Source organism: Rhodobacter ferrooxidans, from assembly GCF_000176015.1.
GTDB classification, from domain to species: Bacteria; Pseudomonadota; Alphaproteobacteria; order Rhodobacterales; family Rhodobacteraceae; genus Pseudorhodobacter_B; species Pseudorhodobacter_B ferrooxidans.
Genome location: NZ_ACYY01000002.1, coordinates 1 through 56097, shown reverse-complemented (window position 1 = coordinate 56097; position 56097 = coordinate 1). Strand labels below are relative to the sequence as shown.

The 56097-nt window shown below is 65.2% G+C and carries 51 protein-coding genes and 1 tRNA gene (1 of these 52 only partly in view); 16 read left to right on the top strand and 36 right to left on the bottom strand.

Annotated features, from left to right (window positions below; genetic code table 11):
- The 3 genes in view from tkt to RSW2DRAFT_RS01740 are tightly spaced (at most 11 nt apart) and all read right to left on the bottom strand, a layout consistent with a single transcriptional unit that may run on beyond the window.
- A protein-coding gene (tkt, locus tag RSW2DRAFT_RS01750; protein WP_008027435.1) for a transketolase crosses the window boundary here: on the bottom strand, positions 1 to 1803 show its 5' portion. The gene continues 156 nt to the left of window position 1, outside the view; only the first 1803 of its 1959 coding nucleotides appear in the window; the start codon lies at positions 1801 to 1803; the stop codon falls past the left edge of the window.
- An 11-nt stretch (positions 1804 to 1814) separates the two neighbouring features.
- A complete protein-coding gene (locus tag RSW2DRAFT_RS01745; protein WP_008027434.1) occupies positions 1815 to 2687 on the bottom strand; it encodes a phosphoribulokinase in 873 nt (290 codons plus the stop codon).
- A 4-nt stretch (positions 2688 to 2691) separates the two neighbouring features.
- The gene (locus tag RSW2DRAFT_RS01740; protein WP_050786760.1) at positions 2692 to 3651 is read right to left on the bottom strand and encodes a class 1 fructose-bisphosphatase; all 960 of its coding nucleotides are present in this window, start codon (positions 3649 to 3651) and stop codon (positions 2692 to 2694) included.
- Between the two features lie 145 nt (positions 3652 to 3796).
- On the opposite strand from RSW2DRAFT_RS01740, the gene cbbR reads away from it, so the two are divergent.
- A complete protein-coding gene (gene cbbR / locus RSW2DRAFT_RS01735; RefSeq protein WP_008027428.1) occupies positions 3797 to 4720 on the top strand; it encodes a LysR family regulator CbbR in 924 nt (307 codons plus the stop codon).
- A gap of 3 nt (positions 4721 to 4723) precedes the next feature.
- On the opposite strand, the gene RSW2DRAFT_RS01730 is transcribed toward cbbR, so the two are convergent.
- Positions 4724 to 5047, bottom strand: coding sequence for a hypothetical protein (locus RSW2DRAFT_RS01730; protein ID WP_008027426.1), 324 nt, complete (start codon positions 5045 to 5047; stop codon positions 4724 to 4726).
- A gap of 88 nt (positions 5048 to 5135) precedes the next feature.
- Here RSW2DRAFT_RS01730 and RSW2DRAFT_RS01725 point away from each other — a divergent pair, with 88 nt between their 5' ends.
- Entirely contained in the window at positions 5136 to 5651 is a 516-nt protein-coding gene (locus RSW2DRAFT_RS01725) for an urease accessory protein UreE (RefSeq protein WP_008027424.1), read from the top strand.
- Here the strand turns inward: RSW2DRAFT_RS01725 and ilvD are convergent, their stop codons facing one another.
- The 4 genes from ilvD to RSW2DRAFT_RS01705 form a co-directional block, all read right to left on the bottom strand.
- Complete coding sequence (gene ilvD / locus RSW2DRAFT_RS01720; RefSeq protein WP_008027422.1) at positions 5652 to 7487, bottom strand: dihydroxy-acid dehydratase; 1836 nt, start codon at positions 7485 to 7487, stop codon at positions 5652 to 5654.
- Positions 7488 to 7593: 106 nt separating this feature from the next.
- Positions 7594 to 10875, bottom strand: coding sequence for an efflux RND transporter permease subunit (locus tag RSW2DRAFT_RS01715; RefSeq protein WP_008027420.1), 3282 nt, complete (start codon positions 10873 to 10875; stop codon positions 7594 to 7596).
- A gap of 10 nt (positions 10876 to 10885) precedes the next feature.
- Positions 10886 to 12046 (bottom strand): efflux RND transporter periplasmic adaptor subunit, encoded by a 1161-nt coding sequence (locus RSW2DRAFT_RS01710; protein ID WP_008027419.1) that lies wholly within the window; start codon positions 12044 to 12046, stop codon positions 10886 to 10888.
- Positions 12046 to 12672 carry a TetR/AcrR family transcriptional regulator gene (locus tag RSW2DRAFT_RS01705; protein ID WP_008027417.1) on the bottom strand — a complete coding sequence of 209 codons (627 nt, stop codon included), beginning with the start codon at positions 12670 to 12672 and terminating at the stop codon, positions 12046 to 12048. Before RSW2DRAFT_RS01705 ends, RSW2DRAFT_RS01710 begins: the two co-directional genes overlap by 1 nt.
- 177 nt (positions 12673 to 12849) lie before the next feature.
- On the opposite strand from RSW2DRAFT_RS01705, the gene RSW2DRAFT_RS01700 reads away from it, so the two are divergent.
- Genes RSW2DRAFT_RS01700 through RSW2DRAFT_RS01690 form a run of 3 tightly spaced genes read left to right on the top strand, consistent with a single transcriptional unit; the run spans position 12850 to position 17301 of the window.
- Positions 12850 to 14271: a hypothetical protein gene (locus RSW2DRAFT_RS01700; RefSeq protein WP_008027414.1), complete on the top strand. Its 1422-nt coding sequence runs from the start codon at positions 12850 to 12852 to the stop codon at positions 14269 to 14271.
- Entirely contained in the window at positions 14268 to 15008 is a 741-nt protein-coding gene (locus tag RSW2DRAFT_RS01695; RefSeq protein ID WP_008027413.1) for a hypothetical protein, read from the top strand. Before RSW2DRAFT_RS01700 ends, RSW2DRAFT_RS01695 begins: the two co-directional genes overlap by 4 nt.
- Complete coding sequence (locus RSW2DRAFT_RS01690) at positions 14998 to 17301, top strand: sulfatase-like hydrolase/transferase (protein WP_008027411.1); 2304 nt, start codon at positions 14998 to 15000, stop codon at positions 17299 to 17301. The genes RSW2DRAFT_RS01695 and RSW2DRAFT_RS01690 overlap by 11 nt, the downstream gene beginning before the upstream one ends.
- Positions 17302 to 17364: 63 nt before the next feature.
- On the opposite strand, the gene RSW2DRAFT_RS01685 is transcribed toward RSW2DRAFT_RS01690, so the two are convergent.
- Together RSW2DRAFT_RS01685 and RSW2DRAFT_RS01680 are read right to left on the bottom strand one after the other, a co-directional pair.
- Positions 17365 to 18522: a DUF1501 domain-containing protein gene (locus RSW2DRAFT_RS01685; protein WP_008027410.1), complete on the bottom strand. Its 1158-nt coding sequence runs from the start codon at positions 18520 to 18522 to the stop codon at positions 17365 to 17367.
- Between the two features lie 3 nt (positions 18523 to 18525).
- Positions 18526 to 19857 (bottom strand): DUF1800 domain-containing protein, encoded by a 1332-nt coding sequence (locus RSW2DRAFT_RS01680; protein ID WP_008027408.1) that lies wholly within the window; start codon positions 19855 to 19857, stop codon positions 18526 to 18528.
- 177 nt (positions 19858 to 20034) lie between these two features.
- On the opposite strand from RSW2DRAFT_RS01680, the gene RSW2DRAFT_RS01675 reads away from it, so the two are divergent.
- A complete protein-coding gene (locus RSW2DRAFT_RS01675; protein WP_008027406.1) occupies positions 20035 to 20844 on the top strand; it encodes a glycosyltransferase family 25 protein in 810 nt (269 codons plus the stop codon).
- Positions 20844 to 21713, top strand: coding sequence for an alpha/beta fold hydrolase (locus tag RSW2DRAFT_RS01670; RefSeq protein WP_008027404.1), 870 nt, complete (start codon positions 20844 to 20846; stop codon positions 21711 to 21713). The genes RSW2DRAFT_RS01675 and RSW2DRAFT_RS01670 overlap by 1 nt, the downstream gene beginning before the upstream one ends.
- Here the strand turns inward: RSW2DRAFT_RS01670 and RSW2DRAFT_RS01665 are convergent.
- The 3 genes from RSW2DRAFT_RS01665 to RSW2DRAFT_RS01655 form a co-directional block, all read right to left on the bottom strand.
- Positions 21694 to 22416: an FkbM family methyltransferase gene (locus RSW2DRAFT_RS01665; protein WP_008027401.1), complete on the bottom strand. Its 723-nt coding sequence runs from the start codon at positions 22414 to 22416 to the stop codon at positions 21694 to 21696. The genes RSW2DRAFT_RS01670 and RSW2DRAFT_RS01665 overlap by 20 nt on opposite strands.
- Positions 22417 to 22440: 24 nt before the next feature.
- Positions 22441 to 23094, bottom strand: a complete 654-nt coding sequence (locus tag RSW2DRAFT_RS01660; RefSeq protein WP_008027400.1) for a hypothetical protein — start codon at positions 23092 to 23094, stop codon at positions 22441 to 22443.
- Between the two features lie 265 nt (positions 23095 to 23359).
- The gene (locus RSW2DRAFT_RS01655; protein WP_008027398.1) at positions 23360 to 24175 is read right to left on the bottom strand and encodes a hypothetical protein; all 816 of its coding nucleotides are present in this window, start codon (positions 24173 to 24175) and stop codon (positions 23360 to 23362) included.
- Positions 24176 to 24290: 115 nt separating this feature from the next.
- Here RSW2DRAFT_RS01655 and RSW2DRAFT_RS01650 point away from each other — a divergent pair, with 115 nt between their 5' ends.
- The 3 genes from RSW2DRAFT_RS01650 to RSW2DRAFT_RS01640 all read left to right on the top strand — a co-directional run bounded on the left by RSW2DRAFT_RS01650 (position 24291) and on the right by RSW2DRAFT_RS01640 (position 28916).
- A complete protein-coding gene (locus RSW2DRAFT_RS01650; RefSeq protein WP_008027396.1) occupies positions 24291 to 26159 on the top strand; it encodes a glycosyltransferase family 2 protein in 1869 nt (622 codons plus the stop codon).
- Positions 26160 to 26223: 64 nt separating this feature from the next.
- On the top strand, positions 26224 to 26688 hold the full coding sequence (locus tag RSW2DRAFT_RS01645) for a (2Fe-2S)-binding protein (RefSeq protein WP_008027394.1): 465 nt from the start codon (positions 26224 to 26226) through the stop codon (positions 26686 to 26688).
- Positions 26685 to 28916 (top strand): xanthine dehydrogenase family protein molybdopterin-binding subunit, encoded by a 2232-nt coding sequence (locus RSW2DRAFT_RS01640; protein ID WP_008027393.1) that lies wholly within the window; start codon positions 26685 to 26687, stop codon positions 28914 to 28916. The genes RSW2DRAFT_RS01645 and RSW2DRAFT_RS01640 overlap by 4 nt, the downstream gene beginning before the upstream one ends.
- A 100-nt stretch (positions 28917 to 29016) precedes the next feature.
- On the opposite strand, the gene RSW2DRAFT_RS01635 is transcribed toward RSW2DRAFT_RS01640, so the two are convergent.
- The 6 genes from RSW2DRAFT_RS01635 to RSW2DRAFT_RS01610 form a co-directional block, all read right to left on the bottom strand.
- Positions 29017 to 30015 carry an ABC transporter ATP-binding protein gene (locus RSW2DRAFT_RS01635; protein ID WP_008027391.1) on the bottom strand — a complete coding sequence of 333 codons (999 nt, stop codon included), beginning with the start codon at positions 30013 to 30015 and terminating at the stop codon, positions 29017 to 29019.
- 9 nt (positions 30016 to 30024) lie between these two features.
- A complete protein-coding gene (locus RSW2DRAFT_RS01630) occupies positions 30025 to 31047 on the bottom strand; it encodes a Gfo/Idh/MocA family protein (RefSeq protein ID WP_008027388.1) in 1023 nt (340 codons plus the stop codon).
- Entirely contained in the window at positions 31044 to 31880 is an 837-nt protein-coding gene (locus RSW2DRAFT_RS01625; protein WP_008027385.1) for a carbohydrate ABC transporter permease, read from the bottom strand. The genes RSW2DRAFT_RS01630 and RSW2DRAFT_RS01625 overlap by 4 nt, the downstream gene beginning before the upstream one ends.
- Positions 31881 to 31888: 8 nt before the next feature.
- On the bottom strand, positions 31889 to 32806 hold the full coding sequence (locus tag RSW2DRAFT_RS01620) for a carbohydrate ABC transporter permease (RefSeq protein WP_008027384.1): 918 nt from the start codon (positions 32804 to 32806) through the stop codon (positions 31889 to 31891).
- Between the two features lie 82 nt (positions 32807 to 32888).
- Positions 32889 to 34142, bottom strand: coding sequence for an ABC transporter substrate-binding protein (locus RSW2DRAFT_RS01615; protein WP_008027382.1), 1254 nt, complete (start codon positions 34140 to 34142; stop codon positions 32889 to 32891).
- A 41-nt stretch (positions 34143 to 34183) separates the two neighbouring features.
- Positions 34184 to 35077, bottom strand: coding sequence for an N-acetylmuramic acid 6-phosphate etherase (locus RSW2DRAFT_RS01610; protein ID WP_008027380.1), 894 nt, complete (start codon positions 35075 to 35077; stop codon positions 34184 to 34186).
- A 151-nt stretch (positions 35078 to 35228) separates the two neighbouring features.
- Between RSW2DRAFT_RS01610 and RSW2DRAFT_RS01605 the strand changes: the two genes are divergently transcribed.
- The 5 genes from RSW2DRAFT_RS01605 to RSW2DRAFT_RS01585 are packed head-to-tail and all read left to right on the top strand — an operon-like array spanning position 35229 to position 39697.
- Positions 35229 to 36077 carry a BadF/BadG/BcrA/BcrD ATPase family protein gene (locus RSW2DRAFT_RS01605; protein WP_008027378.1) on the top strand — a complete coding sequence of 283 codons (849 nt, stop codon included), beginning with the start codon at positions 35229 to 35231 and terminating at the stop codon, positions 36075 to 36077.
- Positions 36077 to 36847, top strand: a complete 771-nt coding sequence (locus RSW2DRAFT_RS01600; protein ID WP_008027376.1) for a GntR family transcriptional regulator — start codon at positions 36077 to 36079, stop codon at positions 36845 to 36847. The genes RSW2DRAFT_RS01605 and RSW2DRAFT_RS01600 overlap by 1 nt, the downstream gene beginning before the upstream one ends.
- Positions 36844 to 37869 (top strand): SIS domain-containing protein, encoded by a 1026-nt coding sequence (locus RSW2DRAFT_RS01595; RefSeq protein ID WP_008027374.1) that lies wholly within the window; start codon positions 36844 to 36846, stop codon positions 37867 to 37869. The genes RSW2DRAFT_RS01600 and RSW2DRAFT_RS01595 overlap by 4 nt, the downstream gene beginning before the upstream one ends.
- Positions 37866 to 39038, top strand: coding sequence for an N-acetylglucosamine-6-phosphate deacetylase (gene nagA / locus RSW2DRAFT_RS01590; RefSeq protein WP_008027373.1), 1173 nt, complete (start codon positions 37866 to 37868; stop codon positions 39036 to 39038). Before RSW2DRAFT_RS01595 ends, nagA begins: the two co-directional genes overlap by 4 nt.
- 8 nt (positions 39039 to 39046) lie before the next feature.
- Positions 39047 to 39697: a GntR family transcriptional regulator gene (locus RSW2DRAFT_RS01585; RefSeq protein WP_008027371.1), complete on the top strand. Its 651-nt coding sequence runs from the start codon at positions 39047 to 39049 to the stop codon at positions 39695 to 39697.
- A gap of 221 nt (positions 39698 to 39918) precedes the next feature.
- Here RSW2DRAFT_RS01585 and RSW2DRAFT_RS01580 read toward each other — a convergent pair whose 3' ends face one another.
- From RSW2DRAFT_RS01580 to RSW2DRAFT_RS01545, 8 genes are all read right to left on the bottom strand, one after another.
- Positions 39919 to 40857: a cytochrome c1 gene (locus tag RSW2DRAFT_RS01580; RefSeq protein ID WP_008027369.1), complete on the bottom strand. Its 939-nt coding sequence runs from the start codon at positions 40855 to 40857 to the stop codon at positions 39919 to 39921.
- Between the two features lie 19 nt (positions 40858 to 40876).
- Entirely contained in the window at positions 40877 to 42190 is a 1314-nt protein-coding gene (petB, locus tag RSW2DRAFT_RS01575; protein WP_008027368.1) for a cytochrome b, read from the bottom strand.
- An 11-nt stretch (positions 42191 to 42201) separates the two neighbouring features.
- On the bottom strand, positions 42202 to 42762 hold the full coding sequence (petA, locus tag RSW2DRAFT_RS01570; RefSeq protein ID WP_040671438.1) for a ubiquinol-cytochrome c reductase iron-sulfur subunit: 561 nt from the start codon (positions 42760 to 42762) through the stop codon (positions 42202 to 42204).
- 231 nt (positions 42763 to 42993) lie between these two features.
- Positions 42994 to 43605 (bottom strand): glutathione S-transferase, encoded by a 612-nt coding sequence (locus RSW2DRAFT_RS01565; RefSeq protein WP_083800634.1) that lies wholly within the window; start codon positions 43603 to 43605, stop codon positions 42994 to 42996.
- A gap of 26 nt (positions 43606 to 43631) precedes the next feature.
- Positions 43632 to 43937, bottom strand: a complete 306-nt coding sequence (locus tag RSW2DRAFT_RS01560; RefSeq protein ID WP_008027362.1) for a hypothetical protein — start codon at positions 43935 to 43937, stop codon at positions 43632 to 43634.
- Between the two features lie 27 nt (positions 43938 to 43964).
- Positions 43965 to 44603 carry an FMN-binding negative transcriptional regulator gene (locus RSW2DRAFT_RS01555; protein ID WP_008027360.1) on the bottom strand — a complete coding sequence of 213 codons (639 nt, stop codon included), beginning with the start codon at positions 44601 to 44603 and terminating at the stop codon, positions 43965 to 43967.
- An 81-nt stretch (positions 44604 to 44684) separates the two neighbouring features.
- Positions 44685 to 44810 carry a type B 50S ribosomal protein L36 gene (gene ykgO, locus RSW2DRAFT_RS01550; protein WP_008027359.1) on the bottom strand — a complete coding sequence of 42 codons (126 nt, stop codon included), beginning with the start codon at positions 44808 to 44810 and terminating at the stop codon, positions 44685 to 44687.
- A gap of 66 nt (positions 44811 to 44876) precedes the next feature.
- Positions 44877 to 44951 (bottom strand) — tRNA-Val (locus RSW2DRAFT_RS01545).
- 149 nt (positions 44952 to 45100) lie between these two features.
- Between RSW2DRAFT_RS01545 and RSW2DRAFT_RS01540 the strand changes: the two genes are divergently transcribed.
- A complete protein-coding gene (locus RSW2DRAFT_RS01540; protein WP_040671437.1) occupies positions 45101 to 45964 on the top strand; it encodes an N-formylglutamate amidohydrolase in 864 nt (287 codons plus the stop codon).
- Between the two features lie 3 nt (positions 45965 to 45967).
- Here the strand turns inward: RSW2DRAFT_RS01540 and RSW2DRAFT_RS01535 are convergent, their stop codons facing one another.
- The 9 genes from RSW2DRAFT_RS01535 to RSW2DRAFT_RS01495 all read right to left on the bottom strand — a co-directional run.
- Positions 45968 to 47233 (bottom strand): DNA polymerase IV, encoded by a 1266-nt coding sequence (locus tag RSW2DRAFT_RS01535; RefSeq protein ID WP_008027355.1) that lies wholly within the window; start codon positions 47231 to 47233, stop codon positions 45968 to 45970.
- Between the two features lie 39 nt (positions 47234 to 47272).
- Positions 47273 to 48676 (bottom strand): hypothetical protein, encoded by a 1404-nt coding sequence (locus tag RSW2DRAFT_RS01530; protein ID WP_008027353.1) that lies wholly within the window; start codon positions 48674 to 48676, stop codon positions 47273 to 47275.
- Position 48677: 1 nt separating this feature from the next.
- The gene (locus RSW2DRAFT_RS01525) at positions 48678 to 50375 is read right to left on the bottom strand and encodes a DUF5927 domain-containing protein (RefSeq protein ID WP_040671420.1); all 1698 of its coding nucleotides are present in this window, start codon (positions 50373 to 50375) and stop codon (positions 48678 to 48680) included.
- Positions 50372 to 51382 (bottom strand): glycosyltransferase family 2 protein, encoded by a 1011-nt coding sequence (locus tag RSW2DRAFT_RS01520; protein WP_008027351.1) that lies wholly within the window; start codon positions 51380 to 51382, stop codon positions 50372 to 50374. The genes RSW2DRAFT_RS01525 and RSW2DRAFT_RS01520 overlap by 4 nt, the downstream gene beginning before the upstream one ends.
- Positions 51383 to 51428: 46 nt before the next feature.
- On the bottom strand, positions 51429 to 52673 hold the full coding sequence (locus RSW2DRAFT_RS01515) for a glycosyltransferase (protein WP_008027350.1): 1245 nt from the start codon (positions 52671 to 52673) through the stop codon (positions 51429 to 51431).
- A gap of 3 nt (positions 52674 to 52676) precedes the next feature.
- Positions 52677 to 53573 carry a UTP--glucose-1-phosphate uridylyltransferase GalU gene (gene galU, locus RSW2DRAFT_RS01510; protein ID WP_008027349.1) on the bottom strand — a complete coding sequence of 299 codons (897 nt, stop codon included), beginning with the start codon at positions 53571 to 53573 and terminating at the stop codon, positions 52677 to 52679.
- A gap of 163 nt (positions 53574 to 53736) precedes the next feature.
- The gene (locus tag RSW2DRAFT_RS01505; protein ID WP_008027348.1) at positions 53737 to 54978 is read right to left on the bottom strand and encodes a glycosyltransferase family 2 protein; all 1242 of its coding nucleotides are present in this window, start codon (positions 54976 to 54978) and stop codon (positions 53737 to 53739) included.
- Between the two features lie 3 nt (positions 54979 to 54981).
- The gene (locus tag RSW2DRAFT_RS01500) at positions 54982 to 55779 is read right to left on the bottom strand and encodes a 3-deoxy-manno-octulosonate cytidylyltransferase (protein WP_008027347.1); all 798 of its coding nucleotides are present in this window, start codon (positions 55777 to 55779) and stop codon (positions 54982 to 54984) included.
- Positions 55776 to 56097: 3'(2'),5'-bisphosphate nucleotidase CysQ family protein (locus RSW2DRAFT_RS01495; RefSeq protein ID WP_008027346.1), on the bottom strand; the 322-nt coding region annotated here is incomplete at its 5' end. The genes RSW2DRAFT_RS01495 and RSW2DRAFT_RS01500, both read right to left, overlap by 4 nt.

The following is a 56097-nucleotide window of genomic DNA, read 5'->3' as shown; positions in this document are numbered from 1 at the left end:
CTCGACGCCGACGCGCGGGGCGTCGCCCAGAACCTGCGCCTGATAGGCGGCGGGTTGTGCGGCGAAGGTCTCGAAGCACGGGGCCGAAACCACCGCGGCGCGGATGCCATCGGCGGCCAGAGCATCGGCGGCAGCCAGGGCGATTTCAATCTCGGAACCGTTCGAGATCAGCGTCACCTGCCGGTTGGCCACATCGCGCAGCACATAGGCCCCCTTGGCGGTCAGGTTTTCGCCCGCCGCAGTGCGCACCAGCGGCAGGTTTTGCCGCGACAGCACCAACAGCGTCGGCGTGCAGGTCGAGGCCATCGCCATTTCCCAGGCTTCGGCGGTTTCCATCACGTCGCAGGGCCGGATGACGTTCAGGTTTGGAATGGCGCGCAAGCTGGCCAGATGTTCCACCGGCTGGTGGGTCGGGCCGTCCTCGCCCAGACCAATCGAGTCATGGGTCATTACATAGGTCACCGGCACGCCCATCAGCGCCGCCAGACGGATCGACGGGCGGCAGTAGTCGGCAAAGGCCATGAAGGTGCCGCCATAGGTTTTGAACAAGCCGTGCAGCGCGATGCCGTTCATCGCCGCAGCCATGCCGTGCTCGCGGATGCCGTAGTGGATGTAGCTGCCGGAATAGTCGGCCTTGGTCACCGATTTCTGGCCCTTGGTGCGGGTCAGGTTCGACCCGGTCAGGTCGGCCGAGCCGCCGATCACGAAGGGCAGCGTGCCGTTCACCACGCCCAGCGCCATTTCGCTGGCCTTGCGGGTGGCTACCTTCGGCTTGTCAACCAACAGTTGCGCCTTGTAGGCGGCCATCGCCGGGGTCAGTGGCGCCGGATCGCAGGCCAGCGCCACGGCAAAGGCGTCGCGGTTGGGCGAGGTGGCCAGTCGCGCTTCCCAGGCCGCGTGCGCTGCGGCACCGCGGGCGGAAACCTTGTGCCAGGCGTCATAGACATCTTGCGGGATCACGAAGGGCGCATGCGGCCAGCCCAGGAATTCGCGGGCGGCGGCAATCTCGGCATCGCCCAGCGGCGCGCCATGCACATCGTGGCTACCTTGCTTGTTGGGCGCGCCAAAGCCGATGATGGTGCGGCAGGCGATCAGGCTGGGCCGCGGATCGACACGGGCGGCGGTGATGGCCGCGGCAATCTCTTCCGGGTTGTGGCCATCCACGGCCTGCACATGCCAACCGGAGGCTGCAAAACGCGCGGCCTGGTTGGTCGAAGTCGAAAGCTCGGTATCGCCGTCGATGGTGATCTTGTTGTCGTCCCACATCACGATCAGACGGCCAAGGCCAAGATGCCCCGCCATATCAATGGCTTCGTGGCTGATGCCTTCCATCAGGCAACCGTCACCGGCGATGACATAGGTGAAATGATCCACCAGATCGGGGAAGCGCGCCGCCCCCATCCGTTCGGCCAAAGCCATGCCCACCGAGGTGGCAATGCCCTGCCCCAGCGGGCCGGTGGTGACCTCGATGCCCTTGGCGTGGCCATATTCCGGGTGGCCGGCGGTGCGGCTGCCCAACTGGCGGAACGCCTTGATCTGGTCGATCCCCATGTCGCTGTAGCCCATCAGATGGTTCAGCGCATAGATCAGCATCGAGCCGTGGCCCGCCGACAGGATGAACCGGTCGCGGTTCATCCAGCGGTCCGCCGCCGGATCAACCGTCATGAAGCGGTTGAACAGCACGGTCGCCACGTCGGCCATACCCATCGGCATGCCGGGGTGGCCCGAGTTGGCGGCCTGCACCGCATCCATCGCCAGGGCGCGGATGGCATTGGCCATGGTCTTTTCGGTGACAGCAGTCATGGTATCCCCCCTCAGGCGCGTTTCGCTTCCCGCACCAACCGCTCGATCAGCGGGGTGAGGATCAATTGCATGGCCAGATCAAGCTTGTTGCCCGGAATGACGATCGAGTTGGCGCGGCTCATCCAGGACCCGTGGATCATGTTGGTCAGATACTGGAAGTCAATGCCGCGCGGGTTCTTGAAGCGAATGACCACCAGGCTTTCGTCGGCGGTGGGGATCCAGCGCGCCACGAACGGGTTCGAGGTATCGACCACCGGCACCCGTTGCACGTTGATGTCGGTTTCCGAAAACTGCGGCACGATGCAATGCACATAGGCGTGCATGCGGCGCAGGATCACGTCGGTAACGGCTTCGGTCGAATAGCCACGCTGTGCGCGGTCGCGGTGGATCTTCTGGATCCATTCCAGGTTGATCACCGGCACCACACCGATCTTCAGATCGGCGAGCTTGGCCAGGTTGACCTGATCATTCACCACAGACCCATGCAGGCCTTCGTAGAACAACAGGTCGGTGCCTTCTTCAAACGCGGTCCAGGGGGTAAACTCGCCCGGCGGCACGCCCAGTTTGGCAGATTCGATATCGTCATGCACATAGGTGCGGGTGCGGCCCTTGCCGGTATCGCCGTATTCGCGGAATACCCGCTCCAGCTCGTCCAACGCATTGGCCTCATAGCTGAAATGCGAGAAGGTGGCGTCGCCCTCGGCGGTGCGGCGGATCAGTTCGGCGCGCATCTCGACACGGTTGAAGCGGTGGAAGGCATCGCCTTCGATCGACACGGCCTTCACGCCTTCGCGGCGGAAAATCTGGTCGAAAGTGTGCTTGACCGTGGAAGTGCCCGCGCCCGAAGAGCCGGTGACGGAGATGATGGGGTGTTTCTTGCTCATGTTGTTAGCTCCGGAACAGGCCACGTTTGCCGAAAAGGGCGGATGTCTCAGTGTCGGGAAGGTCGTGATAGGCGGCGATGCGGGCAACTTTTTCGGCCGAACCGAAAATGAATGGCGTCCGGGCATGCAGATGCGTCGGTACATGCGGCAGGATCGGATCTTCGCCGTCGGTGGCGCCACCCCCCGCCTGGGTGATCACGAAGGCAATCGGCGCACATTCGTAAAGATAGCGCAGCCGCCCTTCCTTGTAGCCCTTGCGATCGTCACGCGGATACAGGAACACGCCGCCGCGGGTCAGGATGCGGTGGGTTTCCGCCACCAGGGATGCCACCCAGCGCATGTTGAAATTCTGCTCGCGCGGTCCTTCCGACCCGGCCACGCAATCGTCGATATAGGCGCGGATTGCTGCGGGCCAGTGGCGGTAGTTCGAAGCGTTGATGGCAAATTCGTTTGACCGCAGCGGCACTTGCGCGCGGCGTGTAACCAAGGTCCACGAGGCGGTGAGCGGGTCGAGCACCAGCTTCAGCACACCGTCGCCAAAGGTCACCACCAGCGCCACTTGCGGGCCGTAGATCACGTATCCACCGGCCAGCAGATCGGTGCCGGGCCGCAGAAAGCTGGCCTCGGGCGTGGCTTCGGCGGGGTAGATCGCGAAAATCGTGCCGATAGAGACGTTGGCGTTGATGTTGGAAGATCCGTCCAGCGGGTCGATGGCCAGCGCCAGCGTGCCCGCCGGGTTGACCTCGACCACGGTTTCCTGTTCTTCCGAGGCGTAAAAGCGCACCGGCGTATCGGCCAGCGCCAGCCGGAAGGCGTCGTCGGCAATCACGTCCAGCGCTTTCTGCGCGTCGCCGTCCGAGTTGACGCCCTCGGCCCCCGCAAGGTCTTCTTCGATGCCGCCACGGGCGATGCGCAGCGCGATCTGCGCTGCAACCTCGGACAGCCGCGCCATCACCGCCTGCATGTTTTCGGGGATACCCTCGGTCGGGAATGGCTTGGCTTCGAGTTGCACGATGTTTCCTTTCACACGCAGCTGCCGTGGCTGCTTCTTGCGCGTTTCGCCATTTTGTGAAATTTAATAGTTGTAAACTTTCATTCAGGAAAATTGAATGATCCGCCTCGATGCCGTTACCCTGAAACAGTTGCGGTCGCTGCGCGCCATCGCCGAGCACGGTTCCATGACGGCGGCTGCCAATGAACTGGGTCTGACGCCCCCGGCGATTCACAGCCAGATCAAGAACTTGGAGGCGGCTTTTGCCAAACCCCTGCTGTTTCGCAGTGCGGATTCCGCCGGGTCCGGTCTGACGCCACACGGACTTGTGGTGCTGGAGGCGGCACGGCGGATCGACGTCACTATGTCGCAATGCGCCGATCAGATGCTGTCTTTGTCGCAGGGCCACAGCGGTCGGGTGACGCTGGGCGTGGTGTCAACCGCCAAGTATTTCGCGCCAAAACTGGTGCGTTTGCTGAACGAAACCAGCCCCGACGTGAAAATCACCCTGCGGGTGAAAAATCGCGAGGGAATCATCGACGATCTGACGCGGCACAATGTCGATCTGGCGATCATGGGCCGTCCGCCCCGGGTGCCCGAGGTCATCGCGACGCCGCTGGGGCCGCATCCGCATGGCCTGGTGGCACGGCCGGGGCATCCGCTGGCCGGCAAGCCTTCGGTGACGGCGGCCGAGATTCTGTCGCAGACCTTCCTGGCGCGCGAACCGGGGTCGGGCACCCGCATCCTGATGACCCGCTATCTGGAACGGCTGGGCGAGGGAGATCAGCTGGATCTGATCGAGATGAACTCGAACGAGACCATCAAGCAGGCCGTGATTGCCGGGATGGGCATCACCTTCCTGTCGCTGCATACGGTGATGGAGGAATTGCGCTTTGGCACGCTGGTGCAGCTTGCAGGGCCGGGACTGCCGATCGAGCGGCACTGGTTTCTGGTGCATCCCACCGCCGCCGAGCTTGGACCCGCCGCCGAGCGCTTGCATGAAGAGATCGTGGCGCTGAACGGCAGCTATCTGCCGCGCTGAACCCTAATGCAGCGGCACCCCCGGCAACTCGCGGCGGATCGGCCAGCCGGGGCGTGGGGTGGGCGCAGGTGCCAGCGGTCGGCAGAACACCGTCTGCGTCACCCTTTCGCGCCAATACCGGGGATCGTCACGGATTTCCTGCGGCAACAACTTGGCGTCAAACACGCGGGCCCGCGTGGTTCCGACCTCAATCCGGCTCCAGCGACCAATCAACGCCTCGTCAGGGCTGTTAAGAAAAATCGTGCGCAGCACCGCCTCGCGCGCTTTCAGCCTGGAAATCTCGGCCCGGATTTCGGCAAGCTCGTCGGCGGGGCTCAACTTGTGCATCTGCGACCTCCTGGTTCGGTTTTCCTGCTTGCAGCCTGACGCAACAGGGTAAAAGAATCGCTAACGACTTACCCCGAAAGGACAGGCCATGACCAAGCTTCCCGTCGCGCGCAGCCTTCGCCATCAGGGCGACTGGGACGGCGCCTATGATCTGGTGGTGCTGGAGTATGACGACCGCCTGTTGCGCAAGAAGCGGCTGGAAACCGTGCATGAGGAAAGCTTTGTCGTCGATCTGCCAGAGATCGAGGCGGTGGGCGCAGGCGACGCCTTCCTGCTGGACGACGGGCGGCTGATCGAGGTGATCGCGGCAGAGGAAGACGTGCTGGTGCTGACCGGCGATCTGCCGCTGCTGACCTGGCATCTGGGGCGGCGGCAGGCGGCGGTGCAGATCGAGGCCGACCGGTTGCTGGTGCAGGCCGACAAGGTGCCCGAGGCGCTGATGCGCGATCTGGGCGCGCAGGTGACGGCGGCGCGCGAGCCGTTCACCCCGGATGTTCACCCCTCGACCGCCGCTGCCGAACACGGGCGCAGCCATCCGCGGGTGCATCACCACGGGGCGCATATCCACCCCGAGGACGATGACATCGAACCCGCCGCCGACTAGTTATTCCGGCACAAACCGCACCGCACCCTGCGCGGCACTGGTGGCCATCGAACCATAAGCCCGCAGCGCCGCGGTGATCTTGCGCTTGCGCGGATGCGCCGGTTTCCAGCCCGCCAGATCCTGCGCGGCCCGCCGCGTGGCAAGCTCGGCCTCCGGCACCGCCAGAGTGATGCTGCGATTCGGAATGTCGATCTCGATCCGGTCGCCGGTTTTCACCAGACCGATCAGGCCACCCGACGCCGCCTCGGGCGAGGCATGGCCGATGGAAAGCCCCGAGGTGCCGCCGGAAAACCGCCCGTCGGTGATCAGCGCGCAGGCCTTGCCCAGGCCTTTGGACTTCAGATAGCTGGTCGGATACAGCATTTCCTGCATCCCCGGCCCGCCCTTTGGCCCTTCGTAGCGGATCACCACCACGTCGCCCGCCTTGACCTTGTTGGTCAGAATGGCGCTGACGGCATCATCCTGGCTTTCGAACACCTGCGCCGGGCCGGCAAATTTCAGGATGCTGTCATCGACCCCCGCGGTCTTCACGATGCAGCCTTCGGGCGCCAGGTTGCCGGTCAGCACCGCCAGCCCGCCATCCTGCGAGAACGCCGAAGCGACCGAGCGGATCGCCCCGTTCTCGCGGTCCAGATCCAGCGCCTCCCAGCGGCGGTTCTGGCTGAAGGCGGTCTGCGTCGGCACCCCACCCGGGGCGGCCATGAAGAACTGCTGCACCTCGGCGCTGTTGGAACGCGAGATATCCCATTGGTCAATCGCCGCCCCGATGGACCGGCTGTGCACCGTCGGCACTTCGCGGTGCAGCAAGCCGCCGGCATCCAGTTGGCCCAGAATCGCCATGATGCCGCCGGCGCGATGCACGTCTTCCATATGCACATCGGCCTTGGCCGGCGCGACCTTGCACAGCACCGGCACCTTGCGCGACAGCGCGTCGATATCGGCCATGGTGAAATTCACCCCGCCCTCATGCGCAATCGCCAGAATGTGCAGCACGGTGTTGGACGATCCGCCCATGGCGATATCCAGCGTCATCGCATTGTCGAACGCCTCGCGCGTGGCGATGTTGCGCGGCAGGGCGGTCACATCGTCGGTCTCGTAATAGCGCCGGGCCAGATCGACGATCCGCCGCCCGGCCTCCAGGAACATCGCCTCGCGGTCGGCATGGGTCGCCAGCATCGAGCCGTTGCCGGGCAGCGAAAGCCCCAGGGCTTCGGTCAGGCAGTTCATCGAATTGGCGGTGAACATGCCCGAACAGGAACCGCAAGTCGGGCAAGAGGCCTTCTCGATGGCGTCCAGATCGGCGTCGCTGATCGAATCATCGGCCGCCGCCACCATGGCATCCACCAGGTCCAGCGCCTGCACCTTGCCGTTCAGCACGACTTTCCCGGCCTCCATCGGCCCGCCGGAAACGAAGATCGCCGGAATGTTCAGCCGCATCGCCGCCATCAGCATGCCGGGGGTGATCTTGTCGCAGTTGGAAATGCAGACCATCGCATCCGCGGTATGGGCGTTGACCATGTATTCCACCGAATCCGCGATCAACTCGCGCGAGGGCAGCGAATACAGCATGCCGTCATGGCCCATGGCAATGCCGTCATCCACCGCGATGGTGTTGAATTCCTTGGCAACCCCGCCCGCCTTCTCGATCTCGCGCGCGACCAGTTGGCCCAGGTCTTTCAGATGCACATGGCCCGGCACGAATTGGGTGAAGGAGTTGACCACGGCGATGATCGGCTTGCCGAAATCGCCGTCCTTCATGCCGGTGGCGCGCCACAGGCCACGGGCGCCGGCCATGTTGCGGCCATGGGTCGAGGTGCGGGAGCGGTATGCGGGCATGATCATCGTCCTCAGAATGGCGGTGTCGCTGAAATGTCAGCCGGGCGGGCAAAGTTCAAGCCTTTGCACCGCCCTGCCGGTCTTTAGCGCGAAAATCCGGCACTGGCTATTCGGCCACATGCAGCGTGGTGCCGGGTCTGCGCGGCGGATCGGCGGCCTCCAGCCCCTTCACCCGCTCGGCCAAGGCGGCAATCCCGGCCTCGCCCGCCGCGATCCTGGCGGCCAGAACCGCGGCCGCGGGCGCCTCGGCTTCGACCTCGCCCTTGCCGATCAGCCGCCCGAAGGCCCAGCCCAGCAGCCGCGAAAGATCGTCCATGATCAGATAGAACGACGGCACCACCACCAGGCTGAGAACGGTCGAGACGATAATCCCGCCGATCACCGCCGTGGCCATCGGTGCACGGAAAGACCCGCCCTCGCCCACGCCCAGCGCCGAAGGCAACATGCCCGCCGACATGGCAATCGAGGTCATCACGATGGGCCGCGCCCGTTTGTGCCCCGCCTCCAGCACCGCGGCAAAGCGGTCGAAACCCTGCCGCCGCGCCTCGATGGCATAGTCGATCAGCAGGATGGCGTTCTTGGTGACGATGCCCATCAGCATCAGGATGCCGATCAGCACCGGCATCGACACCGCCGACCCGGTCAGGATCAGTGCTGTGGCCACGCCGCCAATGGCCAGCGGCAGGGAAAACAGGATGGTGAACGGCTGGATCAGCGATTTGAACAGCAGGATCAGCACGGTCAGCACCAGCATCAGCCCCATGATCATCGCATTGCCGAAAGCGGTGACCAGTTCGGTCTGCACCTCGGCATCGCCTGATTCGGCAATGCGCACGGTCGGGGGCAGGGTCACGCTTTCGACGATTTCCTTGAAGCGGTCGGTGGCGGTGCCCAAGGCCACACCCACCGGCAGGTTGGCGCCAATGGTGGCGCGGCGCTCGCGGTTCAGCCGGTCCACCATGCTGGGGCCCTCGGCAATGGCGATATCGGCAATCGAGCCAAGCGGCACCGTGGAGCCGCTGGCCGTCGTGATCTTCAGCGCCGCCAGCCGCGACAGATCCTCGCGCGTGGCATCGTTCAGCCGCACCCGCACCGGGATCAGCCGGTTGTCGATGGACAGCTTGGCCAGCGCCGCATCGCCATCGCCCAGCGTCGCCACGCGCACCAGATCGGCAATCGCCCTTGTGGTGATGCCCAGCCGCGCCGCCTCGGCCGGGCGGGGGGTGATCTGCACTTCCGGTCGCGGCAAGGCGCCTTCCGAGGCCACCTCGGCCAGCAACGGGTCGCCCCGCAGCGCCGCTTCAAGCTGCGCCACGGCGGTATTCAGATCGGCCTCGTTGGTGGACAGCACCGAAAAGCTGATATCTCGCGCGCCCCGGTCGTTCAGCTTGAAGGCCCGCACATCCGGGATCACCGCCAGTCGTTCGAATATTTCCGCCTCGATCACCCGCTGCGGGTTGGTGCGGCCATGCACCGGCGCCTCGGGCAACAGGTTCAGCACCGGGATGCCCTGCGCGATATCACTCAGCCGATGGATCAGCGAATGGTCCAGCTTTTCCAGCACCACGGTCAGCGTGGCACGCCGCACGTCGCGGTCGCCGGTGGGCGAAGACCCGCCCAGCACGAACAGGTTCTCGATCCCGTCGATATCGCGGATGGTATCCACCATCGCCTGCGTGGTGCGGTCGGTCTCCTCCAGCGTCGAGCCGGGCGGCAGTTCGACCGATACCGAAATGCGGCTGACATCCTCGGGCGGCATGAAAGAGCCGGGGATTCGCAGCATGAAGAACACCGAAACCGCCAGCACGCCAATCGCCCCCAGCAGCGTGAGATAGCGCAGCCGCAGCGACACCCGCACGAAGCCCTGATAGGCCCGCATGATCCGGCCATCCTGATGCTCGTCGTCCTGCGCATCCTTGGCGCGCATGATGTAGGCGGCCATCAACGGCGTGATCAGCCGCGCCACCAGCAACGAGAACAGCACCGAAATGGCCACCGTCAGCCCGAACTGCCGGAAATACTGCCCTGGAATCCCCGGCATGAACGACACCGGCACGAACACCGCGACGATGGTGAAGGATGTGGCGATCACCGCCAGACCAATCTCGTCCGCCGCCTCGATCGCCGCGCGGAACGGCGTCTTGCCCATGCGGATATGCCTGGCGATGTTCTCGATCTCGACAATCGCATCATCGACCAGAATCCCCGTCGCCAGCGTCAGCGCCAAAAACGACACCAGGTTCAGCGAGAAACCCAACAGGTCCATCACCAGGAACGTCGGAATCACCGACAGCGGCAAGGCCACGGCGGCAATCGCCGTAGCGCGCCAGTTCTTCAGGAACGCCAGCACCACCAGAACCGCCAGCAAGGCCCCCTCGATCAGCGTGTTCAGCGCCGATTCGTAGTTGCCGCGGGTGTAGAACACCGTGTCATCGACCAGTTTCATGCTGACATCGGGATGCTTGGTGCGCAGGGTATCCAGCGTCGCATTCACCTGTTCCGAAACTGAAACCTCCGACGCCCCCTTGGCGCGGAACACCGAGAAGGTCACCACCTGCTCGCTGTTGAACTTCGAAAACGAGCGCAATTCCTCATAGGTATCGACCACCGAACCCAGATCGCCCAGCCGCACATGTTGCCCGGTGGGCAGGCTGATGGTGGTTTCCGACAGCCGCGCCACGGTTGCGGCGTCGCCCAGGGTGCGGATCGCCTGTTCGGCCACGCCAAGGCTGGCACGCCCGGCCCCCAGATCGGTGTTGGTGGCCCGCAATTGCGCGTTGACCGCCTGCGCGGTGATGCCAAAGCTGTTCAGCTTCACCGGGTCCAGTTCCACCCTGATCTCGCGTTCCGCACCGCCGAACCGGTCCACCCGGCCGATGCCGGGACGGCCCTGCAAGGCGCGGATGATGGTGTCGTCAACGAACCACGACAATTCCTCGATGGTCATGTTGGGGGCGGCGACGGCGAAGGTCATGATCGCCTGGCCTTCAACGTCGATCCGGCTGACGATCGGGCTTTCGATGTCGCCCGGCAGGTTGCCGCGGATCTGGTCAATGGCGTCCTTGACCTCTTGCACCGCCTTGTCGGTCGGCACTTCCATGCGGAATTCGACCGCCGTGGTCGAGACCCCGTCACTGACGGTCGAGATGATGTTCTTCACCCCGGAAATTCCCGCCACCGCGTCTTCGATCTCCTTGGTGATCTGGGTTTCCATCTCGGCGGGGGCGGCACCCGATTGCGCCACCGTCACCGCCACCAGCGGCACGTCGATGTTGGGAAACCGGGTGATCGGCAGCGCGTTGAAGGATTGCCAGCCCAGCACCAGCAGCATCAAAAACCCCAAAAGCGGGGCGACGGGGTTGCGGATGGCCCAGGCGGAAAAGTTCATGGCCACCCCCTCAGTTGGTCATCGGCGCGGGCACCGGGTTCACCCGGTCGCCATCGCGCACAAAGGCCGCAGCCTTGGTCACCACCAGATCGCCCGCCGCCAGACCCGAGACAATCTCCACCAACCCGGCGTCACGGATTCCGGTCACCACCGGCACCCGGCTGACCTGACCCTGTTGCACCCGCATCACCGTGGCCCCCTCGGCACTGGAGCCGACGGCCGTGACCGGCACCGCCAGCGCCTGACGTTCGGCCACCAGAATTTCCGCATCGACAAACATGCCGTCGCGCAACCGGTCGGGCGCGTCGATGCTGATGCGGGCGCGGCCAAGCCGGGTCACGGTGTCGATGCTGGGTTCCACCAGCCGCACCGTGCCGGTCAGCGGCTCGTCAGAGCCGACTGCCTGCATGGTGGCAGTCTGCCCGGGCACCAGCCGCAGCAGATCACGTTCGGCGATATCGGCGCGCAGTTCCAGCGCACCATCGCGGATCAGCACGAACATCGGCGAACCGGCGGCACTGGCCACCGACCCCACCTGTGCGTTGCGGGCAATCACTTCGCCCGCCACCGGTGCCACCACCTGCGTGCGCGAGCGTTGCAACTCCACATTATCCAGTTGCGCCTGCACCAGCGCAAGCTGCGCCCGCGCCGCCTCCAGCGACTGCGTGGCCACCGACACCCGCGCCGTGGCGGAAATCGCCGCCGCCTGCGCCTGATCGGCAGCGGCCTGCGAAGCCGACCCCTGTTCCTTCAGCTTGGCGGTGCGCACATTCACCCGCTGCGCCTCGTCGGCACTTGAGGTCGCCTCCAGCAGTTGCGCCTCGGCCTGCGCAATGGTGGCGCGGGCCGCGGCGAGGGAGGCCAGAAACTGGCTTTTCTGCAAATCCAGCGCGGTGCCCGACAGCACGGCCAGCACTTGCCCTGCCGCCACGGTATCGCCCACATCTGCCGCCAGCGTCTGGATCGGCTGGCCTTCAATCAGCGGCTGCACCTGCACCTGCTCCACCGGCCCCACCAGCCCCGAGGCCAGCACCCGGTCGCGTAACAGAGCACTGCCCACAGTCGAGACGGTGATAGCCGGCAGCACCGGCGCCGCGGGCGGGATTTCGGTCTGGGCGAAAACCGGCAAGGCAAGCAGGCTTAGAACAGCGGCAATCGGCAAACGCATCATCACAGGCTTTCTTCAAGGGCGGCCAGGGGCGCGCCGGTAATGTCATCCAGGATCCGGTCGATGATCCGCAGGGTAAGCGCCATCAGATCGGCGCGCGGATTGCAGGCGTCGGGGTGTTGCATGCTGGCGGCCTTGATCAGCATCACGATCATCGCCGCATGGGCACCGTGACGCTGCCGGGTGGTTTCGATGTTCAGCCCGGTTTCGCGGGCGAACACCGCCACCAGATTGTCACCAACTGCGGCTTCCATGCGGCAGACCAGGGTCAGAATCTCGGGTTTGCGCAGGGCGGCGGCGGTAATTTCGGCCCAGATCGGCCCGTCGTCCTTGCAGCCATCTTCACACAGCCGCGCCGCCAACCCCTCGCGCAGGCTTTGCATCGGGCGGGGCGCTTGCAGGATGGCGGCGAAATCCTGCTCCATCATTTCCAGGTCATGGGTGACCAGCGCCTCGACGATCGCGGCCTTCGACGGAAAATAGCGGTAGAAATTGCCGACGCTCATGCCCGCCGCCCGCGCCAGATCCTGCATCGAGGCGCCGTCAAAGCCCTTTTCGGCAAAGGTCTGGCGGATGCTGCCCAGGATACGGGCGCTGCGCAGATCGGCGCTGGCGGAGTGCATGTTCATGGTCGGTCTCGGGTTGTGGTGGGTGCGAATGAACGTTCATTCAGCGAAATAGGCGATATCGCCGCTGCGTCAAGAAAAAGTTTCCGCCTGGACGCGGGCGGCGCGGGTCTTGACCGACAACAGGCTTTGACCGCAGATAGGCGCGTGCCCCGCGGGCGCTGCCAGCAAGGATTGCCGATGCCGCTTCCTCCCAAGCCGATTGCCGAAACCGGCGTGCTGATCCGGGCGGAAAACGGCGATGTGGTGACCTGGGATGCCACCGGGCTGACGCTGCGGCTTTCCGATACCGTGCTGGCCGATCTGCGGGCGCGGCTGGCGTTGCAACCTGCCGAAGCGCCCGATGTGACCGCGGCGCTGGGCGATATCGACGCCTGGAACCTGCGCAGCGACGGCGGTTGGCTGCGTTTTACCGGCGTGCTGGAGCCGGGGCGTGGCCCGCGCGAATACCAGCGCGCGCAGGCAGGGGGCGACATCATCGCCGCTGCTCCGGGGCCCCTATATGCGCTGCTGGCCATTGGCGGTGCCCGCCGCGCCGGGTTCAACGATGGCCCGCCGGGGTTTTCGCACAATGTGCTGGCTCCGGGAGATGATGTGGGCAGCGTCGGGCTGGAGGGCACGGCGCAGGCGCAACCCACGGCAAGCTTGCAACGCCTGCCACATTGCAGCCGCGAGGCGTTGACCGCCGACACCCTGCTGGGCTGGCGGCAAGACGCGCTGCGCGGGATGCCGCTGTTCTTCGTGCGCGCCGAAACCGATGGCGCGGCCAGCATTACGGCTCTGGCCAGCGGTGTGGCTTATGGTAACTTTTTGACCGCGCTGGACAATCTGGTGGCAGCCGCCACAAGTTCGGGCAAGCGGCCCAAGGTGCTCGCGGTCGGCCTCGACTATGGGCTGGAGGATATCCATTCCCCCCCCGACGTTTTGGCCGAAGGACTGCGTTCGCTGATGCGGCAGATCGAGCGCGACATGGCGGCGCGCGACCTGCAACGCCCGATCTTTCTGGCCAATTTCGACAGCGGCACGCGCTGGCTCACCGCTCCTGCCGCCACGCTGGCGCATTGGCAGTTGGCATGGAGCCATGGCAACCACGCCTTCGCCTTTGCCGCCCCCGGCTACATGTTCGACCAAGACCGCTTTGGCCGCCCCAGCGAGGCCGCCCGCCTGCAGATGGCGGAAATGGATGCCCATGCCATCGTGGCGCTTTCGGCGCGCGAAAGCTGGGCCTGCCCGCTGTTCCTGCTGGCGGAAAGCGAAGGCCGCGAGGTTCGGGTGACAGCGCGGGCAATGGCCGATCTGGTGTTGGATGCCGCCGACCCTTTCGGCGCCGGGGTCGCCTGCGGGTTCAGCATCGCGGGCAGCACGGCACCGGTGCAGATCACCGCGGTGCGGCTGGCCAAGGATGACCCGCAATCCCTGATCCTGACCTGCGACCACGCGCCGGAAGGCGATGCGACGCTGCACTATGCCTATGGCGGCCCCGAAGGCCGGGCCAATTCCGGCAGTGTCAGAGACGCATGGGCGGCCCCCTCCAGGTCTGGCGGGCAGTTGCACCGCTGGGCCTATCCGGCAATCCTGCCGCTGCGCCGGGGTGAAACGTGAGCGGCGTGATCCTGTTTCCCGGCAGCCTGCCGCCCGGTGCGCTTGTGCGGGGTGACTTGCCCTCTCCGGCACCGGTCTGGTTGACGGCGCGCGCCGACAGTCTGGCGTTTTCGCCCATCCTGCCCGGTCGGGTGATCGAATGGCGGGCGCAGGGCGGCCCGGTGGCGCAGGCGGTAGCGGCCAACGAGCATGGCACGGTATTTGCGACCGGCGCGCTGCAATTCCAGGCCGAGGTCAACGGCGGGCTGGTGGTGCCTGACGCGATTGCCGACGCATCCTGCCTGACGCTTGGCCTGATCTTCCGCGCTGGAACGCCCGAGGCCCGCACTTTGCTGGCCTTGCAGCCGCTGCGTGCCGAAGGCTCGCTGTTTCTGGATGCCAAGGCCGAGGTGTTGCGGCTGGCGCAGAAAGGCGGCACCACGCAACTGCCGCTGACCGCCGAAGGGGCTGCGGATCAGGTGACGCTGGTGCTGCTGGCGCTGCAGGGCGGGCAGGTCTGGCTGGCGGCCAATGGCGGGGCGGCGGTGTCGGCGCAGTTCAGCCTTGAAACCGCAGGCCCCGCGCATCTGTTCCTGGGCTGTCGCGGCCCGCGCGCCGGGTTGCGCAACAAGCTGGGCACATTCGCCTTGTCGGATGTGCTGCTGTGGCCGGGGCAAAACCTGCTGGCCACACCCGGAAATGCGGCTCTAAACGGCGCAATCACGCTTTGGCAGCACAGGGCGCGCCATGGGCTTTGATCGCGCCAGCACGCAAGGCGGCAACATCTGCGTCATCTGGATTGATGACATGATCGACATCTTCACCTGGCGCCAGGCCTTCGGCGTCACGATCCAGACCCCGAACATCGACCGTCTGATGGCGCAGGGCACCCGTTTTGCCAACGCCTATGCCACGGTGCCGCTGTGCGCCCCCTGCCGGGCCGAGCTTGCCACCGGCCTGTCGCCGTTCCGCACCGGGCTGGTCGATCTGAACCGGTTCTGGCGCGACGTGCTGCCGCCGACCGCCAGTTGGGTCTATGACCTGCGCCGCGCCGGGTTTCGCACCTTCACCACCGGCAAGACCGACGCCAACTACAAACCGATGCCCACCGACTACAGCCGCGTGCTGTTTCACGAGGATGTCGAGGCGGTGGAAAAGGGCCGTCGCGGCGGTGTTAGAGACTACTTGGACAAAGGGCCGGGCATTTCCGGCGTCAATGCGCCGGATGATGACGGGTCTTGCGACCACACGTTCTACGATCATTCGGTGGCGCAGAATGCCATCGACTACCTGACCCGCGCCGACCCCGCGCGGCGGCATCTGATCCAGTTGGGCTTCAAGCATCCGCATTTCAACCTGACCTGCCCGGACCGGTTCTATCAACTCTATGACCCGGACGCGATCCGCTGGCCCGCCTGCGCCCACCCCGAGGATCAGTTCGGCCCGCAGCCCGGCATGGCGGTCTATGAAGCCGCCTATATCGCCAACGGCCAGTGGACGCCGGAAAAGGCTGGCGATGCAGGCTGGCGGCAGGTGGTGCGCGGCTATTTCGCCGCCTGTAGCCATGTGGACCATGAGATTGGCCGGTTCATGGACGCTCTGCGCGCCTCGCCCCTGGGCGAAAACACCACGGTGGTGCTGCTGTCGGACAACGGCTTCAACCTGGGCACCCACGACAGCTTTCACAAGATGAGCCAGTGGGACTCGGCGGCGCATGTGCCGCTGGGTATCTGGCATGCGGGCATGGAAGGCGGGCAGGTGGTGCAGATGCCGGTGTCGCTGCACAACGTGCCGAAAACCATCCTCGATCTGGCAGGCTTGCCGCCACGGCCCGACTGGGTTTCGGGCCAAAGCCTGCTGCCGCTGGTGAACCCGGATTTTGGGGACTATGACGGCACAAAATCGCCGCTTACCGCGGTGTTCGGCACGCTTTCGGTGCGCCCCTCGGTGCCGGGCCTGTCGCAGTTCCGCTACTTCCGCCACCCCAATGGCGAAGAGCATGTCTATGACGTGATCGCCGACCCGGGCGAGACCACCAATCTGGCGGGCGGGCCGCAAACCCCGGCGCTGCGGGATGAGCTGGTGCGGGCGGCGCTGGACCTTGGCCTTGATCTGCGCGGGATGGAACGCCCCGAGACTGGCATCAACGCCATGATGGCGATGGATGGCGCGGTGGTGCTGGCGGGCGGCAATGCCGACAACGACTATTGGGCTTATGGCGAGGCGGCGGAAAAGATCGTCGAAACCCCCGATGGCGGCCATGACACGCTGTGGTATCTGGCTGGACCCGATGGCTATACCCTGAGGGTTCCCGCGAATATCGAGGTGGTGCGGATGGGCACCGTGGTGGCACGGGCCGAGGCCGACCGGACGCAGGGCAAGGTGGTGCGCATCGTGGCGCATCCGGCGAGTGCGATCACCTTTGAATCCTCGGAACGGGTGTCTGTGCATGTCACCGGCAGCCACGGTGACGATGTGATGATCGGCCCGGTCTATGCCGGGGCAACCTTTGAAGGCGGCGCGGGGCATGACCTGCTGGTGGCACAATCGTCGCGGCGCAATGACCGGCATGGGTTTTACGGCGGCGCGGGCAACGATACGCTGCGCGGCGGAAATGGCCGCGACACGCTGGATGGTGGCGCGGGCGACGATGTGATCGTGGGCGGCGACGGTTTCAACAAGATTTACGGCGGCACCGGCAACGACCAGATTACCGATGGCGACCACAGTTCGGAGATTCACACCGGGCCGGGGCGCAACCGGGTGATCTCGGGCGAGGGGCGCGACCAGTTTCATGTCGGGCCGGGCGAGAATGTGATCACCGGCGGGCCGGGGGGGGTGTTTTATCACATCGCCTGGGGCGGGGTGTGCCGGATCACCGACTGGCGGGCGGGCGATGTGCTGGACCTTGCCGCATGGCCGGGGCAGCCCGAGATTTTGCGCGACGGCAAGGATGTGCTGATCCGGCTTGGGCTTTCGGTCGTGGTGATCGAGGGCTGTACGGATGCCGAGGCGGTGCGCCGCGATGTGACGCTGCCTGTCGCGGTCTGACGCTTTGCGACAGCGGTGCCGCTGGAGCCTCCGGCGGGGATATTTAAGAACAGATGAAAGGGTTTAGCGCAGAAGCTGCGGGTTGGGGCCCATGTCCAGCGCCGGGAAGACGTGGCCTTCGATATCCGAAGTTGCCAGCCCGAACAGATCGTGCAGCGCCCAGCCGGCATAGGCGCGCAGGTCGGTGGTGGGCATCAGGTCGCGGCGGGCATAGAGCGCGGATTCGTTCAGGCCCGGCCATTGGCCCAGCACCCGCTTGCCACGCAGCGCCCCGCCCGCCAGCAGCGACGCACCGCCGGTGCCGTGGTCGGTGCCGGCGGAGCCGTTCTCGCGGGCGCTGCGGCCAAACTCGGTGACGGCCAGCACCAGCGTGGTGGCCCAGTTGGCCCCGAGGCCGGCTTTCAGTGCCAGAATGGTATCGGCCAGATCGCCCAGCCGCCGGGCAATGCCCGGGCCTTGCTTGTTGTGGGTATCCCAGCCGCCAAAGGAAAACGCGGCAATGCGCGCCTCGGCGTTCAGGCGGGCGGCGACATAGGCGCCCAACTGGTCGCGCTTGGCATCGGCATTGGAAATCCGTTGCGCCTCGGATTCCGCGCGCAGGGCCACGGCTTTCAGATAGGCCTCGGCAAAATCGGGGTCGGCGGCGTGCAGGCAGCCAAGCAACGCCGTGCCCTGGCCTGACAGCGTGCTGTCGGCCACCGGCAGCCACTGCCGGGCGGGGGCATCGCCTTCCAGAATCAGCATCGGCTCGCGCCCCACTGCCACCGCCATATCGGGGGCGGCACCCCTGATGCGGCCAACGGCGCGGTTCAGCCAGCCGCCATCCACCGGCGCGTCGGCAGCCAGCGCGCCACTTTCCAGCAGGTCTTGCCCGACGAAATGGCTGCGTTGCTGGCGGTAAGGGGTGGCCACCGCATGGGCAAAGCCCAACTCGCCCGCCTGCCAAAGCGGCATCAGACCGGCGGCACCGGGGTTCAGGCCGAAGAAGCCGTCAAGGTCCAGCGAGGCGGAATCGGTCAGCAGCGTCGGGCGCAATGCGGCATAGTCGGAATCGCCCAGGGGGCGCACCACATCCAGCCCGTCCATGCCGCCACGCAGCACCATCACCACCAGCCGGTTTTCACCCGGTGCCGCAGCAAAGCTGACCGGCGTCAGCAACGGGCTGGCGGCCAGCGAGCAACCGATCAGGAACGACCGCCGCGACAGCAAAAGATCACCCATCGCCTACCTCCGCATGAAATCGGGCGAGCCCAGCAGCACCGCCACGCCCTCCCACCGCTGTTCGGCCAGACCAACGGCGCGCAGCGTGTCGGGATGCGCCAGATCGCCCAGCACCTGCCGCGCCAGCGCCACCGGGTCGGCGCGTTCGCCGCGCAGCCGGGCCAGCCGTTCCGCCCAATCCAGCCGCGCCACCATATAGGGCGGCGAGATCCATTCGGCGGCGGTGTCGGGCCAGCCATCCGGGCCGCGCGGGCGATAGACCGGTTGACCCATCTGCGCCAGCGCCGCCTCGGCGCGAAAACCGCCCTTGGGGGCGCCCTGCGACTGGGTCTCAGCCCCGGTCAGATCAAAGGCGCGCAGGCTGGCCACCACAAATTCATGCGGCGAGCGGATCTTGCGCAGCACCGGGTCGCGGGCGGCGGGGTCTTGCAGCAGCAGGCGATAGACCGGCACCAAGGCGCCGCTTTCAGCCAGATAAGTCTGCGCCATGCGGGCAACCAGGGCTTCGGGCGGGGTGTCGGACAGGAAATGCCGGGCAAGGGCGAGACAGACGCTTTGGGCGGTTTCGGGCCGCATCGACAGGTCTTCGACAAAGTGGGCAATCTCGTCTGCGCCCTCGCCATAGCTTTGGCCCAGCACGGTTTTCTGGCCCGGCTCGGCGCGGTTTTCGTCATAGGCCGCACCTTCAGGCGTGAAGGTCAGGCCCGTCAGCAAGGCCGCCAGCGCCGTTACATCGGCCTGAGTATAGCCGGTGGCCATTGTGTGCAGTTCCAGCAATTCGCGGGCGAAATTCTCGTTCAGCCCGGCCCGTCTGCGCAGGCCAAAGCGCGAGTTGGGCCCGACCGAGCGCGCCTGGTCCAGATACAGCAGCATCGCCGGATGCCAGACCGAGGCCAGCAACAGCTCGGCAAACCGCCCGGCAACATGTGGTCGCACTGCCTCGTCACGATAGGGCTGCACCAGATAGACCAACTCGCCCCTGGTGCTGGCCACGGTCAGCCGGTTGGCCCAGAAATTCACCAGCCGTTCATGAAAGCCTGCCTTGGTCGCGGCAGCCTGCGGCACCCAGACCAGCGTATCCTCGCGCTGCATCTGCCGCAGTGCCTTCAGCGTGGTGTCGGTCTTTGGCCCGCCAGCCTTTTGCACCTGCCGTTCCTGCCGCAGCGCCACCAGCATCTGCAGGCGCGCGGCAAGGCCGGGGCGGGCAAAGGCAACCGGCGCGGGATCGGCAAGCTGCGCCAGCAGGCGGTCAGGTTCAACCGACCCTTTCAGCACGGATGAGCCGGCTTTCGGCCCATAGCCAAAGCGGATCAGTTCGATCGCCGATGCATCCATGTGCGACCCCTTTGTCTGGCTTTCAGATGGAAGTTTTGCGGCGGGGCGTCAAGTCGGCGGGGCGGAATCGGCCATTTCGCGCGAACTTCGGCCAGATTGACAGCCCGCATCGCGCTGCCTATCCTCAAATCCATGAAAACAGCGTGAAAAACGCGGGGCTTTGAGGGAACGAGTGCAATGTCGCAAGATACGCCAGGCGTGGCGGCGCAGGTCTATGCCGATGGCATCACCGATCTGCGGCAAGTTCAGGCCGTCGTCATCAACATGCCCAAACAGCGCAAGCGTCGCCGCCACATGGAGCGGTTGCTGACCGGGCTGGGTATTGCGCACAGCTTTTCCGACGGCGTTGACAGCACCGAGTTCAAGGTGCTGAACGCCACGCTGGCGCATCAGGGGGCCATGGCCAAGGCCAAGGGCCTGCCCTTCATGATCCTGGAAGATGATCTGGAGTTCTGTGCCGGAAGCACCGCCTTGCCGGGTCTGCCAGCCGATGCCGATATCGTTTACCTGGGGCTGAACACGGCTGGCTGCTTTCCGCGCATCCGCGAGATTCACGACCAGATCGGCCACAGTGCCGTGCCGGATTTCGTGCTGGCCCGGGCGCATGACGCGCGCTTTGCCCGATTGTTTTCGATGGTGTCGGCACATGCCATTCTTTTCGTCAGTGCGCGCGGGCGCGCCGCCTATGCCGAAGCCCTGCAACTGGCTGCCAACCGGCGGATGCCGCTGGACGTGTCTTACGCCTATGTCATGGGCGGGCTGAACACCTACGCGGTATTGCAACCGATGTTCCGCGAGGCGATGGCCCTGCAGATTCGCACCAAAAGCTCGGAGGATCGCGCAGCGATGACGGCAACGCCGCTGCGGTTGGCCAGCCTTGGCGAAAGGCGGGTCGGGCTGAAGTCGAAATGGGAGGTCGAAGCCGAGGTCGTGGATGACGGGCGGGGTGGCTTTGCCTGGAGCATGCTGCGCTGCGATCCGCGCTGATGACCCCCGCGCTGCCCGGACAAGTGATCTACGCATCAAGCGGCTTGCTGATCCGCCATGTTCCGGCGGTATCGCCGCCCGGGGATGCGGTGGTCGTCACCTTTCCCGACATGCTGCATCCGGGCATCCAGAGCGGCACGGGTTTTGCCGAAAGCTCGCTGGCCAAGCGCGGGATTTCGCAAGTGGCGGTGCTGCCCCGCCGGTCAGACTGGTTCCAGACCGCAGATTTTCTGCCCGCCATGAAGGCAGTGCGGCAGCATCTTGGGCCAGAGGTGCCCCTTACCACCTATGGCTTCAGCATGGGGGGATACGGCGCTATTCTGGCGGCAAAGGCGCTTGACGCGCGGCTGGCCGTGGCACTGGCACCGCAATTCTCGCTTGATCCCGCCGTGGTGCCCGGCGATCTGCGCTTTGCGCCGCAGGCCGCCGAAATCGGGCCATTCTGCTGGGATGTGGCTGCCGAAATGGCGGATGGGTGCTGCTATCAGGTGCTGCATGACCCACTGCATCGGCTGGACCGGCTGAACGCCCGGCTGTTCGGCCAGGCTGGTGCGCGGCTGATGCCCGTTCATGGCGCGCGGCATCATATCATCCCCTGCCTGATCGAGGCCGGGGTGATCGAAAGCCTGTTCGACGTGCTGCGAGGAGCGGCGGCACCGCAGGCGTTGCGGCAGGCTTACCGGGCCGGGCGCCGGACCAACCGGCATTGGATCAGGCGGGTGGGCAAGTATTGCGCCGCGCAGGGCCACCGGCTGGCGCTTGCAGGCCTGATCGAACTGGCGGATATGCGCGGGATGCGCGGTCCGGCAAGGGATTGGCGCGAGGTTCTGGCCAAACCAGCGCGGCGGGTCAGATCCAGTCGAGGTTGACCCGGTTGCCGGGATACTTCTCGGCAAAGCTTTCGCGCAGTGCCTTGTAACGGGGGCGCAAATCCTTGAATTTTCGCTCGTGGGTTTCGACCACGATCACCCTGATCTGCGCCAGCAGGCCATCGCGGTCCAGCACTTCCAGAATCTCCAGCTCGGCGCCTTCGATGTCCATCTTCACCAAGGCCACCTCGCGCCCCGCCGCGATCTTTTCGCGGATCAGGTCGGGAAAGCTGATCAGCGGCACGTCGAAACCGGTGCTGGCGTCGATGGACCGCCCGCCTTGCAGGATGGTGCTTTTCACCGAGGCACCGGTGGGATTGTCGTCGAAATTCTGCGCCCGCATCAGCCGCACGGTGCCTGCGCTGGCACCCACGGCGGCGTTGATCAGGGTCACGCGGGGATGGTCGGCAAACTTGGCCGTCAGTTCGGCAAAGGCAAAGGGGTCGGGTTCGAAGGCCAGCACATCGGCACCGGTATCGGCCAGAATCGCGGTGATAGAGCCTATATTGGCGCCGCAATCCATCACCAGATCGCCGGGACGCAGCATGGCGGCAACACCGGCCAGAAAGCCTTCGGCGCCGGCTTTGCGCAGGTTGCGTTTCTGACGGCGGATCATCGCCTCGGCGCGCAGTTCGGCCTTGGAGCGGCCATCGCCCGCGGCCGTCGGTTCGTCGTCAGCGTCCTGCATGATCGGCACTCGCATGTTTGGCACCTTTGGGAAAGCCGGTCATTCGATCTGCCCGGTTTGCGCCAGACCGGTGCCGGGGTCTTCTGGCGCGTCTGGGGTCAGGCGGCGCACGAACCGCACGCCGGTTTGCGATTTCAGCGTGGCCTGCGCCACCTCGTGCAGACCGGCTTCCTTCAGCACGGCAAGCTGGCGGTAATGCACGGTATAAATCTCGCGGCCCTTGGGCAGCGGTTCGCCGCGCAACCGGCCCCCCAGGATATAGTGCTGTTCCTCGGGCAGGATGTTCCAGCCCAGACCGGCGCGTTGCATGGCGATGGGCAGGGTCATCTGGTCCAGATAGGGGCGGCGCTTGTCCAGCGTCTCGACCCGGTCAAGCCGCCGCGCGGTATCATACCAGACATCGGGAAACCGCCCGCCCGGCCCCGGCGTTTCGGGAAACACCACCAGACCGGCGCTGAAATACGGGATCACCGGCTTGCCCGATTGCCGCATCAGCCGGATACGCTCGGTCGGGATCGGCATGCCGAAAGTGCCATAGATTGTATCCCAGATCGTCTGTTCCGCCCAGACCATCGAGGCGGCAGCCGAGGCCGAAACCTTGCCCGGCTTGCACAGCGCCGCCGAAGTGTTGGGCCGCAGGAACAGCACATCGGAATCGACAAAGGCCGAAAATGCGCCATCGCGCGGCTGCATGGCGGCGATGATCTTGTTGCCATGCGGATAGGGGGGTATCCCACATGCCTTCCGTCTGCATCGGCCTGATCTCGGCGCCCATCATCTCGTGTGCCTTGATCACCGCCGGGTGCAGATTGGCCATCCTGTGCGCCGGGCAATAGCCGATCGCCTTCACCTCCGGCGGGAAATAGCGGCGGATCGAGGCCAGCAGCGTGCAGGCGAAAATCTGATAATCCGGCGGCTCGACGATATAGACAAAGGTCAGATCGGGTGCGGCCATCGGCTATTCTTCCAGCGCGTCTTGCGGATTGACCCCGATCTCGCGGCACATCCGGTCGGCGTAGGAATTGGCAAGCGGCGGGTTCTTGCGCCACCAGGGCTTTGTGCCGTTGGTGTAAAGATGCACCGACAGGGTGTTGTCGGTAAAATGCCCCTCCACCCGACCGTAAGGGTCGTAGAACACGTCGTTAAGCTGGAACGGCACCGGATAAAGGAAATCCGGCGACAGCGCCTTTTCATAATCGCCAGTCTGCTGGGCAAACCAGGTGAAAGCCTGCGGGCCAAAGCTGGTGCGCTCGGCATTATAGATCCGCACGGCATGCGGCAGCGACGGATCCTGCTTTTCCAGCCGCTTGCGCTGCTGCTTGTTGAACCAGGCGGGAGCTGCGGGCAGGTTGTCATAGTAATCCAGCAACTGATCAATCAGCGCGCCCTTCGGCGGAATATACACCACGCCGCAGTTCAGCGCGCCGCGAAAGCCGTGGCCGGCAAAGATGTTCTGCATCTCGTCCGGGAACGGCTTGTGGCAGAAGGCGTCGCAGTCGATCCACACCGCATCGGTCTTCTGGATCATCTTGTAGCGGAACACGTTCGACAGAAAGGATTCAGAGGTCTGCCGCACGATCTCCATATCAATCGCCATGATGTCGGTGGCGGGTTTGACGATCACGCCCTCGGGCACGTTGGTCACGGTATCGGTGCAGTAAAGCGTCGTGGGATGGCCCTGTTTCACATGGCTGAGCAGGCAAAGCTGGTTCAGGTAATGCAGCCGCTCGCCGATCCAAAGCGATGCAACCGGGCGGCGGATGGGGCCTGTCATTGTTCCCTCATTAACTACAATCACATTGAAAAGTGATTTCTTTTGCGTTGCTTGGGATAATGCCCTAACCCTTGCGCCATGTCCAGCAGGGCGGACCCCGCGCAAGAGGCAGAGCTTGGCCAGCAAGAAGAAAACCGGTTCAAATGCTGCGCAAAAGCCTGGCCTGACCAAACACATCAGCCCGCATGGCCGCCTTACCGCCGTGTCGATGATGAAGGACGAAGGCCCCTTCGTGCTGGAATGGATCGCGCATCATCTGGCGGTCGGTTTCACCGATATCGTGGTCTATACCAACGATTGCTCTGACGGCACCGACGACATGCTGATCCGGCTGGAGGAGATGGGTCTGGCCTATCACCGCCGCAACGATATCCCCGAAGGCATCCGCCCGCAGCCCTCGGCCTTGAACTATGCGCAGGACGAGCCGCTGGTGGGCAGCAGCGACTGGGTGATGGTGTTCGATGCCGACGAGTTTCTCTGCATCAAATACGGCGACGGCACACTGGATGACATGATCACTGCCGCCAAGGCGCGCGGCGCCAATGGCATCGTGGTGACCTGGCGGATTTTCGGCTCGGGCGGCGTGCATGACTGGTCGCGCGCCCCGGTGACCGAGCAGTATCTTTATGCCGCCCCGCCGATGTGGAACCGCGGCTGGGGGGTGAAGACGCTGTTCCAGTTCGACCCCAAGTATTGGAAACTGGGCATCCACCGCCCCAGCATCAAGAACAAGTGGCTGGAGGGCGAGTTTCCCGAAACCGTGAAATGGCTGAACGGCTCCGGCGCGCCGATGGAGGATTATTTCAAGTTCCGCGGCTGGCGCTCGATCGTGCGCACCATTGGTTATGACTGGGTGCAGTTGAACCATTACGCGGTCAAATCCATCGACAGCTATGCGATCCGCAAGTTCCGCGGCAACGTCAACCTCAAGAAAGACAAGTATAATTCCGACTATTGGGCCTTGCAGGACCGCAACGAGGTGCGCGACGACGCCATGCTGCGCTATTCGGGCGAACGCAACCGGATCATGGCGGCGTTGCTGGAAGACCCGGTGCTGAACCGGCTGCATTTCGCAGCACTGGATCGGGCCGAGGCGCGGCTGGCCGAGTTCAAGGGCACCGAAGCCTATAACGAGATGGTCGAGGGGTTGAAGGCCGCCAGTCTGATCCCGATTGATCAGGTGGAAGCCAAGCCGCCACAGGCCCGCGACCCGGAAAAGATCGCGGCCCTCATGAGCCGGGTCGAAAAGAACACTTCGGAAAAGCAGAAGGCCGACCGGCAGAAGCCACCACCCGATCGCAAGCCGGGCACGCTGGGGCTGTATGTGACCGGGGCGGTGGATATGTCGGTCGATCCGCCGCTGAGCTGGCACAAGAACCACGAGATCGAGGTGCCCGCCGACCCGCGCATCTTCACCCCGCCGGCGCTGTTGCTGATTGCCGAGGGCAAGTTTGAACGCAATCTGGCGCGCAGCCTGCCCAAGATGCTGCCCAAGGGTGGCACGCATCTGGAGATTGGCGCAGGCTGCGGGTTTCTGGCGGCGCTGCTGTCACGCACCCGCCCGGACATGCGGTTGGTGGTGCAGGAGGAATCCGCTGGCCTGCACATCGCACTGACCCGGCTTTGGGCGCGCAACGGCATTGCCGCGGGAGAAAAGCTGCGCCTGCTGCAAACGCCCGTGGCGGACGATGCGGCGGCGCTGGCGGGGCTGCTGGCCGAGGTGAAGCCGACCACGCTTTCCCTTGGCGATCCGGGGCTGCGGCCTGATGTGCTGCAGGCGGCATATGCGCAATCGGGGGTCGCTCCGCCCTTGCTGCTGATCCTGACCTACCGGCTGCTGGCCGAACACCCCGACGATCTTCCGGGGTTCGAGGCGCTGTGCCAAAGCTGGGGCCTGACCGCCCGGCTGCCGCTGGATGCCACGCTGGCGGTGGCATTCTGCCGCGCCGCCCAGGTTGCGCAGCCGAAACCCGAGGCGACTTGACGGCACGGTTTGAAATGCCGGGTTCCGGGTCTATGCTGGCAGCATAAGCCAAAGGACGCCCGCCATGCAGATCACCGTGAACGGCACCAGCCACGAGGTGACCGCCGCCCCCGACACCCCGCTTTTGTGGGTGCTGCGTGACGAGTTGAACCTGACTGGCAGCAAATATGGCTGCGGTGTCGGGGTCTGCGGTGCCTGCTCGGTGCTGCTGGATGGCTTGGCGGCGCGGTCGTGCCAGACCCTGCTGGCCGATGTCGGCGAGGCGCAGATCATCACCATCGAAGGGCTGGCCAGCCCCGACGCGCTGCATGCCGTGCAGCAGGCGTGGTTGCAGCATCAGGTGGCGCAATGCGGCTATTGCCAGTCGGGGCAGATCATTCAGGCGGTGGCCTTGCTTAAGGAAATTCCGCAGCCGACGGATGCCGAGATCGACACGGCGATGGCCGGGAACCTGTGCCGCTGCGGCACCTACCCGCGCATCCGTGCCGCCATTCACGATGCCGCCCTTCGGCTGGCGGTGACACCATGAGCCGCCTTGCAACCATCGCCCGGCGCAGCTTCCTGATCGGCTCGGTCGCCATTCTGGGCGGGGTGGCGTTCGGCACCTATGCCTATCGCAAGCCCTGGCCCAACCCGCTGCTGGGCGGTGAAGACGCGGCGCTGACCCCCTATGTGCTGATCGACGCCACCGGCGTTACCATCATCGCCCCGCGCGCCGAGATGGGTCAGGGCGTGCATACCACGCTGGCGGCTTTGGTGGCCGAGGAGATGGACCTGCCCTGGGATCAGGTGCGCGTGATCCACGGCCCGGCCTCGAAAGCCTATTTCAATGCGGCGGTGCTGGAGGAAGGTGTGCCCTTTGCCCCCACCGATACCGGCTGGATGGCGGAAAGCCTGCGCAAGGCGATGCAGGTGCCGGGCAAATTGCTGGGGTTGCAGATCACCGGCGGCTCGTCGTCCACCCCCGACGCCTATGAAAAGATGCGCGCAGCAGGTGCCGTGGCGCGGGTGGCGCTGATTGGCGCGGCGGCGCGGCGGCTGGGGCTTGACGCGGCGGTGCTGAAAACCGAAGGCGGCGCGGTGGTGGCCCCCGATGGCACGCGGCTCAGCTATATCGAACTCGCGACCGAAGCAGCCTCGGTGCCGCTGCCCGACACCCCGCCGCTGAAACCCCGCGCCGAGTGGAAGCTGCTGGGCACATCGCTGCCGCGCCCCGACATGCCTGGCAAGATCACCGGGGCGGCGCAGTTCACCGCCGACCTGCGGCTGTCCGGGATGCTGTTCGGCACGGTGCGCTGCAATCCCGGGCTTGGTGCGCCGATGAAGTCTTATGACGCCACTGCGGCGCTGGCGATGCCCGGCGTGGTGCAGGTGGTCGAGGTGGAAAACGGCGTCGCGGTGCTGGCGCGCTCGACCTGGGAGGCGTTTTCCGCAGCCAATGCGATCACCTTCGACTGGGCTCCTGCCGCCTATCCCGCCGATACCGCCGCGATGCTGGCCGCCGTTGATGCCGCCTTCGATGCCGACCGTCTAGACAGCCGCAGCCGCGACGATGGCGATGTGGAAGCCGCGCTAACCGTCGGAGACATCTTCGAGGCCCAATATTCCGTGCCCTACCTCGCCCACGCCACGATGGAGCCGATGTGTGCCGCAGCCCTGCTGACGGACGGCCATTTGCAGGTCTGGACCGGCACGCAACTGCCGACGCAGATCCTGAAGGAAGGGGCGGCGCTGACAGGCCTGCCGGTCGAGGCCATCGAGGTTCACACCATGCTGATGGGCGGCGGTTTCGGGCGGCGGGCCGAAATGGATGTGGCGCGGCAGGCCATCACCGTGGCCAAGGCGGTCGAAGGCACGCCGGTGCTGCTGACCTGGAGCCGCGAGGAGGATACCACGCATGACGTCTATCGCCCGATGGCCAAGGCACGGCTGCGCGCGCGGGTAGAAGCAGGCAAGGTCGCGGCCTTCGATCTGCATCTGGCCGCCCCTTCGGTGATCGCCTCGCAGGTGGGTCGGCTCGGCTACTCGGTGCCCGGACCGGATTCGTCGATCGTGCAGGGCGCGTGGGAGCAGCCCTATGACTTCACTAACCACCGCGTCACCGGCTACCGGGTGCCCGCCGGGGTGCCGGTGGGGTCGTGGCGCGCGGTGGGTGCCTCGCAGAACGGGTTCTTCCACGAAAGTGCGGTGGACGAGTTGGCGCATCTGGCGGGGGTGGACCCGCTGGAGTTCCGCCTGGCCCACATTTCCCATGAGCCGTCGCGCAAGGTGCTGGAGGCGGTGGGCCGGATGTCGCATTGGGGGGCGGCGCCGATCGAGGGCCGCGCCCGTGGGCTGGCCTTCAGCCTCAGCTTCGGCGTGCCGGTGGCCGAGGTGATCGAGATCGAACAGACCACCGTGGGTATCCGCCTGATTGCTGCCTTTGCGGCGGTGGATGTGGGCACAGCACTTGATCCCGGCATCATCGAGGCGCAGGTGCAGGGCGGCATGGTCTTTGGGCTGAGTGCGGCGATCATGGGCGAGATCAGCTTTGCGCAAGGTCGCGCCCAGCAAAGCAATTTCACCGACTACGACGCCTTGCGCCTGCCGCAATGCCCGCCGATCAGCGTGACGATTCTGGAAAACGGCGACCGCATCCGCGGCATCGGTGAACCCGGCCTGCCACCTGCGGCCCCGGCGCTGGCCAACGCCATCTTCGCGCTGACCGGCCAGCGCATCCGTGACCTGCCCTTGAACAAGTCCATAGCCTTCGCTTGAGGCTTTCATCTGTTCTTCAAATATCCCCGCGCGGCGCGCTCCCGCTGCCAGCACAGACGCTCCGCGGGGGATATTTTAGCAGAGAAGAATGTGCAGAGAGTCAGCGCAACCGCAGGCCTGCGGCGTCGAAATGGAAGGCGCGGGCGGCTTCGGGGGTCAGTTGCACGGTCTCGTCCACCCGGTAGTCATGCTCGCCGAACAGCCGCACGGTCAGCAACCCTTGGGTGGCGGTGTTGATATAGACCAGCGTCTCGCCGCCCAGCTTTTCGACGTGGGACACCGTGCCTTCGATCTGCCCCGCCGTGCGCGAAATCGCCAGATGTTCGGGCCGCACCCCCATGGTGGCGCTGCGCATCCCCAAGGCCCCGGCGTGCAGGAAGTTCATCATCGGCGAACCGATGAAGCCCGCGACAAAGGTGTTGTCGGGGTCGTTATACAGGTCCATCGGCGCGCCGACCTGTTCCACGCGGCCATCTCGCAGCACCACGATGCGGTCGGCCAGCGTCATCGCCTCGATCTGGTCATGCGTCACATAGATCATCGTGGCATCCAGATCGCGGTGCAGCTTGGCAATCTCGATCCTTGTGGCCACGCGCAATGCGGCATCGAGGTTCGACAGCGGCTCGTCGAACAGGAACAGTTTCGGCGTGCGCACGATGGCGCGGCCGATGGCAACGCGCTGACGCTGGCCGCCGGAAAGCTCGGACGGGCGGCGGGCCAGCAAGGGTTCCAGCGCCAGCATCGCCGCCGCATGATCGACCGATTTTGCCACCGCGGCCTTCGACTGCCCCGCCTGTTTCAGCGCCAGCCCCATGTTGTCGCGCACCGTCAGATGCGGGTAAAGCGCGTAGCTTTGGAACACCATGGCGATCTCGCGCTTGGCCGGGGCCACATCGTTGACCCGCGCACCGTTGATCATCACCTCGCCGCTGCTTACATCCTCCAGCCCGGCGATCATCCGCAACAGGGTGGATTTGCCACAGCCCGACGGCCCGACAAACACGCAGAACTCGCCGGTCTGCACCTCCAGATCGACGCCCTTGATGACATCGGTCTTGCCGAAGGATTTGGTGACATTGACAAGCGTCAGCGCGGCCATGGCGGCTCCTTACAGTTTCACGGGCAGGCCCGAGCGCACGCTTTCATCCGCCGCAAGGCAGATCGCCAGCGAGCCGACGGCATCCGCCATGTGGCGGGTGAGGTCCAGGTTTTCGGCGATGGCGCGGGCGACGAAGGCCTGCTCGCGGTCGCACAGCTCCTGATGGCCGGGTTCGTCGGCCATCGAGATATCGGTGTCGCCGGTGGCCACCTTGTGCACCCGCAGCAGCGAGGTCTTGGTATGCGTCGCCATATCGTCGGAGCGCGCATTTTCCGGCATGCGGATCGATACGGCGCCATTGGGGCTGACCACATCCTTCACGAAGAACGCGGTGTCCGACATCATCGGCCCCCAGCCGGCCTCATACCAGCCCAAGCTGCCATCATCGAACAGCACCTGAAAATGGCCGTAGTTATACATGCCCGGCGCGATTTCGTTCGAAAGCCGCAGGCCCATGCCGCGCACCTCCAGCGGTTTGGCGTCGGTGATCTGGCACATCACATCGACGTAATGCACGCCGCAATCGACAATCGGCGGCGTGGTCTGCATCAGCGCCTTGTGCACCCCCCACGTCGGGCCGGAGGATTGCTGGTTCAGGTTCAGCCGGAACACATAGGGGCCGCCCAGCGCCCGCGCCTCGGCGATCAGCCGGATCCAACTTGGGTGATGCCGCAGGATATAGCCCACCACCACCTTGCGCCCGGTCTGAACGGCCTTGGACTGCACCCGCCGCGCATCGGCAACCGTGGTGGCCAGCGGCTTTTCCACGAACACGTCGGCCCCCGCCTCCATCGCCGCGCAGGCGTAATCAGCATGGCTGTCGGAATAGGTGGCCACACAGACCAGATCGGGTTTAAGCCGTGTCAAAGCCTCATTGTAGTCGGCGCTCAGCGGGTAGCCCTGCAACTCGGGCGGCAAATCCACCACCGAGCGGTTCACCAACCCGACGATCTGGAACGCCGGGTTATGATGATAGGCAAGCGCATGGCTGCGCCCCATGTTGCCCAGACCTGCCACCAGAACCCGGATCATTTCACCGCCCCCGCCGTGATGCCGCGGATCAATTGCCGCGAGAATATCAGATACAGCACCAGCACCGGCACGATGGCGAGGCTCAGCGCCGCCAGCACCGCGTTCCAGTTGGTGACGAACTGGCCGATGAACACCTGTGACCCAAGCGTGATGGTCTTCACCTCCTCGGCCGGGGCCAGGATCAGCGGGAACCACAGGTCGTTCCAGATCGGGATCATGGTGAACACCGCCACCGTCGCCATCGCCGGGCGCACCAGCGGTAACACCAGGGTGAAGAAAATCCGATACTCCGACAGCCCGTCGATCCTTCCGGCGTTCTTCAGATCATCCGACACCTGCTTCATGAACTCCGACAGGATGAACACCGCCAGCGGCAGCCCCTGCGCGGTATAGACCAGCACCAGTGCCGTCAGCGTGTTCACCAGCCCGCTTGCCACCATCATCTGCAGAATCGCCACCGTGCCCAGCCGGATCGGGATCATGATGCCCAGCGCCAGATACAGCCCCATCAGCGTGTTGCCGCGGAACCGGTATTCCGACAGCGCAAACGCCGCCATCGCCCCGAACAGCAGCACGAAAAACAGGCTGCCACAGGTCACCACCATCGAGTTCTGGAAATACTGGAAGAAATCGCCCTGCTTCAGCACGGTGGTATAACCGACCAGATCAAAGGTGTCGGGCGTCGGTATCGCCAAAGGCTCGGCAAAGATCGCCCGGCGCGATTTGAAGCTGTTGATGACGATCACGAACACCGGGAACAGCGCGATCACCGTATAGGCGATCAGCACCGCATGGGCGGCGATCGAACGGGAAAGCGGTGTGCGCGTGGCCATGTGCCCCCCTAGAACTGATAGCGACGCAGCCGCGTCTGAATGGCAAACAGATAGAAGCACACGCCGACCAGAATGATGCCGAACATCGCGGTGGCAATGGTGGCGCCCATATGCGGGTCGCCCAGTTGCAACTGGAAGCCAAAGAAGGTGCGGTACAGGAAGGTGCCCAGAATATCCGTGGCAAAATCCGGCCCCGCCAGCGCCCCTTGCGAGACGTAGATCAGATCGAACGCATTGAAATTGCCGACGAATGTCAGGATCGAGATGATGCCGATACTGGGCAAGATCAGCGGCAGCTTGATCTTCCAGAACTGGCTCATGCCGGTGATGCCATCCATCTCGGCCGCCTCCAACACCTCGTCGGGGATGCTGAGAAGGGCGGCATAGATCAGCATCATCGGGATGCCGACGAACTGCCACACCGACACCAGCGCCAGGGCGGTCAGCGCGTATTCCTCTTTCCCCAGCCACGGCGCGAACAGGCTTTTCAGCCCGACGAAATCCAGCATCCCCGGCGCAATGCCCCAGATCGGCGACAGGATCAGCTTCCACACGAAGCCGACGATCACGAAGCTCAGGATGGTGGGAATGAAGATCGCCGTCCGGTAAAACGCCGCCATCCGCAGCCGGGGCGAGGACAGCAACGCCGCCAGCACAATCCCGATCGGGTTCTGCACCAGCATATGGATCAGGAAAAACCAGCCGTTGTTGCCCAGCGCATTCCAGAACGCATCCGCCCAGCGCGGATCGCCAAACAGCGTGCGGAAATTGTCCAGCCCGGCAAACTGCGAAATCCGGTCAACCGAGGTGTAAAGCGACAGGTTCAGCGTGCCGAACAGCGGCACGATCATCATCGCCGTGTAAACCAGCACCGCCGGGGCCAGAAACACCGCGATATGCCACCGCACCGGCTTGCGCCCCGCCATGCCCGCTCCTGCCTTCATCTGTTGAAAAATCTCCTCGGGGGGTGCGGGGGGCAGACAGCCCCCCGCTTCTTTTCAGCCAACCTTACTTCTGCGGCTCATACCAGGACGCCAACCCCTCTTGCAGCCGCGCCGCCGCCGCCTCGGGCGTCTCGGTGCCCTTGATCACGGCCGCCGAGGCGTTCCAGGTCTCGTTTTCCAGGTTCGGCGTGCCGCGCGACAGGATCTGGTAGGTCGAACGGATCGAGGATTGGCACTTGGTCCGCCAGGACATGAATTCCTGCGCCAGCGGGTCTTCAAGGGCCACCGGCTCGTTCGACAGCGGGAAAAAGCCGGGCAGCGCGTTGGCATAAAGCTTGGCAAACTCGGGGCTCGCCACCCAGTTCAGGAAGGTCTTGCCAGCTTCGGCATTGGCCGAAGCGGCGTTCAGCCCGATGCCGATATCGGTGTGATCCGAGATATAGCAGGTGTCGCCCGCAGCCGCGACCGGCGGCGGGAAGGCGCCCATCTCGAACCCTGCCTGAGTGCGGAAGCCCGAGATTTCCCACGACCCGGCCGGATAGATCGCAGCACGGCCCAGGGTGAACAGGTTCTGGCTGTCGGGATAGGTCTGCGCCTCAAAGCCGTCGCCCAGATAATCCTTCCACTTCGCCAGTTGCGCAAACGGCGCCACCCATTGCGGGTCGGTCAGCTTCTGCGTGCCGGCAATCAGCGCCAGACGCCCCTCTTCGCCCTTCCAGTAGTTCGGGCCGATATTGTTGTAGCCCATGGTCGCGGCTTCCCACTGGTCGTTGGTGCCCATCGCCATCGGGATATAGGTGCCGTCGGCCTTGATCTTGTCCAGCGCGGCAAAGAACTCGGCCTCGGTCGTCGGCACTTCGATGCCCAGCGCCTTGAACGCGTCCTTGTTGTAGATGAAGCCGTGGATCACCGATGCCATCGGCACGCAGAAGGTCTGCTTGCCATCATCCGTCGACCAGCCCGATTTCGCCACCGAGCTGAAGTTCGCCATGCCCGGCAGATCGGTCAGATCGGCCAGCTTGCCCTTGGTGAACAATTCCAGCGAGGCGTCGAACGGACGACAGGTGATCAGGTCGCCCGCCGACCCCGCATCGAGTTTCGAGTTCAGCACGGCGTTGTATTCGGCGGGGGCCGAGGGCGCGAACACCACCTTGATGCCGGGATTTGCGGCCTCGAACGCCGGGATGATCTTGTCCTGCCAGATCGTCAGGTCGTCGTTGCGCCAGCTTTCGATGGTCAGCGTCACGTCGGCAGCCTGCGCCGCACCTGCCAGCAGCGTGCTGGTCAGAAGGGCTACACGAAGGGTCTTCATGGTCATGGTCGTCTCCCTGGTTACGGGCTTTTGCCCGGTCTGGTTGGTCAGTTCGTCGTCGCGGCCAGCGCCGGGGCCAGATGGCCCCCGCTGGCATCAAGTGCCGCTCTTGCATGTTCTGGTGCGGTGCCGCGGGCGATCAGGATCGCGGGTTTCACCGCGCCCTCGGATTGTTCCAGCGCATCGCGCGCCACCGCGATATCCTGCCCGGAAATCGCCGCCACAATCCGCGCGGCCCGGTCGCGCAGCTTGGCATTGTCGGCCACCACATTCACCATGTAACCATCATGCACATGGCCCAGCCGGATGCCGACAAGCACCGACATCAGGTTCAGCGCCACCTTCTGCGCCGTCGCCGCCGCCATCCGGGTCGAGCCCGCCACCACCTCTGGCCCGGTGTCCAGCAACAGCGGAAAATCGGCCATATCCAGCAGCGCCGAGCCCGCCACATTGGCGATCCCGATCACCTGCGCGCCGCGCGCCTTCGCCCCACGCGCCACCGCCAGCGTGTAAGGCGTGCCGCCCGAGGCCGAAAGGCAGATCACCACATCGCCCGGCCCAAGGGCGGCCCTTGCCAGATCGGTTTCGGCCAGGGCCGGGTCGTCCTCGACAGCGCCCGTCATGTGCAGCAGGGCGCTGGCCCCCCCGGCAAACAGCATCGGCGTGCGGTCAGGGGGTATGCCAAACGTGCCCGCCAGCTCCAGACAATCGGCCAGCGCCATCAGGCCGGAACTTCCCGCCCCGGCATAGGCCATCCGCCCACCACCTGCCAAAGCGCGGGCGGCGGCCTCGGCGGCCTTTTCCAGCGCGGGCAATGCCGGGCGCAGCGCATCAACTGCATCAGCCTGCGCGTTCAGAAGGCGGGAAAAAACTTCCGCAGCAGGAACTGCATGTAGCCCCTCGGCGCTTGGATGGCGTGCCTCTGTCGGTCGCTCTGCCATCTGATTCCTCCCCCGCGTTTACAATGCCAAAATAATACCAATTGTAAAGCATCATGTTGTTGCAGCACCGTAGCGGGCAGAAAGACGGCTGCGGAAGATATCCCTTCCCATTTGGTATTGTTTTGGTATCTTGCGGAAAGGGAGAGTCGGCATGGCACTGTTTCTGGGCATCGACGGGGGCGGAACCAAGTGTCGGGCAGCCATTGCCGATGCGTCGGGCCGGATTCTGGGCCAGGCGCAGACCGGTTCGGCCAATATCGCATCGAACGCCGATGCTGCGCGCGACAATATCCTTGCCGCGACCACACAGGCGTTGACCGAGGCGATCGGGGCGCAGGGCGTCGCCGCCGAACTGCCGCGGCTGACTGCCGTTATGGGGCTGGCCGGGGCCAATATCCCGTCAAGTTCGGCGCGGTTGCAGGCCGCCCTGCCCTTCGCCGCCCGGATCATCAGCGATGCGGTGATCGCGGTGAAGGGGGCGTTGCTGGGCGGCGACGGCGTGGTGGCCTCGCTGGGCACCGGGTCGGTGTTTGCGGTGCAGCGGGCGGGAGTGGTGCGGCAGATCGGCGGCTGGGGTTTCATTCTGGGCGACGAAGGCAGCGGTGCCTGGCTGGGGCGGGCGCTGCTTTCGCGGGCCTTGCGGTCGGTTGATGGCCTCGTGCCGCAGACGCCGTTGCTTACGGCAGTGATTGCCGAGCTGGGCGGGCCGGACCGGGTGGTGACCTTTGCCCGCGACTCGCGCCCCGCCGATTTCGCCGGGTTCGCGCTGCGGATTGCCGCGTCGGATGACGTGGCGGCGCGGGAAATCATGACGCAGGCCGAGGCCGATGTTGGCGCCGCGATTGCGTTGTTGCAGGGCGACAGGCCGGTGCCGCTGGTGTTTCTGGGCGGGCTGGGGGCCAGCTATGCGCCGCGGTTTGCCGGGCGTTACCAGATTGCCGAACCGCTGGGCAGCGCACTTAATGGCGCACTGTGGCTGGCCCGGCAGGGGGGTGCCTGATGGAGGCGATCTTTTCCCCCGACGGGTTCGATGGCGCCGGGGCGGGGCCGCTGTATCTGCAACTGCACCGGCGGATTGCCGAGGCCATCGCCTCGAGCCGTCTTGCCCCCGGCGACAGCCTGCCGCCGGAACGCGACATGGCGCAGATGACCGGGCTGTCGCGGGTGACGGTTCGCAAGGCGGTGCAGGCGCTGGTGGCCAGCGGGCAGTTGGTGCAACGGCGCGGGTCGGGCACCTATGTCGCGCCCAAAGTAGAGCGGCTGGAGCAGGCGCTTTCGTTGCTGACATCCTTTACCGAAGACATGGCCCGGCGCGGCAAATCGGTGGAATCGGTGTGGATTGCCCGTGGCTTGCACGCCCCCGCCCCCGAGGAGGTGATGGCGCTGGGTCTTGGTGCGGGCGAACGGGTGGCGCGGCTGGAGCGGGTGCGCCGCAGCGATGGCGTGCCGCTGGCCATTGAGCGGGCGGCATTGTCGGGCACGGTGCTGCCGCATCCCGACCAGGTGGAAGGCTCGCTTTACAAGGTGCTGGAGGAAAAGGGCCTGCGTCCGGTGCGGGCGGTGCAGCGGATTTCGGCGGCCAATCTGGGGCCGCGCGATGCCGGATTGCTGGGCGTGGCGCCGGGGGTGGCGGGGCTGAAGATCGAGCGGGTTTCCTATCTGCCCTCGGGTCGGGTGATCGAGTTCACCCGGTCGCTCTATCGCGGCGATGCCTATGATTTTGCGGTGGAACTGACGCTGGCGCCGGAAGGCGAAAGGATCCTGCGATGACCCAAAGCTTCATGGCTGCCGAGGTGGCCGAGATTCCACAAGCGGCGGCGCGGTTTCTGGATCGCTCGGGCGCGGCGGTTCACGATGCCGCTGCCGCCCTGCGCGCGCTGGACCCCTGGCTGGCGGTGACGGTGGCGCGGGGGTCTTCCGACCATGCGGCGACCTATCTGAAATATGCCATCGAGCTGGCGGTGGGCATCCCGGTCGCCTCGGTCGGCCCCTCGATCGCCTCGATCTACGGGCGGCAATTGCGGCTTGGCCATGCGGCCTGTATCGGCATTTCGCAATCGGGCCAAAGCCCGGATATCGTCGAGATGATGCGGGCGGCGGGAACGGGTGGCGCGCTGACGGTGGCGATCACCAATGACGCCGCCTCGCCCATGGCCGAAGTATCGGCGCATTGCCTGGCCTTGCAGGCGGGGGCCGAGCGGTCGGTGGCGGCGACGAAGACCTTTGTGACCTCGGTGCTGGCGGGGCTGTCGCTGCTGGCGGAATGGCGGCAAGATGACGGCTTGCGTGCTGCGGTGGCCGATCTGCCGCGGGCGTTTGAATTGGCGCTGAAGCTTGATTGGGAGCCGCTTTCGGCGCGGCTGGCGCGGGCGCAACAGGCCTTCGTTCTGGGGCGCGGCCCGGCCTTTGCCATCGCCAACGAGGCGGCGCTGAAGTTCAAGGAGACCTGCGGGCTGCATGCCGAAGCCTATTCCGCCGCCGAGGTGCTGCATGGCCCCGCCGCCATCGTGCAGGCGCGGTTTCCGGTGCTGGCGCTGGGGGTCGCGGATGCCGCCTTGCCGCAACTGATTGCCACGGCTGAAAAACTGGCGGCACAGGGGGCCGATGTATTCCTGACTGGTGGGCAGGCGAAGGGGGCGACCACCCTGCACTCGGTCGCCGGTCTGCATCCGCTGGTGGCGCCGCTGGTGCTGGTTGTGGCGTTCTATGGCTTTGTCGAAAGCCTGGCGCGGCGGCGTGGGTTCGACCCCGACACCCCGCCGCATCTGCGCAAAGTGACGGAAACCACATGAGCACCCGCATCTTCCTTGGCGCCAGGGTATTCGACGGCACACGGCTGCAAGAGGGCAAGGCGGTGCTGCTTGATGGCGGGCTGATCGTCGGGATCGTTGATGCCGCAGCGCTGCCGCCGGGCGAGGTGGTTCAGCTTGCAGGCGGGATACTCGCGCCGGGTTTGCTTGATTTGCAGGTGAATGGCAGTGGCGGGGTGATGGTCAATGGCCACACCGATCTGGCGGCGCTGCAGGCGATTTGTGGTGCGCAAGCGTCGCTGGGCGCGCTTGGCGTGCTGCCGACGCTGATCACCGATACGCCACAGGCCACCGCTGCGGTGATTGCCGCAGGGATTGCTGCGGCCAGGGCAGAGGTTCCCGGGTTTCTGGGCTTGCATCTGGAGGGGCCGCATCTGGATCCCCGGCGCAAGGGTGCGCATGATCCGGCCCTGATCCGGCCCATGCAGGCAGAGGATCTGGCGCGGCTGTGCGATGCAGCCAAGGCGTTGCCGGCGCTGATGCTGACCGTGGCACCGGAATCGGTGACGCCAGAGCAGATTGCGGCATTGGCAGCGGCGGGGGCGGTGGTCAGCCTGGGCCACAGCGATTGCACTTCTGCGCAGGCGCAGGCGGCGATGGCGGCGGGGGCAACTTGCGTCACCCATCTGTTCAACGCGATGAGCCAGATGAGCAACCGCGCGCCGGGACTGGTGGGCGCGGCGCTCAGTGGGTCTTGCCATATTGGGTTGATTGCCGATGGCCTGCATGTCGATCCGGCAGTGATGCGGGTGGCGCTGGCGGCGCGGCCAACGGGGGTGTTTCTGGTATCGGATTGCATGGCCGTTGCGGCCACCGACCTGACGGAGATCACCCTCGGCGGCAGGCGCATCCTGCGGCGTGACCGGCGGCTGACGCTGGAGGACGGCACGCTGGCGGGGGCCGATCTGACGCTGCCGCAGGCGATGGCGGTGTTGGTGACCCGGGTCGGGATCGCCCCTGAACGGGCACTGGCCATGGCAACCTCGGAACCGGCGGCGGTGATCGGTGCGGCAGGCCGCCTTGGCCATCTGGCGCCTGGTCGCGCCGCCGACATGGTGCATCTGACCGACGACTGGCGGCTGGGCGGCATCTGGCGCGGGGGAAACTGCGTTGAAATTTCACGGTTTACACCGCCCGCTTTCCGCGCCTAGATCGCAACATGCTTAATCATCCCGACAGTTTGCTTCACACCATCCTGACCTGGATCGACCTTGGTCGGCTGAACCCCGGTGACGTGATCGAGGAACACAGCCTGGTCGAAGAATTCGGCATCTCGCGCACGCCGGTGCGTGAGGCGTTTCTGCAACTGGAGGCGATGGGGCTGATCAAGCGGCTGCCGCGCAAGGGCGCTGTGGTGTTCCGCCCGACCCTGCCCGAGTTTCTGGCGATTCTGGAAGTGCATTCCAAGCTTGAAGGACAGGCGGCCGGGCTGGCGGCGCGGCGGCTTTCTATCGCAGGCGCCGAGGCGCTGGAAGCGGCGGTGCGGGCATGCGAGGCGCATGTGGCCAGGCATGGCGACAGTGACCCCGATGCCTATTACCAGTTGAACCTGCAGTTCCACGAAAACGTGGCCATGGCCGCTGGAAACCCCTTCCTGACCGAGATGATCAAGACCAACGCCCGCAAGCTGCTGGCCTACTACCGGGCCCGCTATGCCTATGCCGGGGCGATTGCCACCTCGGCCCGCGAGCATCGGGCGATTGCCGAGTTGATCCTGTCGCGCGATTCGGCAGGTGCCGAGGCGATGATGCAGCGGCATGTGCAGTTCGATCAGGTGACGGCGATGGACCTGCTGGCCATGCTGGCCTGAGTTCGGTTGAACCCGCATGTTTTCGCCGGTGTCCCCGACCGGAACGGCCGGCCTTCGGCGGTTGCCGACAATTCGGGCCGACCTGGCGAACCGCCCGACGCTTCGGCTGGCAACGCGGTGGAAATCGGGTCGCGGCGGCGAATCTGCGACCTTTTTATTCATGCCATTAAAACGAAAGACCCCGCCCGAAGGCAGGGTCTTCAACGTGGCTCAAGCCCGGCTCAGGCGTGGGTTTTCTTGACCTTGACGCGCGACCACAGTTGCTTGTTGGTCAGATACAGCAGCACGCTGAGGATGGTCAGCATCAGCACGGCCACAAAGCCCATCTGCTTGCGCGCCATCAGCTTCGGCTCGGCGGCCCACATCAGGAAGGCGGCCGCATCATGCGACATCGCCTCGACGGTTGCGGGGCTGCCATCGGCAAAGGTCACCTGATCGTCCATCAGCGGCGGCGGCATCTGAATCCAGCTGCCGGGTGCCATGCGACCCACCTCGACCTTGTCGGTGCGGGTGGTCACGGTGCCGTCGGGGTTGGTGACTTCGGTCACCGTCTCTTCGAAAATCTTGCACTCGTCCGGATAGCCGCCCGGCGCAAATGCGCTGTTGTAGTAGTTCGGAAAGTCGGCCGGCGCACAAGCCGGGGTTTCCGTATAGCCGTTGAGGATGGCCGCGATGTATTCGGGCCCGCCCATGCCTTTGAACAACTGGTTGAGGCCAGAACCATAGGGACCATGGAACCCTGCCCGCGCCTTGGCCATCAGGCTGAGGTCCGGGGCCCCGATCGTGTTGTTGACCGGAAAGTTGTCCGAGGGCTTCAGCGGGCGATACTCGCCCTTGTCCTGATCGAACAGCTGGTGGTTTGAGGCCTCGTCCAACACCGTGAACGCCTCGGCGTAGTCGCGCACCTGCTGATCGGTCAGGCCGGGGCCACCGGCCTCGCTGAGCGACCGGATCGGCACATACTTCATGCCGTGGCAGGCCGAGCAGACCTCGGTATAGACCTGAAGCCCGCGTTGCAGCTGGTTCTGGTCGAACTTGCCGAACGGTCCTTCGAAGCCGAACGCCACATCATGAATGTGGATTTCTGCGGTTTCCGCCGTGGCAGCCCCCGCCGCAAGCGTCAGAGCAGAAACGGCGCTGATTGCGATTTTACGAAACATCTCAGTCAGTTCCTTTCTGTCACTCAGCCGGGGTGGCGTAGTGGGACTTGAAGTCTTCCTCGATCGTCGCCGGTTCCGGCAGCGGCTTTTCAATCAGCCCCAGCACCGGCAGAACAATCAGGAAGTAGCCGAACCAGTAGTAGGCCGCATAAAGCGAGATCGTCGGATAGATGCCCGTGGTCGGCATCGAGCCCACCCAGGTCAGCACCACGAAATCGACGCACAGCACCGCAAACCACCATTTGAACATCGGGCGATAGCGGCCCGAACGCACCCGCGAGGTATCCAGCCAGGGCGCCAGCGCCATCACCGCGATCGACCCGAACATCGCCAGCACGCCGAAGAACTTGGCGTCAACGATGCCGAAGGTCAGGAAGTCGGTGATCTGCACGATCAGCACGTCGGCGGTAAAGGCGCGCAGGATTGCGTAGAACGGCAGGAAATACCATTCCGGCACGATGTGCGACGGCGTCACCAACGGGTTGGCCGGGGTGTAGTTGTCCGGGTGGCCCAGGTAGTTCGGCATGAAGCCGACCACGGCGAAGAACACCACCAGGATCACGGCCAGCGCGAAGAAGTCCTTGATCACGAAGTAGGGCCAGAACGGCAGGGTGTCTTTCTCGGCGTCGGCCTTCGAGGTGCGCCGCACTTCGACGCCGGTCGGGTTGCCATTGCCGGTGGTGTGGAAAGCCCAGATGTGAGTGATAACCAGTGCCGCAATCACGAACGGCAGCAGATAGTGCAGGCTGAAGAAGCGGTTCAGCGTGGCGTTATCCACCGCCGGGCCGCCCAGCAGCCAGGTTTGCAGCGACTCGCCAATGCCCGGAATGGCGCCGAACAGGCCGGTGATCACCGTGGCCCCCCAGAACGACATCTGGCCCCAGGGCAACACATAGCCCATGAACGCCGTCGCCATCATGGCCAGGTAGATCAACATGCCGATGATCCAGGTCACTTCCCGCGGCGACTTGTAGCTGCCGTAGTAAAGCCCGCGGAAAATATGCAAGTAAACCGCCAGGAAGAACAGCGAGGCACCATTGGCGTGCAGATAGCGCATCGCCCAGCCGCCGTTCACATCGCGCATGATGTGTTCGACCGATTCGAAGGCCATCGCCACATGCGGCGTATAGTGCATCGCCAGGATGATGCCGGTCACGATCTGCAGCGCCAGCGTGAAGGCCAGGATGATGCCCCAGATCCACATCCAGTTCAGGTTCTTCGGCGTCGGGATCGTCATGGTGGCATGAGCCAGCCCGACGATGGGCAGACGATCGTCAAGCCACTGCTCGGCGCGCGTGCTGGGCTCGTAATGGTCGTGCGGAATTCCGGCCATGATGTCTTTCCTTAACCGAGCTTGATCGTGGTTTCGTCAAAGAACGCCGCAACCGGAATGTCCAGGTTGCGCGGCGCAGGGCCTTTGCGGATACGGCCGGCACTGTCGTAGTGCGAGCCGTGGCAGGGGCAGAACCAGCCGCCAAAGTCGCCCGAATCGCCCAGCGGCACACAGCCAAGGTGGGTGCAGACCCCCATCATCACCAGCCATTCGCCAGCTTCGTCCAACGTGCGGTTGGCATCCTCGGCGGTGGCGCCGGGATCAAGGTTGGCGTTTTCGGCATTGGTGTCGCGCAGGTCCGTCAGCGGGATGCTGCGGCCCAGATCAATGTCTTCCTGATTGCGGCGGCGGATGAACACCGGCTTGCCGCGCCATTTGACGGTCAGTTGCGTGCCAACCTCGACCGCGCTGACATCGACAAAGATCGACGACAGGGCGGTGACGTCCGCCGAGGGGTTCATCTGGTTGATCATCGGCCAGACCGCCGCACCCGTTACCACAACCCCGGCACCACCAGTGGCATAGTACAGGAAATCCCTGCGGCTACCGGCAAAATCATCTGCTTGGGACACGAACACTTCTCCCTATCCGAGGCCACGATGCGCGGCCAATGCCTGTCTTGGGCCACGGTTTCCCGTCGCCTTGTTGCCCGGCTTTTAGCCAACCGGAGCGCTGTCGTCCAGCGGTCATAGCCGCACAGGGGCGTCTGTTTTCCCCAATTTTTGTCATATACCATTTTTGGCACATATTGCGAAGATGCCAACTGCGACTCAATCGCACCGTGCAGAGCGGATCGACGCGTATCATGCGGCGGGCGGCTGCGTGGCCAACATCGACGCCCGGCCGGAAAAGCCCGCCTCCCAGGCGGCAAGGTCCGGTCGCCGCGCCCGCCAGTCACGGGCGGAATGGCGGAAATCCAGATAGCCCAGCGCGCAACCGATGGCGATCTGGCCGATGTCCAGCGCCCCGCCCAGATGGTCAATCCAGCGGCTTTCCAGCGCATCAAGCGCCCGGTCGATCTTGGCCCATTGGCCATCGACCCAGGGTGCGAACTGCTTGTCCTCGGGGCGCAATCTGGTCTCATAGACCATCAGCACCGCCGCCTCCAGCATGCCATCCGCCGTCGCCTCCAGCGTCAGGCTGTCCCACAACCGCGGCGCTTCGGGGTAAAGACCGGCCCCGGCAAGGCCGTCCAGATAGCGGCAGATCACCCGGCTGTCATACAGCGCCGGACCATCGTCACGCTCCAGCGCCGGTATCTTGCCCAACGGGTTCTGCGCCAGCGGCATGGAACCGGCATCGACCGGCGTGCCGACGGCCGCAATCAGCGACACCTGCGAAAGCTGCCCGGTTTCGTGCAGCAGCACCATGACCTTGCGCACAAAGGGCGAGGTGGGCGAATGATAGAGCCGCAATCCCATGAAATTCGAACCCATTCCAATCACAGCTTTTTGATGCGCAGGCGCGCCAGTACCCCGGCGTCGATCTCGACCCCGCGTTTGCCCCAGCGAATCGTGCGACGCAGGCGGACTCCGGCGTTGGTCTGGCTGTCGCCCTCGTCGCCGCGATCAGCCGGGCGGTGCAACGCCAGCCCCTCGCCCAGATCGTCCAGCGCATCCTCGGCCCGCTGATCGGTGCGGCCGGAAAACCGCGTGGCCTTCACCGCCCGGCGCAACGCCCAACCGGCGGTGGCCACCGCGCCAAGGCGCAAGGCAAGCGGAACGAGCGGGGCAAGTGGCAACGGCATGGCAACCTCCGGTCTGGAACTGCGACATTAGGGCTGGGACGGCAAACTGTAAACGTCAACGCCGCACATCATTTCGGCCAACCTTGCGGCCTCGATGCCAACCGGGCAACCGATGATCCCCGCCGCCGCCCCGGCCCGCTGCCCGGCGGTCTTGTTCTGGTTCAGCTTCACCGTGCTGTCGATCCGGCTGATCTGCAACCGGAACGGCAGAATCATCCGCATCATCCGCTCCATCACCCCGGGGGTCATCTTGGCGCCGGTCCAGGGCTGTTTCGGCGCCAACCGCGCCTCGAACAGCGCCGAAAGCCGGTCCAGCATTGGCGCCAGATCAGCCTCGGGCATCGGTTGCAACACGCCGCGCAGATGCACCGCGACATAGTTCAGCGTCGGCACCTGATCGGTCGCGCCATACCAGTCGGGCGAGACATAGGCATCCGGGCCGCTGACCGCCAGGACGGCCGCCATCGGCAAGGCCGCCCGGGCGATTGGATTGCCGCGTGCCAGATGCAGCAGGGCGTGACTGCCATCGGCTGCCAACTCGAACGGGACATGCGACAGCAGCGGCCCCTCGGCGCCGTTCAGACACAACGTGCCGAAACTGCGGCTGCGGACAATGGCAATCGCTTCGGCCGCAGGGGTCTGGCGGAATGCGGGATTGCTGTGCATGGGCGTCGCCTATGGATGGAAAAAGAAAAAGGCCGCCAGTGGTTTCCCGCGGCGGCCCCGATCCCGAATGTCTGAAGCGGCTCAGCCCTGACGGGCCTTGAAGCGCTTTTGCGTCTTGTTGATCACATAGACGCGACCCTTGCGGCGCACGACCTGGCAGTCGCGGTGACGCAACTTCAGCGAGCGGAGCGAGTTCTTGACCTTCATCGGTCGTCTCCTTCTTCGCGGCGCGCGTGCGCCTTGAAACCAAAATGCCCCCGGAAGGGCGGTGAATGGTGGGCGGTACTGGGATCGAACCAGTGGCCACTACGATGTCAACGTAGTGCTCTACCGCTGAGCTAACCGCCCACTTGGAAAAACGCCCCCCGCCCTGCCCAAAAAAATAGGACGCGGGCGGAACCGCGTCGATGGCTGGGTCTATAATTAGAGTCGCGCCGGTGTTCAAGGGCTTTCAGCACGTCAAAAAATACCGCACAGTCAGCGGGAAAGGCGAGTCCATGTCGGCTGACAGTTATACCCTGATTTCCCCGTTGCGGTGCGATACCGCCGTGATCTTCTCGTCGCCGCACAGCGGGCGAGACTACGGGGCGGCGTTTCTGGCGCAAAGCCCGCTGGATGCGATGGCGATCCGGTCCTCGGAAGATGCCTTTGTCGATCAGATCTTTGCCGCAGCCCCGCTGCATGGCGCGCCACTGCTGGCCGCCTGCGCGCCGCGCGCCTTCATCGACCTGAACCGCGCCTGCGACGAGCTTGACCCGGCGGTGATCGACGGCGTTGCCCGCACCAGTCACAACCCGCGTGTCAGTTCCGGCCTTGGGGTGATTCCGCGCGTGGTGGCCAACGGGCGACAGATTTACCGCCAAAGGCTGGCACTGGCCGAGGCGCAGGCCCGCATCGCCCGCTACTGGCACCCCTATCACACCGCGCTGCACGGGCTGATCGAGGCCGCCCATGCCGCGCATGGTCAGGCGGTGCTGATCGACTGCCATTCGATGCCGCACGAGGCGATTGAAAGCCACATCCGCCCCGGCAATCCGCGCCCCGACGTGGTGCTGGGCGACCGCTTTGGTGCCGCCGCCGACCGCGAGGTGATGGACCGGGTGGAAGCCGCCTTTGCCGGCACCGGCCTGACCGTCGCCCGCAATGCCCCCTTTGCCGGGGCCTATATCGCCCAGCACTATGGCCGCCCCTCGCGCCGCCAGCATGTGGTGCAGATCGAGATCGACCGCGCGCTCTATATGGACGAAGCCAGAATCACCCCTCGCGCCGATTTTGCCGCGTTCTGCGCCCTGATGGCCGGGGTGGTGGCCGAAATCGCCTGCATCGGCCGCCCCGAGGCGATGCCGCTGGTGGCCGAATAGCCCTTACCGCAGGCTGCGCCCCTTGATGATCGCATCGCGGCCAAACCGCGCGCGAATCGCATCGGTCGCCCGTTCCGCCGCCTGCCGCTTGCCGGCATCCGGGTCCAGCAGATCGCCGGTGCTGTCCGCCGCCGACCCCGGCCCCAGATCGGAAATGCCGACGCCGATCAGCCGGAATGGCCCCGGCTCGCGGCAGGCATCCAGCAGGGCGCGGGCCTCGCGATAGATGCGGTCGGCGGTCTGGGTCGGGCTGTCCAGCGCGTGCCGCCGGGTCAACCCGCTGAAATCGCCGCGTTTCAGCTTCAGCGTCACGGTGCGGCCCGCCATGTCCTTGGCCTTGGCGCGGTCAGCCACCTGTTCGGCCAGCCGCCACAGATGGCCGTCCAGCAGGTCGCGGTCGGTGGTGTCGGTGTCAAAGGTGGTCTCTTTCGAGATCGACTTCACCGCTTCGTCGCGTTGCACCCGGCGATTGTCCTGCCCGCGCGCCAGATGCCACAGCCGGTCGCCCATCTGGCCGAATCGGGCCGAAAGATCGCGGCGGTCCCAGCGCAAAAGGTCGCTGATGCCGCGAATCCCCGCCTGCTCCAGCGCGGTTTGCGTGGCGGTGCCAACGCCCCAGATGATCCGCACCGGCTGCCGCGCCAGAAACGCCTCGGTCTCGGCCCGCCCGATCACTGAAAACCCGCGCGGCTTGTCCAGGTCCGAGGCAATCTTGGCCAGGAACTTGTTGTGGCTAAGGCCGACCGAGCCGGTGATGCCCAACTCGGCCTCCATCCGCGCCACCAATCCGGCCAGCATCGCCGCCGGTGGCGCGCCGTGCAGCCTTGCGGTGCCGGTCAGGTCCAGAAACGCCTCGTCAAGGCTGAGGGGTTCGATGGCGGGGGTCAGGTCTTCCATCATCGCCCGGATGGCGCGCGACACCTCGGCATAGACCGCCATCCGCGGCTTCACCACCACCGCCTTGGGGCACAGCTTCAGCGCCTGGAACATCGGCATGGCGGAGCGCACGCCGCTGATCCGGGCGATGTAGCAGCAGGTCGAAACCACCCCGCGGGTGCCGCCCCCCACGATCACCGGCTGATCGCGCAGGGCCGGATTGTCGCGCTTTTCGACCGAGGCGTAGAAGGCGTCGCAATCCATATGGGCGATCGACAGGCCTTCCAGTTCGGGGTGCGAAAGGATGCGCGGCGAATGGCAGGCGGGGCAGCGACCGCCCTTTGGGGTGGCGCTGTCGAACCGGGTCAGGCAATCGCGGCACAGGGCTTGCATGGCGGCAGTATAGGACGGGCGCCGATATGCGGCCAGCCGTCACCGCCGCCAGGGGCCGAAACCGTAGCCCATGTAATCGCGCTGATAGGCGTCATGCGCCGCCGCCTCGATCTCGGCATCATAGACCGATGCCAGCGGGTGCGGCGCATCCTCGGGCATCGCGGCCAGCGGGGGGGCCACAATCCCCACTTCGCTGGCCAGAACCGCCAGCCCCTCGGCCAGCCGATCCTCGCGCAGCACCATGTCGGGGCCCTGGAACTGCGCGAAGCCTTGCAGCACCGCGGTTTGCGTCGCCCAATGCGCATCGACCCGCAACCCGGTCTGACCGGAAAGGTTCAGCTTCAGGAACCGCAGAAACCCCAGAAACGCCGCGCGATGTGTCGCAAGGTCATGCGCTTGCCCCGGTTCGGGCAGTGCAAGCTTGTAGGTCTTCACCAGACCCATGCGCAACTCCGGCAAGGCGTTGCTGAGAATCTGGCCGCAGAACGCCGCATGGGCCCGCGCCACCGGATGCCGCAACACGGTAAAGCTGCGATGCGGCACATGGGCGCGTTTCCACTGGCGCAGCGATTTCTGCGCAAAATCGCGGATCACCCCGCCCGTGCCACAACGCGACAACCAGTCGGCCACCTGCGCCTCTGGCCCGCCGCGCACCGGCATATACAGCAGCCCGGCATCAGCGGCAGTCACGAAACTCGGCACCGCCGCCGCGCGCCTTGGCTCGAAATTCGGGGTGCGGGCCAGGTTGAAACGATCCAGCCGGGCCAGTGCCGCCTCCATCGCCGCAAGGTTCAGCACCTTGGCGCCAATCTCCTCGGGGTTCTGCTTTTTCAGCGTCGAATCCGGGGCCTCCAGCCGCGTTGAGACTCCCAGAAACGCCGCCAGACCGTTCAGCACGGCGACATCCTGAATATCCTCGTAGTCGATGTAGAACGCGGTCTGGCCGGTGGTCTGCAAGCCATGCATCAGCCGGATCTGAAATTCCTGCATCGCCGCCAGATGCGCCTCGAACTCGGCTGCATCGAACGGCACCTTGCTGGATTTCAGCTTGCTGGCGTTGGTCAGCTTCCACTGGCCGGTGGCCTGCGCGATCTTCCACGACACATAGCTTTCCACCGGATTGCGGGTCAGGATGATCTTGGCACAGGCCGGATCGGGCAGAACCGCGTCCAGCACCCGCGGATCGTGGTCGTGAAAGAACCGGAAACCGCCCAGGCCTTCGGTCTGCGCCCGCAACGCCCCAAGCAGCGCCAGCGGGTCGGCGGCACGGGCGGCAAGGTCGATGCCGAACATCTCGGTATGATCCTTGATGCCGATGAAATACGGGTTGAACACCTCGCCGTGGCATTTCACGCCGGGAAGCGCGTTCAGATTGGCCTCGAGGAAATTCGAGCCGGTGCGCATTTCTGCGAACATCACGAAACTGGTGAACCGCCCGGCCATGTCACTTCACCAGATAGGGGCGGCCGCGGCGGATGGCAGAGGGCATCTGGTCGTTCCCTGCCGGAAAATCGCCCATCAACACCGGCTGCATGCCCTGATTGCGCAGGTTCTGCAAGAACTGGCCAAAGCCGGTCAGATCAATCATCAGCGGCGCCTCGGTCAGCCGCCGCAGCGCCCGCGGGCTGATTTCATCGACGATGGTCTGCAACGGTTCCATCGGGTTCTGCACGAAATCGGCCAGCGTCCAGATCCGCACCCGCGCCTTGGTCCAGGGGGAACGCAACACCTCCAGATGCTCGGATTCGATCTTTTGCAGCCGCGCCGCCTCGCGCCGGATATCGGAAAAATTGCGGTTGGAATGGAACAGGGGCACCGCCCAGGCCCCCGAAACCACCGAAACCTGCGCATTGGCATCGCGGGCGATCAGCCAGCTTGGCGCCTGACTGTCGCCGGGGCCGAACTGGAAGCATTGCCGCTCGCCCCGGGTGTTCCAGATCAGATTGCTGAGGAAGGACCGCGGATTGTAGTCGCGCTGCGCCGCACCGGCAGGCAAGGCACCGTTATAGACAGCCTCGCCACCGGCAAATTCCACCCGGTCTTCGGCGAACAGGTGGCCATGCACCCGGGTGCCCGCCACCTTGGCCAGCCAACTGTCGAAATTCTCGAACAGCTCGGAAAAGCCTTCGAACACCGAATAGGGCGCGGCGGTCACGCCATTTTCCCAATCCTGGTTGGGAAAGCGGCTTTGCATGTAAAGCCCGGCCCGGCCCTTGGTGCGCCGTTCCACCGCCTTGGAAAACAGCCGGTCGATCTTGCCGGGGTTCGGTTCGGCTGGCACCTGACTGCCCGCTTCGGGCGACAGGAAGGTGCGGTAAAGCTTGCCCGCCTGCGGCCAGATCTTGCGGGCAACAAAGCAATCCGACCGGCGCAGCAGTTGCAGGTGGTCATCATAGAAGATGTGCGGCTTGCCCTGGAAATCGAACTTTGACAGCGTCAGCGACCGGCTTTCGACATGCTGCGAATACTGCCGCACCAGCGTCTGGAAATAGGATTCGTCGGGAATCCAAACCCGCTTGAAATAGCGGTCGTAAGCCTCGCGTTCCGGGTCTTCCAGAATGGCACTCAGGGTCTGGCGGGTCAGGCACCACCACTGGCTGCCCAGATGCGGCACCAAGGCGGCGGGTATCTTGCGGCGGAAATGAAAGCGGCGTTGCAGCCGCACATAGCCGTCGAACAGCCGCCGCTGCTTGCGCCAGGAAAACGGGAACCGCAGGGTGAAACGCTCGATGTTCAGCCCGCCGATGGTCCAGCCGACATCCTCGGTGGTCACCGATTCGATGAAATCGGTGCGCGGGCGTTCGTCCAGATAGGCCACCAGTTCCTTGACCGGGCGCAGCGGCAGGCAGGACCCCGAGGCCAGATAGACATGCCGCACATTGGGGAAATCGCTTAGCAGCACCGTTGCCGCCCCTTGCGTCGCCGCCACCAGCCCCCAGGTGCCCCATTCGCAATCGAAGCGTTCGGAAAACCGGATGTCAGGCACATCCGCCAGATCGCGTTGCAGCCGCACGAAGGCCTTGCGCGTCACCTTGCGGTCAAGATGTATCACCACCGGGCAGCCATTGGTCGCCCAATGCCGCGCCACCTGGGCCGCGCGGTCCAGCGCCGTATGGCACAGCATGATGAATCCGACGCTCACGCCCAGTTGCCCTTCGACATCAGCCCCAGAATCTCAAGTTGCCGCCAATTGATGTATTTCTCACTCCACTTGCACCACATGTCGGGCTGATCGTCCAACGCTTCCTTGTAGGCGCGGTATTCGTGGCTGTTGGCATAGTGCTGCTGGCGGGCCATTTCCTCGTTGGCCTTGACAGCAAAGGTATCCAGAAACTTGGCATGCAGCAGGCAGCCACTGGCCTTTTCGCCACCCCATTCGTCATAAACCAGGTTCAGACCGCGCGGCAGCAGCATGTGGGTCGAACTGGCATAGGCATAATCGCGGTGCCATTTCACCAGCGGGATCTTGTTCAGCGCCGGCGCCCGTTCCGGCACGTCGGAAAAGAACAGCCGCGCCCGCGGGCCGCCCTGAATCCACAGATTGCCGTAATGGCCATTGCGCGAGATGGTGTAGTTGCCGCTGTCGAACCAGTTGGCAATCTCGAACGGGTCTTGCCCCTCGTGATAGGGCTGCGCCCCGATCGGCCCTTTCGGATACATGTCCAGCAGCATCGCCGAAAACGACTTGATCGAGGAGGCGTCCAGCCAGTCGGTCAGCGCCCGCAACGGCCGGGTGTCGCAGAATGGATAGACGAAGAATTCATCCGGATCGACCACCAGTGTCCAATGCCCATGCGCATGGCGCATCTGCAACCAGTTCAGCCAGTCCACCCCGAAACGCGACCGTTTATAGCTGTGATCGGTGGTCCAAAGCGACACATCCTCCTGCGCCTCCAGATACTCGCGCGAGCCGTCGTCCGAGCCATTGTCCACAATCAGGAAATGGTTGACGCCCAGATCGCGGTAATACTTCAGGAAAAACGGCAGCCGCACCTTCTCGTTGCGCAGGGTGGAAAACAGCAGGATGTCGTCGGGCCGGATGGCGGCAACCCGGCTGGCCACCGGCCGCAGCTCGCGCCGCTTGCGGATGGCCCTGATCCGCCAGCGTTTCCGTGCCAGACGCAGCCGATATCTGGAGAAGATGCTCACGCGCTTTCCGTTCCCCGGGGCCGAGTGCCCCCTTGTCGCCGCAATATCAGACGATGGTTAACACGGCCTTGAAATGCGTGGGCCAATCCGGCCCGGCGCATCGCGCGTTTTCCTGATTTTTCAGGGTGTCGTCCCGCCCGCCTGCCGTCACATTCTTCTCGATTGTTTCCATCCAAGAATAACTGTCTCTGGCACTCAGGTAAACCGGGTAATCGCCCATGGTCTCTTGGAAAACCGCCAAAGGCGGGCAAATCACCTGCACGCCCAGCGCCATAGCCTCCAAAGGCGGCAGGCCATAGCCCTCGGCCAGACTGGGAAACAGCAGCGCCTGCGCCCCCGCCAGCAACGCTGCCACTGCGCCGTCGGGCAATCCGGGCAGTTCGGTGATCGCCTGACCCGCGGCAACGGCGGCATCCAGCCGGGCGAACACCGCGTCGTTGGCCCAACCGCGACTGCCCAGAATGAACAAATGCGGCACCTCTGCGGCTGGCAACCGCTGGTGCAACATCTCCCAGACATCCAGCAGCAAGGCATGGTTCTTGCGCGGCTCGATGGTGCCAATGGTCACGAAATACGGCCGCGCAAGGTTCAGCCCATGCGGCAGCAAGCTGGCATCCGGCTGCGGGGTCGGCACCCCCAGCGGCGCCAACACGCCCGGCGGCACCCGGCCAAAGGCAGCCAGATGCGCCTCGGTCTTGCGGCGGGCATCTTTGGTGGAATGAATAACCAGATCGGCATGACCCGCCACCACCGCCAGCTTGCGCGCAAAGACCGGCGGAATGTCCGGGCGAGAAAACTCTGGGTGATCCAGCGGAATGGTGTCGTGGACCAGCACCGCCGCCCGCGCGCCGGCCACTGCATGAATTGCCCGCATCACCCGCGGCGTCAGATTGGCGTGGCCCACGTTCAGATAGCTGAAACCGGCAGGCAAGTGCCGCCGCAACATCCGCGCCAGTGTCAGTCGCCCACACCGCGCCAGCGCCAGCCGCCGCAGATCGGCCTCGGCCCGCGCCCGCAGCGGTTCGCGCCGCCAGGTCAACCGCCCCAGCAGATCGACAGGACCCAGAGGCACCTCGCCGCGCGCCCGCAGACAGACCGCCCGCGCCCCGCCCGCGTCCAGCAGCACAAACCCCAGCGCCGTGCGCACCAGCGCAAACAGCGGCACCGGCCCAGCCAGCAGCGTTTGCAGATAGGCCAGTTCCACCCGGTCCACCCCGGTCAGCGCCCCCCGCCCCAGCCGCGAGACCAGCCGGGTCAGATCAAGCAGACGCGCCGCGGGTGGCAGCAGCACGGCCTATTGCGCCGCCTTCTGCTGCGCCATCATGTCGTGCAGATAGCTGCCGAATTCGTCGCGCAGATCGGGGCGGGCCAGCCCGAAGGCCACCGTGGCCTGCAGGAACCCGGCCTTGGAGCCGCAGTCATAGCGCTGGCCGCGGAAGCGGAAGCCATAAACCTTGTCCGGCCCGTCCACCTCGGCGGCAATGGCGTCGGTCAACTGGATCTCGCCGCCGACGCCCTGCTTGGCGCGGTTCAGGTTGTCCAGCACCTTTGGCGTCAGGATATAGCGCCCGATCACCGCCAGGTTCGATGGCGCAGTGCCGGCTTTCGGCTTTTCCACCATGCCCTTGGCGCGCACCATGGTCCCCATGTCCTCGGCCACGTCCAGCACGCCGTAGGACGAGGTCCGCTCGGGGGCCACTTCCATCGCGGCGACCATGTTGCCGCCGGTTTCGGCATAAGCCTCGACCATCTGTTGCAGACAGGGCTTTTCGGCGGCAATCACGTCATCGGGCAGCAGCACGGCGAAAGGCTCGTTGCCGATCAGCCGCCGCGCGCACCAGACCGCATGGCCAAGCCCCATCGGCCGGTTCTGCCGCACATAAGCGATGGCACCGGAATCCATGTTGGTGGCTTTCAGGATCTCCAGCAACTCGTCCTTGCCGGCGCGTTTCAGCGTGGCTTCCAGTTCGGGCGAATGGTCGAAATAATCCTCCAGCGCCGATTTCCCGCGCGAGGTGACAAAGATGAATTCCTTGATCCCGGCGGCGCGGGCCTCGTCGATGGCGTATTGGATCAGCGGGCGATCGACCAGGGTCATGATCTCTTTCGGGATCGCCTTGGTGGCCGGAAGGAACCGGGTGCCTTGCCCTGCGACCGGGAATACCGCTTTCGTAACCTTCTTGACTCGCATCTGTCTTCTCTTCTGCCTGCTTCGCTGAACGCGATTGTGGGAAAGCCATATCCTGAAAGCACATTCCGCGCCAGTATTTGCCCTCAAATTGGCGGCGATGGGTCGAGCGGGTCGCAGTATCCTTCCCGCGCAGCACAAAATCCGCGCAACGAGGCCGGATTTTCTACCCTTGGTTGTGCGCGGGAATTGGCCGAACCCGCGCCAGATGCCGGGCTTCCTGTGCCACCCGATCCGGAAATCGCCATAGCCGGACCAGTGGTTGCTGCCGGTCAGACCGCCCGAACAACCCGCCTGTCTGCCGCCAGATGCCATCGGCATCGAACCGCAGGCTATGGAAAAGCGCGGTCGGGCTGAGGCGGATCAGCGTCACCACCGCGCCCCGGTCAGCGGCGGCGCGGGCTTCGGCCTCCAGCCGACCGCGTTGCCAGCTTCGCCCTGTGATCACCCGGCCCGGGCGCGGGCCGGTGCCGGGTAGCGGCAGCAGCCCCGAGTCGCTGGTCTTTAGCGGCAGTTGCGCGCCCAGCGGCCGGGTCTCGCCCGCCGCCAGCCCGGCCTGCAAGCTGTGCATAAGCCGCCCCACATCGCCCGGTGCAATTCGCCCCGCCACCATCGCCCGCAACGCCCTTGCCCGCTGATCGGCCCACAGCCGCGCCAAGGCCGGCGCATGGTCGGCCAGCGGCGCATGGCGGCGCAAGAACAGCATGGAGGAAGCGCCGATCTCGAACAGCGACAGCGGCACCCGGTCGGTACGGCGGCGGGCACTGGCAGCAAAGCCGTGGTGCACCTCGGCCAGCGGCACCACCGCGGTCAGCCCGCCCAACGCCGCAAGCCGCAGGTTCACATCGGCCTCGTCCAGATAGAACCTGAACGCCGGATCAAAGCCGCCAATCGCCCGCAACGCAGCCGCCCGAAAGGCGCAGTTGGTGCCGCAGGTCTTGACCGCCCGGCTTGGTGCGCCGTGATGCAGGCTGACCGCCACCGGATCAACCGACAGCGGATGATCCTGACCGCAGGCATCGACCTCCATCGCCCGCCATTGGAACGATAAGCCATTGCGCCCGCGCACGAATCCGGTAGCCGCGACAACGCGATCATCGGCAAACGGCGCTACCAGACGCGACAGCCAAGTGGGTTCCGGCACCGCATCGTCATCGAGATACGCCACCACTTCGCCCGCCGCCTGCGCCAGCCCAATGTTCCGCGCCGCCGAGATATTGGCCTCGTCGAACGCCACCACCTTGGCCACCACCCCCGCCGCCTGCACCTGCGTGCAAGCTTCCGGATCAGCCACCACGATCAGCTCGAACCGCGGATGATCCATCTGCCGCACCCCGGCAATGGCGCGCAGCAGCGCTTGCGGGCGGTGGCGGCTGACGATGATCAGGCTGACCTCGGGCAGCGCCATCGGCTAGCCGCCCGCGGCCATTTCGGCCATCATCGCCTCGATCCGCGGCACGTCTTCAGGGTTGTTCAACTCCCAGAACTGCCGCCCGCGGGCCTGCACCGTCACGCAAAGCACCGGGCGGCCGTTTTCCAGAAACCGCAACTGCTCCAGCCCCTCCAGCGTCTCCAGCGGCCCGGTGGCCCAAGCCGGATAGGCCGCCAGTGCCGCCGGACGATAGGCATAGACGCCGACATGGTGAAACACCGGCGTCGGGTCGGCATCGGCATAGGTCTTGCCGGTATAGGGGATAACTTCCTTGGAGAAATAGAGCGCCCGCCCGCCCGCACCGAACACCGCCGTGGTGCCGCCGACCCTGCCAGCCCGCCTGTCGGCCAGAAACCCGTTCAGCGCCCGCCCGTCGCAGCGCAACACCGGCGTCGCCACTTCCGCCCCCGGATCGGCGCGCAAGCCCGCGATCAGGTCTTCGACGAACCACGCAGGGGTCAGCGGCGCGTCGCCTTGCAGGTTCACCACGATGTCATGCCCCGGCAGCAGCGCCGCCACCTCGGCACAGCGTTCGGTGCCGTTCTGGCAGGCAGCGGAGGTCATCACCACCTCGGCACCAAAGCCTTCGGCGGCAGTGCGGATGCGGTCGTCATCGGTGGCCACCACCACCCGCGCCACCCCGCGCACCGCCATCGCCGCCTCCCAACTGCGCTGGATCAGGGTCTTGGCGCCATCGGGGCCTTTGAGCGAAACCAAAGGCTTGCCGGGATAGCGGGTGCTGGCATAGCGGGCGGGAATGGCGATCAGCACGCTCATGCCTGCAACTCCACCCCCGGTGCATAGGCGATGAAGAACGGATTGTCCCAGCCGGGTTTGCCGTAGGCCAGAGTGGTATGGTCGTCAAACCGCACCACATGGCCACCGGCACCGCGCAGCACGGCGTCACCTGCGGCGGTATCCCATTCCATCGTGCGCCCCAGCCGCGGGTAAAGATCGGCCTCGCCAGTGGCCACAAGACAGAATTTCAGGCTGGACCCGGCGCTGCGCATGTCCTTGACCGCGTATTTGCCGATGTAGGCGTCGGTCGCGGCATCGCGGTGCGATTTCGACGCCACCACCATCAGGCTGGCATTG

Coding starts and splice junctions, on each gene's coding strand:
- RSW2DRAFT_RS01705 (WP_008027417.1), bottom strand. CDS start 12,672: ATGAACATGCACTCCGCCAGCGCCGATCTGCGCAGCGCCCGTATCCTG.
- RSW2DRAFT_RS01675 (WP_008027406.1), top strand. CDS start 20,035: ATGTCGCAAGATACGCCAGGCGTGGCGGCGCAGGTCTATGCCGATGGC.
- RSW2DRAFT_RS01715 (WP_008027420.1), bottom strand. CDS start 10,875: ATGAACTTTTCCGCCTGGGCCATCCGCAACCCCGTCGCCCCGCTTTTG.
- RSW2DRAFT_RS01725 (WP_008027424.1), top strand. CDS start 5,136: ATGACCAAGCTTCCCGTCGCGCGCAGCCTTCGCCATCAGGGCGACTGG.
- ilvD (WP_008027422.1), bottom strand. CDS start 7,487: ATGCCCGCATACCGCTCCCGCACCTCGACCCATGGCCGCAACATGGCC.
- RSW2DRAFT_RS01600 (WP_008027376.1), top strand. CDS start 36,077: ATGGAGGCGATCTTTTCCCCCGACGGGTTCGATGGCGCCGGGGCGGGG.
- RSW2DRAFT_RS01665 (WP_008027401.1), bottom strand. CDS start 22,416: ATGCGAGTGCCGATCATGCAGGACGCTGACGACGAACCGACGGCCGCG.
- RSW2DRAFT_RS01670 (WP_008027404.1), top strand. CDS start 20,844: ATGACCCCCGCGCTGCCCGGACAAGTGATCTACGCATCAAGCGGCTTG.
- RSW2DRAFT_RS01530 (WP_008027353.1), bottom strand. CDS start 48,676: ATGGCCGGGCGGTTCACCAGTTTCGTGATGTTCGCAGAAATGCGCACC.
- RSW2DRAFT_RS01685 (WP_008027410.1), bottom strand. CDS start 18,522: ATGGGTGATCTTTTGCTGTCGCGGCGGTCGTTCCTGATCGGTTGCTCG.
- RSW2DRAFT_RS01555 (WP_008027360.1), bottom strand. CDS start 44,603: ATGCACAGCAATCCCGCATTCCGCCAGACCCCTGCGGCCGAAGCGATT.
- RSW2DRAFT_RS01690 (WP_008027411.1), top strand. CDS start 14,998: ATGGGCTTTGATCGCGCCAGCACGCAAGGCGGCAACATCTGCGTCATC.
- RSW2DRAFT_RS01630 (WP_008027388.1), bottom strand. CDS start 31,047: ATGATCCGGGTTCTGGTGGCAGGTCTGGGCAACATGGGGCGCAGCCAT.
- RSW2DRAFT_RS01710 (WP_008027419.1), bottom strand. CDS start 12,046: ATGATGCGTTTGCCGATTGCCGCTGTTCTAAGCCTGCTTGCCTTGCCG.
- RSW2DRAFT_RS01535 (WP_008027355.1), bottom strand. CDS start 47,233: ATGCAAGCCCTGTGCCGCGATTGCCTGACCCGGTTCGACAGCGCCACC.
- RSW2DRAFT_RS01730 (WP_008027426.1), bottom strand. CDS start 5,047: ATGCACAAGTTGAGCCCCGCCGACGAGCTTGCCGAAATCCGGGCCGAG.
- RSW2DRAFT_RS01645 (WP_008027394.1), top strand. CDS start 26,224: ATGCAGATCACCGTGAACGGCACCAGCCACGAGGTGACCGCCGCCCCC.
- RSW2DRAFT_RS01585 (WP_008027371.1), top strand. CDS start 39,047: ATGCTTAATCATCCCGACAGTTTGCTTCACACCATCCTGACCTGGATC.
- RSW2DRAFT_RS01680 (WP_008027408.1), bottom strand. CDS start 19,857: ATGGATGCATCGGCGATCGAACTGATCCGCTTTGGCTATGGGCCGAAA.
- RSW2DRAFT_RS01580 (WP_008027369.1), bottom strand. CDS start 40,857: ATGTTTCGTAAAATCGCAATCAGCGCCGTTTCTGCTCTGACGCTTGCG.
- RSW2DRAFT_RS01595 (WP_008027374.1), top strand. CDS start 36,844: ATGACCCAAAGCTTCATGGCTGCCGAGGTGGCCGAGATTCCACAAGCG.
- RSW2DRAFT_RS01635 (WP_008027391.1), bottom strand. CDS start 30,015: ATGGCCGCGCTGACGCTTGTCAATGTCACCAAATCCTTCGGCAAGACC.
- cbbR (WP_008027428.1), top strand. CDS start 3,797: ATGATCCGCCTCGATGCCGTTACCCTGAAACAGTTGCGGTCGCTGCGC.
- galU (WP_008027349.1), bottom strand. CDS start 53,573: ATGCGAGTCAAGAAGGTTACGAAAGCGGTATTCCCGGTCGCAGGGCAA.
- RSW2DRAFT_RS01505 (WP_008027348.1), bottom strand. CDS start 54,978: ATGGCGCTGCCCGAGGTCAGCCTGATCATCGTCAGCCGCCACCGCCCG.
- petB (WP_008027368.1), bottom strand. CDS start 42,190: ATGGCCGGAATTCCGCACGACCATTACGAGCCCAGCACGCGCGCCGAG.
- ykgO (WP_008027359.1), bottom strand. CDS start 44,810: ATGAAGGTCAAGAACTCGCTCCGCTCGCTGAAGTTGCGTCACCGCGAC.
- RSW2DRAFT_RS01740 (WP_050786760.1), bottom strand. CDS start 3,651: ATGCAGGCGGTGATGGCGCGGCTGTCCGAGGTTGCAGCGCAGATCGCG.
- RSW2DRAFT_RS01625 (WP_008027385.1), bottom strand. CDS start 31,880: ATGGCCACGCGCACACCGCTTTCCCGTTCGATCGCCGCCCATGCGGTG.
- nagA (WP_008027373.1), top strand. CDS start 37,866: ATGAGCACCCGCATCTTCCTTGGCGCCAGGGTATTCGACGGCACACGG.
- RSW2DRAFT_RS01700 (WP_008027414.1), top strand. CDS start 12,850: ATGCCGCTTCCTCCCAAGCCGATTGCCGAAACCGGCGTGCTGATCCGG.
- RSW2DRAFT_RS01640 (WP_008027393.1), top strand. CDS start 26,685: ATGAGCCGCCTTGCAACCATCGCCCGGCGCAGCTTCCTGATCGGCTCG.
- RSW2DRAFT_RS01655 (WP_008027398.1), bottom strand. CDS start 24,175: ATGACAGGCCCCATCCGCCGCCCGGTTGCATCGCTTTGGATCGGCGAG.
- RSW2DRAFT_RS01745 (WP_008027434.1), bottom strand. CDS start 2,687: ATGAGCAAGAAACACCCCATCATCTCCGTCACCGGCTCTTCGGGCGCG.
- RSW2DRAFT_RS01615 (WP_008027382.1), bottom strand. CDS start 34,142: ATGACCATGAAGACCCTTCGTGTAGCCCTTCTGACCAGCACGCTGCTG.
- RSW2DRAFT_RS01560 (WP_008027362.1), bottom strand. CDS start 43,937: ATGCCGTTGCCACTTGCCCCGCTCGTTCCGCTTGCCTTGCGCCTTGGC.
- RSW2DRAFT_RS01605 (WP_008027378.1), top strand. CDS start 35,229: ATGGCACTGTTTCTGGGCATCGACGGGGGCGGAACCAAGTGTCGGGCA.
- RSW2DRAFT_RS01660 (WP_008027400.1), bottom strand. CDS start 23,094: ATGCAGCCGCGCGATGGCGCATTTTCGGCCTTTGTCGATTCCGATGTG.
- RSW2DRAFT_RS01540 (WP_040671437.1), top strand. CDS start 45,101: ATGTCGGCTGACAGTTATACCCTGATTTCCCCGTTGCGGTGCGATACC.
- RSW2DRAFT_RS01620 (WP_008027384.1), bottom strand. CDS start 32,806: ATGGCGGGGCGCAAGCCGGTGCGGTGGCATATCGCGGTGTTTCTGGCC.
- RSW2DRAFT_RS01500 (WP_008027347.1), bottom strand. CDS start 55,779: ATGAGCGTGCTGATCGCCATTCCCGCCCGCTATGCCAGCACCCGCTAT.
- RSW2DRAFT_RS01610 (WP_008027380.1), bottom strand. CDS start 35,077: ATGGCAGAGCGACCGACAGAGGCACGCCATCCAAGCGCCGAGGGGCTA.